This is a genomic window from Streptomyces sp. 11x1 (assembly GCF_032598905.1).
In the GTDB taxonomy this organism is placed as follows: Bacteria; Actinomycetota; Actinomycetes; order Streptomycetales; family Streptomycetaceae; genus Streptomyces.
This window is the reverse complement of the sequence record NZ_CP122458.1, coordinates 5,508,981-5,566,651: the sequence shown is the minus strand read 5'-3', so window position 1 is coordinate 5,566,651 and position 57,671 is coordinate 5,508,981. Positions and strand designations below refer to the sequence as shown.

Below are 57,671 nucleotides of genomic sequence, written 5' to 3'. Positions count from 1 at the left end.
CGATGACTTGCATACCGACGAACCCGGCGACCGAGCCGGGCGCGATGCCCGCGAAGGTGTCGGTGAAGGCGCGGCCGATGGTCACCGCCGGGTTGGCGAAGGACGTGGAGGAGGTGAACCAGTAGGCGGCGCCGATGTAGGAGGCGACCGCGACGGGCGCGAAGCGCAGTTGGTTCGAGCGGGCCAGGCCGAAGATCAGCAGGATCAGACCGGCCGTCGCGACGACCTCACCGAGCAGCAGGTGACCCGCCGACCGGTCATGCGTGGACCACTTCACCAGCGGCTCGCCGAACATCGCGTCCGCCAGGATCGCGCCCGCGATCGCTCCCACGACCTGCGCGGGCAGATAGACAGCAACCTCACGCGGGGTGACGCCGGCACCGCCGCGCCTGGCCGTCCACCACTCGGCCAGCGTGACGACCGGGTTGAAGTGGGCGCCGGAGACCGGGCCGAGCAGCAGGATCAGGATACCGAGGCCGAAGACTGTGGCCGTGGAGTTGGCCAGCAGCTGCAGGCCGACGTCCTTGCTCAGTTCCGTGGCCTGGATGCCGGAGCCGACCACGACCGCCACCAGCAGCGCCGTGCCTATGAGTTCGGCAGCGGCCCGGGCGACCAGGGGCCTGCGCGGCGGGGTGGCGCCCGGGGCGGGCCCGACGGAGGCGGGTACGGGAGCGGCTGGGGCGGACTCCGCGGTCGCGGTGGCTTCGGCGGGGGTCATGGGCAGGCCCTCTTGTTCTCGGCGGCGGTGCGGGCGGACTCGGCCAGGTCGGCGAACTGGCTGGCGAGTGAGGCGATGACGTCGGGCTTGAGCCGGTAGTAGGTGAACCGGCCGCACGGTTCCGTCTCGACGACTCCGGCCTCGCGCAGCACTCTCAGGTGGTTGGAGAGGTTGGTCTGCCGGGCACCGGTCTCCTCCACGAGGTGGGTGGTGCACAGCATCTCGTTGGCGAGCAGGGTCACGATCTGGAGCCTGAGCGGGTCGGCCAGCACCCGGATCAGGTCAGTGTCGACTGACGTCATCATGGACTGATACTGTCACATCAGTGGTGGCTGACACCACCAGGTGCTGACATCATTCGCACCTGATGCCGTCGTGAGACAAGAGAGACCTCTGATGTCCGACAAGCCCTCCGTGCTGTTCGTCTGTGTCCACAACGCCGGCCGTTCCCAGATGGCCGCCGCGTGGCTGACCCACCTGGCCGGGGACCGTGTCGAGGTCCGTTCCGCCGGCTCCAACCCGGGCGCGGGCGTCAACCCGGCCGCCGTCGAGGCCATGGCCGAGGTCGGCATCGACATCTCCGCCGAGGTCCCGAAGATGCTCACCGTGGACGCGGTCAAGGAGTCCGACGTCTGCATCACCATGGGCTGCGGCGACACCTGCCCCGTCTTCCCCGGCAAGCGGTACCTCGACTGGCAACTGGAGGACCCGGCGGGCCAGGGCGTCGAGGCCGTCCGCCCGATCCGCGACGAGATCAAGGTGCTGGTCGAGGGCCTGATCAAGGAGATCGCGCCGGAGCCGCAGGCATGAGCACCGCGACCGGCGCGACCGCGGCCGAGAACACACCCGCGGACATCCGCAACGTCATCGTCATAGGCTCCGGCCCCGCCGGATACACCGCCGCCCTCTACACCGCCCGCGCCTCGCTCAAGCCCCTGGTCTTCGAGGGCGCGGTCACCGCCGGTGGGGCGCTGGTCCAGACGACCGAGGTGGAGAACTTCCCCGGCTTCCGCGACGGCATCATGGGCCCCGAGCTGATGGAGAACATGCGGGCCCAGGCCGAACGCTTCGGCGCCGAGCTGGTCCCGGACGACGTCGTCGAGGTCGACCTGACCGGGGCCCTCAAGACCGTCACGGACAGCGCGGGTACGGTCCACCGCGCCAAGGCCGTGATCGTGGCGACCGGCTCACAGCACCGCAAGCTGGGTCTGCCCGGCGAGGACGATCTCTCAGGCCGGGGTGTGTCGTACTGCGCGACCTGTGACGGCTTCTTCTTCCGCGAGCATGACATCGTCGTGGTCGGCGGCGGCGACACCGCGATGGAGGAAGCCACTTTCCTCTCCCGCTTCGCCCGCTCCGTCACCGTCGTCCACCGCCGCGACACCCTGCGCGCGTCCAAGACCATGCAGGACCGCGCGTTCGCCGACCCGAAGATCTCCTTCGCCTGGAACAGCGCGGTCGCCGCGATCCACGAGGACGGCGGCAAGCTCGCCGGGCTCACCCTGCGCGACACCGCCACCGGCGAGACCTCGCATCTCCCGGCCACGGGGCTGTTCGTCGCCATCGGCCACGACCCGCGCACCGACTTGGTCACCGGCCAGCTCGACCTGGACGGCGAGGGCTACCTCAAGGTCGCCTCCCCCTCCACCCGCACCAACATCCCGGGCGTCTTCGGCGCCGGCGACGTCGTCGACCACACCTACCGCCAGGCCATCACAGCCGCCGGCTCCGGCTGTGCCGCCGCCCTGGACGCCGAGCGGTACCTCGCCGCTCTGGCCGACACCGAGCAGACGCCTGAACCGGACAAGATCACGGCCGCGGTCTGAGCGACACCCACCGCGACGCCAACGCCGCGACACCAACGCCGAGGCGCCATGCTTTGAACTGATGCCCGTGCCGCAGACGGCACGGGCATCAGCATTGACACATCGAATCACCCACCGGCCGGGCGGCACGGATCTCCAGGGTCCAGCGGATGGCATGGCCTTGGTGGGCCGACCGAGCAAGCCCGGACGCCCCGTCGGAGCCGAGCGGAAGCTGCTCGCGGCCGAACGGGCCAAGCTGGCGGAGATGAAGCCGTTCCGGAAGACAACCGGCCCGGCCAGTCGTCAGGCGATTCACCGCACTCTCCGCGCGGCCCTCAACTCCGCGATCGCCCAGCAGCTGATCACCTTCAACCCGGCCTCCCACGTCGAGTTGGAGTCCGGCAGGCGCCCGAAGCCCCTCCTGTGGACGGAGGAGCGGGTCCGGCGGTGGCGCGAGACGGGCGAGATGCCGGGCCCGGTCATGGTGTGGACCCCGCAGCAGTTCGGAGCCTTTCTCGACGCCGCCGAGGGCGACCGGCTGTACGCGATCTTCCCCCTCATGGGCACGCGCGGCCTCCGGCGTGGCGAGGCGGTCGGCCAGGACTGGCACGAGATCGACCTCGACGCCGGCCTCATCACCCCCGCCGAGGAGATCGTGGTGGACGGCTGGGACCCCTACGAGTCCGAGCCGAAGACGGACGGCAACGCGAACACGATCGCGCTCGACAGCATGAACATCGCCACCCTGGGCGACCACAAGGCCGTCAGGAGAAGGAGCGCGCCGAGTGGGGCTCCGCCTGGCAGAACACCGCCACTGGGCTGTGCGTATGCGCAGTGCGACCCTCTACAAGGTGCTGGCCGCCCTGATGGTGCTCATGGCCGCTGCCCTGCTGATCACACATACCACCACGCTGGACACGCTCGCGCTGCCGCTGTGGGCCCAGGTGCCGTGCGGAGTCGCGGCCGGGTTCGGCATCGGGGTCGTCGCGGCGATCATGGGCGTGGCCGGAGGCGAGCTGCTCATCCCCACGATCGTGCTGCTGTTCGGAGAGGACATCAAGACCGCCGGAACCCTCTCCCTGCTGGTGTCCCTGCCGACCATGCTGGTCGCCTTCGCCCGCTACAGCCGTGACGGCAGCTTCGCTGTGCTCGGCGCCAAGCTCCGGTTCACGATGGTCATGGCCGCAGGCTCGATCGTCGGCGCCCTGCTGGGCGGGCTACTCCTCGGTGTGTTCCCCGACTTGATCCTCATCCCCGTGCTGGCCGTGATCCTGCTCGTATCCCCGGTGAATCTCGCCCGGCACGACTGACCACACCGGCACGGCCCGCCCGTCATGCGAACATCCGCTCACGCACAGCCCCGAAAACGAAGCAGCGCCCGACCCGACCGAAGCCGACTCAGGCGCTGCGTAGCAGGTCAGAGGCTGTTTGCCTCCCCCACCACCGGTAGGCCCTGTGGGACTCGAACCCACAACCAATGGATTAAAAGTCCTGGCGTGATCTCGCTGGGTGGTTCCGGATGCTCCGCAGGTGTCCGGAACTGCCTGGCCAGAGCGGGTGCCGCCGTTTGATCCGTCCGCGCCGTGACGGCCTCTGCCGCATCATCCGCTCACGCATCGCTCACGCAGGACGGTCGGCTGAGCAGCGGCTCTCGATCGCCAGAAGAACGACGACCGCAGCCACGCGCGATGTCGCCCCCCAAGGGGTCCTTGTCCTTGCCAAGGTCGCCCCTCTTGTCTCGCCCCAGGTCTCGACCGCGCTCCCCTGAGCCACCTCACGCCAGCTTCACCTCTGCGTCGCTCCCAGGAAAAGGATCCGGCAACCCCCATGGAGGTACCGCCCCGGAGATCAGTCCTGCCAGGAGTGAGAGGAATCCCTTGTCGTGCTCCCACCAGTCGTCGTTCCTGGTACTCACCACCACGGGCCAGGCGTCCGGATCGTCGCCGTCCGTGCGCCAGTAGAGGATGTCGCCGGAGCTCGATTCAGCGCAGTGCAGGAGCCCTCCGGGCTGGGGGAAGGGAACGTATCCGCCGGACATGTCGTCCTGCGCCAGATCCTCCAGCACGTTCAGGGCCTCCAGCATGTCCGTCGCGAACTCGGACTCGCGCCCCGGATCAGCAGTCGTCACGAGCAGGAAGTCCCCGATGGAGAAGCTCGGGTATACCTCGCACAGCTCCTTGTAGTCCCTGGGCAGGTCCGAGCCGAGAGCACGCACGATCTCTGGCCAGTTGATCTCCCTGCGCACGGCGGATCGCAAGGGGAGCAGCCCCGGCAGGGCTCTTTCGAGTTCACCGACAGTGCTCAACATGAGTGACCAGTCCTCTGCATATTCGCTACCGAGGTTGAACGTTCTCTTCGCATGACGCCAAGATCACTGGCTTCGGCGTGCCGGACATCCTGACGGAATGGCGCCCGTGCCACCCAGCTGCCGACCGAGCAGATGCCTTGAGCCCAGCCGCGTCGGCCGTCGGGTGCTGCCCCTTGGCGGGGTTGCTGCGATCGGTGCCGCGACGGCGCGTGGTGTCGCGTGCCAGTGGTCGAGACCAAGGTCGCCCACCGAAGTCATACGCGTCGGTGGAGCACGGCCCGGCCGTGGATGGGAAACTCCGTGCGGTGCCTTGCCCCCATCCCCACCTACGTCAGCCCGAGCCACAGACAGAGCGAGGAACGCTGCACATGCCTGAGTCTCAAACGGCCGAGCTGGTTGCCCTGGCGGACGACGAGCAAAGCGTCGTACTGCGAGTTCTCCAAGGTGTGCGGTTTTCCAGCACTGATCTGCACGACGCCCTCCATGCCGAGATCGTCATCTCGAGCGAATTCATCAACGGCCATATCGACCTCTACTTGAATTCCTACGACCTGGAAAATTGGTCTCGCGCACTGGATTCCATTGAATCCGGACGAAAGGCAACCTGGCTCGAGAGTGGCCGATCTCCGCGCATTATTATCACACCGCCAGAGATAAGTGAAAGCGAGTGCACGGAAGTGAGCGTTTTTGATGTAGCCGGTTCACAAATCATCGTCACTGTACCCATCGCGGCCCCGACCGGCTGGATCGAAACCCATCGCTCCATGCTCGAGAGCATCAGGGGGCACTTCCCGCTTACCGCATGAAACGGGCATCGCTCTCACTGGTTGCAGAGAGCGTCTCCTTCACCTCCCAGCCGACGTGCCGTCCACGAACTTTTCGTGTCTGGCGCCCGTTTTGGCCTTGGTGGACGGCACGCTGTTTCAGGTCCGTCATCGCATGTCCAGTCATGTCTCCGGCACTGGCAGGATTGCCTGCCTCGTCTGATCTGGCCGCCGCCGAACGTCACCCCTGCAACCCCAGGGCCGGACTTGCCCTTGCGGCATCGTCTCTCCCCTGGCTCAGCAAGACGTGAACCAGAGGAGATCCACATAGTTCTGCGATCAGGCCGCCTCGAAACGTCCGTAAGCTTCCAAGCGCACACCTGCGCCACCCAGCCATTCACCACTTTCGGATTCGAACGCGATGGGTACGTCGCCCTCGGCTTCGGGGATGAAGTGCATCTCCACGGTGTCCCAAATGAATGTGTGCAGGAAAGCGCTGAAGCTGCCGTCAAAGAGTGAATAGTCGGAGCCGCGGCTCGGTCGACCAGCGATGGTCCAGCGGTCGGAGTCGTCCGAGGAGGTCACCCAGTACAGCCCGTCCCCACCGGTGGTGAACCCCCACGGCAGCCACCCGCCGAGCTCGGGGAACAACTCGAACCGAGTTGACGACGGCGCAAGTTGCGCACGCAGACGCGCATCCGCCTGTTCCTTCGCCAGGCAGGCGGCCAGCTCCGTGTAGCCGTTCTCGACCCCAGGCACGCAGACGATCAGGTAGTCGTCGAAACTGCCGGGGCCGAACCAGTAGACGTACTCCTTGTAGTCCGCCGGCAGCCGAGTGCCGACGGACGCTTCCACTCGATCCCAGTCGACCTGATAGCGGCGCGGGGCGCTCAGCCCCGCGTCGCGGGCCAGCTCCTCGATGCTCAAAGGTGTTGCTCCGTTACTTCGGCGGCAGCCCGTCCGGTGTGTCGTACACCGTCCAGTGTGAGAGTGAGCCGCCGCTTCCCGCAGTGCGCAGGGCGACTGAAACGTCCCGGACTACTGCCGCCTGGGGCCCGTCGGGAGCGGATCAGGCAACGTCGTCGCGGTCCGACGTGCACGAGGCGCGCTCAGGCCGTCACCCATGAGCCACTCAGCGGAGCGGCCTTCCCTGAGCCCAAGCTCCGACTCGAAGACCGGAACGACGTTCATGAACTGGACGTGACTTCCGTCGGCCAGCGCCAGGCCCGTGATGTCATCTCGGCCCTCCCTCAAAGGAGCACAATACACTTTCACGCTGTCACATATTCAACCCATCTCTGGTACGACTGAGCGAGATCCGCTGAGCCTTGGGCGAGATTTCCCCATTCGCCGCCATCGGCAATTGCACCAGCCTCATCCATCTGGTGACGGAACTCCATCTCACCCAAGGCGGGAACATTCGGACTACTGGAATCGTCTTCCAAGTACCCCGCGATAGAGTAGGTGCTCAGTAGCACTTCGAAGCAGTTCTCGGCGCTTTCGTCAGGGGTGCTCCATGTGCGCAGCACATAGTCTGCGACGGAAGCGATATCCATGACCCAGGCTCCCCAGCCTGGAAGCTCTTCATGTGGTTCATCGTCCGGGCCGAGGAAATCGCGCAGACGTCGATTCATGCCCACCAGGTCGAAGTCTGATGGAAGCTGCCGCGCACAGCTAACTGCGTATTCCTGAATCTGATACACCAGTTCAGCGATGCTGGAGAATTCGCCGGAGATCCTGACGTCATCCAGTAGCCCTGAAATCCGATTTAGGCAGAGTGCTGCCAACTGGCCACGACCAAGAGGAGTGAGGCTTTCGACTGCGGCGGCAGCCCGATCGCGATCAAACAATGCAACCCCTCATTGATCCCAGATGAATTGACTCTGCCCTGTCAGCCTACTGCCGTCAGGGGCGGATCTAATTCGCCTCAGAATAGCAGTAGGATCACTCGGGCCGACCAGTTGTGCAGGTCCGACAGAAGCATTGAACGGATCGAACAACGTGTTCTGGCACCAGGGGCATACGGGTCTGTTCGCCGCGCCTGCCACAGGTGTCCACCCCTTGTCTCGTATGTGGTTCAGCGCGCTGGTTTCCGCATCGCCTGCGACCCTGTCGGCCATCTCTTCGCCATCCTGGATCCCCTCTCTGATCAGACGGTCCAGGCCACGCTTCTGGTCGCCACTCCACCCCACAATGTCACGGACCCTGCCTTCCGCGTCCATCGCGCGAATAATGGCGGTGGACCGCCGCCCTTGAGCGGACTTGGGGAGCAGACCATGCAGCGCATCAACTCGTGCCTTGAGCTCCGCGGCAATGGCCCCCCGATCGCCAGTGACGCCTGCGGCGCCCTGCTGGCCTGCGGGACTGCCAATGGTGGGCAGTGGCACACAGGTGTTGCCCGGTGTCCAGCCCGCTGCCGGATTGCAGTAGGCGACGCCAGTGCCAGGGTCGAGGAGGTTGCCGTTGCCCGTGCACTGCATACCAAGGAGACCCCCGGTGCAGGCGCCGGTGCCGTCAGGAAAGTACTTGAAGTACTCCGCCACGTCCCCAGCTGAGAACTCCAGCTCCTTGACCGACTTGGTCAGCGAGTCGTCCACGAACTCTTCGTGTCCGGCGTCCGTCTTGGCCTTGGTGGTGGGCCGTGCAGTCTTGGTGGACAGCGCGTCTCTGATCATGTCCGCCCACGGGGGCGGGGGCGGGGGCGGCGGAGGGCCGGGCGGGACGCAGTTCCAGGTGCAGGCGCCGGTTCCGGTCCCTGTGCCGCCGCCTCCGCCGCCGTATCCTCCGCCACCGCCGTAGCCTCCGCCCGGCCCCCCTCCAGGGTTGCCCGGGTTCCGCCGCGCGGCGGCGGCTGCGCGGGCCTGGGCTGCCGCCTGGGCCCGCAGTGCGGAGACGAGGCCGGAGGTCGACGGCAGCAGGGAAAGGTGACCGCCGGTGCTGCGCCGGTCGCGGCGTGACTCGTTGCTGCCGAACAGGTCGCGGATGCCGTTCCAGATCCGGCCGGCGCCGCGCTTGGTGTCGTTCCAGGTGCTCTTCCAGTTGGACGCCTTGGTCCAGCTCGCGCCATACGACTGGCTCGCTCCGGTCCCCGCGCTGGTGGCAACGCCCGCGTACAGAATGGCGCCACCGACGGCCACCAGACACCACGGGCAGTGCCCGGTCGGGTCGGTGTTCGTCAACGGGTCGCCGTTGCCGTAGGTGTACCGGTTGGCGGCGATCGACGGTACCGGGTTCAGCGTCCAGGAGTCTCGGGAGGAGAAGCCGCCGGTGGCCGGGTCGTACCAGCGGGAGTGCATGTTGACCTGGCCTGTGTCCGGGTCGGTGTACTCGCCCTGGTAACCCAGGGTGCCCTGGGCGCCTGTCTGTGCTGTGACCTCGCCGAACGGGGAGTAGCTGGTGGAGCCGTCGAGAGTGCCCGTGGCCGGGTCGAAGGTGCCGGTCACGTCGCCGTGCAGGTCCGACAGCACCGCGGCGGCGCCTGTGCCGTCCGTGTTCGCCGAGGCCAGGGCCTCGCCGGACAGGCCGCGGGCCACCAGCCGACCGCCGCCAGCCACGAGGTCGTTCGACTGGTCCGCGTAGGTGAGACTGTCGCCTCCCTGCGTCACCAGGCGGCCCAGCGCGTCGTACGCGTACACCGTGCCATCGGCGCCGACCATGCGGCCCAGCGCGTCGAACTCCGCCGTATGGGTGCCCGCTGGGCCACTGCTGCCGGTGCGGGTACCGCGCGCCGAGTAGGTGTAGGTCACGTCCCCCGCACTGGTCAGCCGGTTGCGCTCGTCGTAGGTCGCCGTCACGCCACCGGCGCCCGTTCGATTGCCCGCTTCGTCCCAGGTGTACTCGGTGACCGTGTCGTCAGTGGCCGTCCAGCTGGTCAGGCGACCCGCCCAGTCGTAGTCGTAGGACTGGGTGCCCGGGTTCGCCGTACCCGTGGTGGTCCTGGCGGTGAGGCGGGAGGCGTCGTCGTAGCCGTAGCCGACCGAGGCCGTCGTAGTGCCGCCTGGTGCCTTGAGAGTGTCGGTGGTCGGGCGGTCCAGGACGTCGTAGGCGAGGGAGCGGGTGGCGCCCGTGCCGCCGTACGCGATCGACGTCGGACGGGAGGCGTCGTCGTAGCCGTACGTCTGTGTCGCGTTCGTCAGCGGGTCCGCCGCTGTCTTCAGACGACCAGCCATGTCGTAGCTGAAGGTCGTTCGACCTGCCGCGTCCGTGCGGCCGGTCAGGCGTCCCTCCTCGTCATAGGTGAAGGCCGCTGTGCCCGACGGGCCGCCCGAGGAGAGCAGGTTGCCGCGGTCGTCGTAGGTGTAGGACTCAGTGCCGCCGGGGGCGCTCATCGAGGTGAGGCGGCCGGCAGCGTCGTAGTCGTAGGTGTCGGGGGTCGTGGTGGCCTCGGCGCCGGAGCCGGTGGTCTTGGTGATCCGGCCCAGGGCGTCGAAGGTGCGCTGCTGGGTCACGCCGCCGGGCTGGAGCTCGGTCACCGGTCGGCCGGCCTTGTCGTAGACCGTGGTCCAGGTGCGGTCCGCCGGATCCGGATCGGTCGTGGTGGACGGCTCGACGATCGACTCGACCAGGCCGTGGCTGGTGAAGGTGGACCAGGTGGTGTTCTCCCGACCGTCCGTCAGGCGGGTGCGCTGCCCGGCGGCGTCGTAGCCGAAGGTGGTGGTGATCGAGGTGTCGGCGTCGACCGGTTCGACCAGCTTGGTCAGCTGCCCGAGTGCGTCGAACGTCTGCTTGACGGTGTGGTCGAGTTCGTCGGTGATCTCGACGAGGTTGCCGTCTTCGTCGTACGTGGAGCCGCGGGTGCGCACCACCGTGCCCGTGCTGTCCTCGTCCATGACCGATATAGGGCGGCCTGCCAGGTCGTGGACGGTGCGGGTGGTGCGGCCCTGCGGTGTGGTGACGGATGCCGTCAGGCCCGTGGGCCCGTAACTGTAGACGGTCTGCTTGCCCGCCGTGTCGGTGACCGTCTTGGGCTGGCCCGCCGGGTTGTAGGTGCTGGCTGTGGTGATACCAGTAGGGCTCGTGGTCGACAGCAGGTTGCCGCTGTCGTCGTAGGCCAGTGCCGTGGTGAACGCTCCCTGCGCCGGGTGGCGTTCGATCCGGGTCGCGGTGATCTGCCGGCCGAGGTCGTCGTAGGTGGCCTCGGTACGGGCACCGGTCGGGTCTGTGGCCGACAGCTGTTCGCCCAGCAGGTCGTGGGTGAAGGTGGAGACGGGGGCGGAGGCGCCGTCCTCGGGGGCCGGCTGCGTGACCTTGGCGAGGTTGCCGAGCTGATCGTAGGAGTAGGTGGTGGTCCTGCCCAGCGCGTCGGTCTCGCTGCCGAGGTTGCCCGCGTTGTCGTAGGTGCGGGTGACTGTGGCGGTCAACGGTGAGGTGGCGCCCGGCGGGGTGTAGTCCGGCAGCCTGGTGCTGGTCTCGCGGCCCAGGCGGTCGTAGGCGGTGTGCGTGACGTTGCCGTTGGGGTCGCGGGCGTCGACCAGGTCGCCGAAGGTGTTGTAGCCGATGGCCGTGGCCGAGCGGGCGGTGACCGCGCCTTCCTCCTTCGTCTCCACCGTGACCGGTGCCGAACGCGTCTCGACCAGCCGACCGAGCGCGTCGTAGGAGTAGTCGGTGGTGTGGGCGGCCGGGTCGGCGCCGGAGGCGTTGCCGCGCGGCGATGTCTCGGACAGCACCAGGCCGCGGTCGTCGATGTCGCGGGTGGTGACGAGGTCCTCGGCGCCATTCTCCACCGTCTGGCGGGTGACCGCCCCGGTGAGGTCTCGCTCGTAGGAGACCTTCTCGGTGCGGGTGCCGCCCGCGCCGGTGTACGTCTCGGAGAGCACCGCGCCCGCGGCGTCGTACGTGTACGCGGTGCTGCGGGCCAGCCCGTCCGGGTCAAGGACCTGGGCGGTGGTGCGTCCCGCGGCGTCCACGGAGTAGGTGGTGGTGACCTTGCCGTTGCCGGTGGTCTCACGGATGAGGTTGCCGGCGGCGTCGTACCGCTTGTCGCTCAGTACGAGGTCGCGGGTGCTGTCGTCCGGGTCGTGGAAGCCGGAGAGGATCTGCTGGGCGGGCAGGCCGTCGTCGTAGTACGTGTGGCGGATGGTGCGGCCCATCGCGTCGGTGTGTTCGGCGAGGCGACCGGCCGGGTCGTACGCGTAGGAGTCCAGCACCACGTCCTTGGCGGCGGACGGGCTGTTGGGGTCACCAGTGAAATCCGCGAGGGTGACCTCAGCGAGGTCTCCGCGGGCTGTGTAGGCGTAGCGGAAGGTGCGCGGGCCGGGCATGGTGCGGCTGGTCTGGTGGCCGTAGGCGTCGTAGGAGTAGTTCTCCACGGCTCCTTCGGCGTCGGTGAGGGTGGCGACGCGGCCGTGGGCGTCGTAGGTCCGCTCGGTGGTACGCGTGGTGTCGTCGCCTGCGATGTCCGCCACGGACTCCTTGAGCGGGTGGCCGTCCGGGTCGTAGGTGTAGCTGGTCCTGGCCTGGTGCTCCTCGCCCGTGACCTTGTTGTTGGTGACCGGTCCGGTAACAGTGGTCGTGCGGGACTCGCCGTCGTACGCCGTGGTCGTGGTGACACCGTCCGGGTGCGCGTCGGAGACGGTCGTGTTGCTGGTCTCGCGTCCGAGAGCGTCGTAGGTGTACTCGGTGACGACTCCGGCCGGGTCGGTGACCTCGGCGAGGTCGCCGGCCGCGGTGTAGGAGCGTCGGGTCACGCGGTCGCGGGTGTCGGTGGAGGCCAGCGGCAGACCGGCCGGGACCGTGCCGCCGCCGACCGCGGTCTCGGTGCCGTCGGTGTAGGTGTGGCTCTCGGTACGGCCCTGTGGGAAGTCCGCGGTGGCCGGGGTGGTGGTGGAGACCCGGTCGCCGTGGGAGTTGTAGCCGTAGCTCGTGCGGTACGTGTCGTCCGTCGCGCCCGAGGAGCGGGCGTCGCGTACGGCGGTCAGTTGGTCGTTGCGCGGGTCGAGCGGGTCGTCCGCGTTGAGGTGGTAGTCGTAATAGGAGGTGTGGCAGGTGGCTTCGTCGTCGGTGTCCCGGCAGGTGGTCTGCGAGATCTTGTTGCCACGCTCGTCGTGGCCGAGACGGGTGACGGTGCCGTCGGGGCCGGTGGTGGCCGCCAGGAAGCCGCCGGTGTCGTACTCGTAGCTCGCGGTGTTGCCGGAGGTGTCGGTCTGGGCGATGAGCCGATATCCCTGGAGCGGGTCGTAGGTGTAGCTGGACGTGCGGTCGTCGGGGTCGGTGACCGTCACGGTGGCGGTCGTCCGGCCGACCGTGGCCGACTGATCGTCGGTGGCTGGCTTGTCCTCGGTACCGGTGAGTTGCAGGTTGGACAGCTGGTAGGTGCCGCCGTTGGCGTCGGTGTAGGAGGACACACGGTCGTGGGCGGCGTCGTAGACGACCTCCGCGTGGACGCGGCCGCTGGGCAGCGTCACCTTCGTGAGCTGCTGGGCGACCGTCGCCGACGCGTGGTGCTCGGCGACGGTGCGCGAGCCCAGCGGGCGGGTGTAGACCGCGGCCTCGTCGATGTCACCGGCGAAGCGGCCGATGGTGCCGGTCGTCGCCGGCCAGTTGTTCCAGTAGCCGGCGCCGAGGTAGACGAAGCGCTGGTCGTCCTGGGTGATGTCGCCGCTGAGAGTGCCGACCTTGGTGCCGTCGAGGTAGAGGCTCTGGGTGTTGCCCGCGGCGGTGAGTGCCGCGTGGTGCCAGGTGCCGTCGTTGACCGTCTGAGAGGAGGTGATGGGTGCGGCTGTGCCGTTCCAGAACTCGCCGCGCAGTTTGCCGTCCGTGCCGACGTACAGGGCCGGGGTGTTCTTGCCGGTGGTGGCCTCCTCCAGGGTGTGGTCCTGGTAGCTGAAGAGCACACCACTGCCGGTGGTGCGGAACCACAGTTCGGCGGTCAGGTACGGGGTGTCGCTGACCAGTTGGTCCGGCAGCTGCACGTAGGACGTGGTGCCGTTGAAGGTCGCCGCTGTGTCGGGGCTGCCCGCCAGGGCGCCGGCGGTGCCGAGCTGGACGTCCTGGTAGGTGCCCTCGTGCTCGGAACGGTCCAGGAGCAGGTCGCTGGCCGCGCTGGTGGCGTCCGCCTGCTCGTTCAGACGCCAGTACGAGAACGGTCCTGAGTCCTGGACGACGGTGCGGTGGTGGGAGCCGCTGCCGTAGGTGTAGACGGTGCAGGCGCCGGCAGCGTCCTCGGGACCGCAGACCTGCATGAGCTTGTCGTCGACGTACGTGTAGTCCCACGTCAGCGGCTCGGCCCCGCTGGAGGGGACGTCCGTGGTGACCGTGGCGACATGGCCGCCCGACCAGGTCAGATGCAGGGCGCGCCCGCCGGTCGCGGTGACCGTGGTGAGCTCACCGGCCGTGTTGTACGCGAGGGACTGCTCGCGGCCCCGGTAGTCGGTGACCTCGGTGAGCCGGCCACCGTCGTCGAAGACGTAGCTCGTCTGGTCCTTGTCGGTCAGCTTCCAGCCACCGCCGGTGATTGAGATGAGGGTGGCGAAGCTGCCGTACGGGGGTGCGTAACTGCCGTCGGGGTTCTTGCCGAAGCGGACCTGGCGGCCGTCGGGGTGGGTGACCACGACATTGCCGGTGCCGTCGCTGTCCGGCTGGATCCGCATGTCGTAGCGGGTGCTCCAGCCGGCGCCGAAGGCGTTGTCGGAGCGGGGGTCGCGGCTGTTGTAGGTGCGGGTCACGGTCAGGCCGGGGCCGACCGTGGCCACTTGGGCGTCGGTGTCCGTGGTGGTGTAGTTGCCGATGCCGGGGTCGACCTCACGCCCGGCGCCGCCCAGGCCCTGGCCGCCGAGGTGCGAGGTGATCGCGGGCTGCTCCACCGCCGTGGTGAAGGTGTAGTACGGGCTCAGCGGTCCTTCGACACCGGACTCGCGGGACTTCACCCGCCAGACGTACTGCTTGCCCCACGTCAGCTTGCCGGCGGGCACGTTCCACGTCCGGCGGGTCACCCAGCCGGAGTTCACGCAGCCTGTCGGCGCCTCGGTGGTGCCCTCGCACACCTCGAACCAGTAGTTCAGGGCGGCGTTCGCGGGATAGTTGTCGATGCTCTCGCCGTCCGCGAACAGGGCCGGGGTCAGGCTGCCTACCTGACCGCCCGGGCGCGGGTAGATGTCGGCGATGCGCGGCCCGACGTCCTGTGAGGTGACGGTCACCGTGGCGACGGGGACATCCTCGCTGGAGAACCAGTGCTGGTCCCGCAGCCGCTGCATATCAAAATTGATCTTGTATTTGCCCGGGGGCAACGGAGGTATGCGCGCACTGAAGTCGGCGTCGTCTCCCGGCGTGAGGCGCTCGTTGAGGCGGGTGAAGGCGACCGGGCTCATCAGCGCGCCGGTGTCGTAGTTCCGCACACGGGCCCCGAGGCGGACCTCGTTCCAGCCGAGCGGCTCCCAGGTGAAGTCGCCCAGGTTCTTGACGTTGACCGTCACCTCACCGCCCTGGCCACCGGTCAGCGGCGCGGTCTGCGAGCCGACCGTGTACTTGGCGCCCCACGCGCTGTGGGTGATCGCCATGTGGGGCTTGTTGGCGGAGTTGGCACTGCCGAAACGCTTCCAGGGCCCGCTGGTGTCGAAGTCCGCCCACAGCGCGAGACCGTGGTTCGTGATCGAGCCGTCGACCCAGCCCTGGACGAGGTTCACACCCTTGCTGCCCAGGTCGATGACCCGCCACTTGGAGCCGCTGCAGTTCTCGCCATAGGAGAAGGAGTCGGAGGCGATCACGTCGCCGGCACTGGGCGGACGGTTGTTCCACGTGACCGTGGTGGAGCTCCACGAGCCGGTGACCTGGTTGACGGTCATCTTCTGAGCCGTGCAGCTGGAGGACCAGACGTTGAACAGGCCGAGGTCGGCATTGAGGATGTAACGATTCTTCAGCTGGCTGGTGACGTTACTGAAGCGCATGTAGCTGATGGCGCGGTTCGTGCCGCCGTCGTAGCTGCCGATCTTCAGCTCGTCGTCACCGGCGAAGTTGCTGTCCGGCCAGGTGTCCTGGACGAAGGAGTCGCCGTTGGTGTCGATGTCTTCGACGCTGGGGTCGACCCGTACCGGGTACACGCGCTGCGGTGCGTCCAGCCACGCGTCGTCGAGTTCGACCTTCAGGCTCCACCGGTCGCTCTCGTGCCCGAGACGGTAGATGACGCCGCCGGACAGGGCGGGACCGCCGGTGTCCGGGTCGTGGGAGGAGTCCTCCATCCAACCCCTGGGGATGACCGCCTGGATCTTGTCCTCGGCATCGCGCAGCAACACGGCACCGTGCGCGTCGAGTTCGGGCGTGAGGCCGTTGAGGGCCAGAGGGAACGTCCACTCCCGGGGTGCGTCGGGCGAGTTGAGGACGATGGTCTCCTTGACCGCGCCGTGCTCGGCCTGGAGCACGACGTCGGAGTCGCGGCGGACGTCCTCGTAGTGAGCGGCGTCGTCACGGACTTCGGCGACGCTGCCCGAGGCTCCTTCCAGTCCGAAGCTGACCTCGTGGCGGCCCTCGTCGATCTCCAGTGTGGCCAGGGCCGGATCATCACCGCGCGAGGCCAGGGTGAGGCCGGTGTCGTCGGAGGCGGCGGCAAGGCGGTCACCGTCGCTTGCCTCCGAGGTGTCCTCGGCCCGGTCGGCCGGGACAAGGGAAGTGTCGATGTCCTGCCAGACACCGGAGGAGTCCTGGTAATGGACGGGCTCGGTGTAGACGCGGGTGGTCTGTGTTCCGTCGGGGTTGCGGAACTCCGCGGTGGTGGAGGTCCGTTCACCGGGCAGCTCCACGCTGCGCTCGGCGTCGAAACCGGTCAGCCCGCTGCCGTCGCCCTCCGTGGTGGCCGGAGCGAGGGCCTGCGGCTCGACCTCCGGCTCGACGGGCGTGAACCCGGGCGCTGACTCCTGCAGGGGCAGCGCGCCCTTGGCGGCCTTCAGCTCCTCGGGATCGGCGCTGTTGCGGCCGGTGGCATCGGTCCGCGCCGCGCTCACCTCGTGGTCCCTGCCCGCCGCGGTGCCGGAGCGTTGTTCCGGCGCCTCGGTGTCCGCCCAGGGCGCGGAGGCCGCCCGAGCTACGGAGGTGAGGGCCGGCGGTGGCAGCAGAGTTGCGCACAGGGCCAGCAGCACACTGCCGGACGTCAGGGCGACGGCACGCGCGGAACGACCGGGACGACGGCGCCCCAGGCCCGCGAGAGAGCGGTGGCGTGAGCGGCTGGACACGCAACTCCTCCAAACCACAAGGCCGATCGCACCCACGCGGGGGCGATCGGCCATAAGCAGGAATGACGGGTGAGCCGCAGCGAAGCAGGACACACCCGAGCGGCGTACACGTTAGATCATCAGAACCGCCCCAAGTCATGCTCATAACAACAGATTTATAACGAGATCAGTCGATACGCCCATCCCCCACAAGGCGGTCACAGGGCCTCCAGGTGAGGCACTACCCCCACTGACCAGGGGCAAACGATTTCAGCCACCCCGCCCTCGGGGCCGATTCCCCGCTCCCGGCCGTGATCAAGTCGAGACCAGCACAGGGATAACCTGCGGCGTCGATCGTGCGCACCACGAACACCAAGCGGTGGAGCGCCCCCTCCGGCATCCCGACATCCGCAGCGGTGAAGGCCAAATGAAGGGCAGTCATGGCCGAAATCAAGGCACGTAGACGTCGGCCCAAGGCGTGGCACGTACTCGTCGGCCTGCTCGTCTCCACAGGCGCCGTGACCGCCGCCGTCCTCGTCGCCGGATCCGGCGGGGCAGCCGCGCCCTATGACTTCAACGGAGACGGCAAACCCGACCTGGCCCTCGGCCTGCCCGGCAACAGCGTGGCGGGACACGCGCGCGCCGGGTCCGTCATCATCGCCAACGGCACCTCGACCGGCCCCGCTGCCACCTCCGTGCGCATCGACCAGGAATCCCCCGGCGTACCTGGTGAGGCGGAGGCCGACGACAGCTTCGGACAGACCTTCGCCAGCTGCGACTTCGACAAGGACGGATACGCCGACCTCGCCGTCTCCTCACCGCTGGAGGCCATCGGCACCACCGAGGGCGCCGGCATGCTGACGGTGCACTACGGCAGTTCCGGCGGCATCTACGACTCCCGCACCGACGTGTTCGAGGAGGACACCACCGGCTACCCGGGGGCCGTGGGCAAGGACGAGATCTTCGCCTACTCCCTGGCCGCCGGCGATGTCACCGGCGACGGCTACTGCGACCTCGCCATCGGCCAGCCCCTCGACAACGCCGACGGCAAGCCCAACGCCGGCACCATCAAGCTGATGCCCGGATCGTCCAGCGGCCTCACGGCGGCCAGCACCATCCAGATCGACCAGTCCACCACCAACGTTCCCGGCGTCCCGGAAGCCCAGGACCGCTTCGGCGAGCAGTTGGCCATCGGGGACATCAACGGTGACGACACCGCAGACCTGGTCGTGGCCACACTCGGCGAACAGATCTCCAGCTCCTCCGACCGCGGCTCGATCCACGTCCTGTACGGGCCCATCGACGACGCACCCGCCGCAGGCGGCTACATCGACTCCGGAAGCATCACCGGCATCGGCGAGTTCGCCGGCAGTGCCCTTGCCCTCGGCCACTTCAACGACGACGACTACACGGACGTCGCCGTCGGAGTCTCCGACGAGGAGGTCGGCGACGAAGGAGCCGCCGGTCGGCTCGCGGTCCTCTACGGCAATGCCAACGGCCTGTCCACCGGCCGTGTGAAGCTCTTCGACCAGGACAGTCCCGGTATCTCCGGTGCGCCCGAATCCGAGGACTACTTCGCCTCCGCCCTCGCTGCGGGCGACTTCAACGGCGACGGAGTGGACGACCTGGTCGTCGGCATGCGCAGCGAGGCAATCGGTTCGGCCACCGGCTCGGGCGCCTCCATGATCCTCTTCGGCAACACCACCGGCGGTATCACCACCAAGGGTGCGCTCTGGGTGGACCAGGACACCGAGGGAGTGCCGGGCACCGTGGCTACCGACGACCACTTCGGCTGGACCGTCGGCGCACTGGACACCGACGGCAACGGCCGTGTCGAACCCCTGGTCGGAGCACCAGGCAACGCGGCCGGCACGGTGACTGTCCTCAAGGTGAAGCCGAGCACCCTGGAGTCCGCGACGGCCCTCGCCGAGGCCGATTTGGGCTGGTCCGCCGGCAGCGACGGCGACGCGTTCGGCATCGCGCTGCCGCGCTGACGCAGTTCACTTCGGAGCTCGCCGTTCGGTTCGGGCGGCGGGCCTCGGCTCCTGCATGAGATGTTGGCCGGATCTGTCCTTGCCAGGCGACTTCACGTAGCCTCACGGCCCGTGAAGATCGCACGGGTGATACGGAGCCGCGTACGGGAAGCGGCCACCTTGGAGGGCCTCCACCAGCTGTACCAGGAAGGCAAGTACGAGGAGGCCGAGGCCGGAGCCAGAGCGCTGGAGGAGAAATCGAGGCGTCGGCGCAGGCAAAGTCGGGGCCTCGCGGTGGGGTGGCACGCCAAGGCTCTGGCCACGGCGGCGGCCTGTGCCCACGGGCGCGGGGCGCAGGTGTTGGACGAGCTGGAATCTCTCACAGCGGAGTTGAGTGAGATGGCCGGCCCTGGCCGGGTACTGCTGCTGATGATCCGGAGCAACCGCATGCTGGTCCTCAACAGCGCGGGACGCCACAGCGAGGCGGAGGCGGAGGGACTGGACATACTGCGCGACCTGACTCGGCTCAAGCATCTGGCACCGGTGTGGCACATCGAGCTGTGCGTACTGGACAACCTGGTCGACGCGCTGTGCGGGCAAGCCCGCTACGAGGAGGCCGAGGCCATCGCCCGGGGGAATCTGCCCCGCGCCGAAGGGACGGCGGTCGCCGCTCTGCACTGCGGCCTGGTGCGCAGCCTGAACGGGCAGAAGCGGTACGACGAAGCGCTCACCAAGGCGCACCGGTTCACCCCACGCTGGGATCGGGGCCAGAGTGGGCGGCTGGGCACAGCCACGGCCGTCGCCCTGCACGGCCTGGGGCACCGAAGCGAGGCGGAAGCGACGGTCCGTGAGGCGCTGAACGACTGCGAGCGGTTTCTGCATCCGGACCATCCCCATGTCCGGGAAGCCCGCACACTGCTGGCGCGCATCACCGCCGACGACCCACCGGCGCCGACAGCCGAGGAGGCCGCGCGCTGACTGTGGCGGCCTCCGTCATGGTGTGGACCCCCCAGCAGTTCGGCGCCTTCCTCGACGCCGCCGAGGGCGACCGCCTGTACGCGATCTTCCTCCCCTCATCGGGCACGCGCGGCCTCCGGCGCGGCGAGGCGGTCGGCCAGGACTGGCACGAGATCGACCTCGACGCCGGCCTCATCACCCCCGCCGAGGAGATCGTGGTGGACGGCTGGGACCCCTACGAGTCCGAGCCGAAGACGGACGGCAACGCGAACACGATCGCGCTCGACAGCATGAACATCGCCGCCCTGCGCGACCACAAGGCCGTCAGGAGAAGGAGCGCGCCGAATGGTCCACCGCCTGGCAGAACACCGGCAAGGTGTTCACCAAGGAGGACGGCTCCTGGCTCCACCCGGAGACGGTCTCGGAAGCGTTCCGCCGCATCCTGGCCACGACCGACCTGCCACCCATCACCCTGCGGGGCCTTCGTCACGTCGCCGCGACGCTCACGCACGGAGGCGGCGGCGACATCCACACGGTGAAGGAGACCCTGCGTCACTCCACCATCACGCTGACTTCGGACACGTACACGAGCCTGCTCCCTGAGCTGGACCGCGAAATCGCCGAGAAGGCAGCGAAGCTGATCCCCCCGGTCGCGTCCGGCAGCCGCTGATTCGTCCGCCCAAGCGGCCCCCGATCCGCAGGCCACGGGCGCATCCGCTCACACATCGCTCACGCAGTGGCTCGAAAACAGGGCAGCGCCCGACCCGACCGAAGCCGACTCAGGCGCTGCGTAGCAGGTCAGAGGCTGTTTGCCTCCCCCGCCACCGGTAGGCCCTGTGGGACTCGAACCCACAACCAATGGATTAAAAGTCCACTGCTCTGCCAATTGAGCTAAGGGCCCAGGCGATGTTGCCTCCCCGAGCATAGCCGGACGTGGCCGGGAGTCCGATCGGGTATCGGTACCCGGCCGCGTCGGAGGGCCGTAAAAAGGTCCGCCGCAGAACAGAACAGGCGGAAGATCGGCGGAAGTCGGGCGAGTTGGCCGGGCCGGGCCCCTTCCCCGCGCCACGGAACGGCGGCGAGCCGCACCGACCGAACGGCAGGGGCCGGGCCCGGCCACGAACTCACGACGTCACGAACTCACGACGTCACGATGGATCACGGGTCGACGATCGGCTCCGGCGTCGCCTTCCGTGCCGCCTCACGGGCCACGCTCCGCTCGTGCTCGGGGTTGAGGAACCAATGCCGGGCGGAGACGGCCCACCACAGCGCCGCGAAGCCCAGCACCACGAGCACGGCGACGGGGGCGTAGTTGAAGTTCTCCCAGGTGACCGGGGAGAGCTGCGGGAGCATGAACAGGACGGTGATGAAGAGGACCCAGACCACGGCGACGACGCCGATCACCCGCGACCAGCGGCCCAGGTGCCAGGGCCCGCGCTCGAACGCGTCGCCCTTGCGCAGCCGCAGCAGGGTCGGGATGACGTACGCGATGTAGAGGCCGATCACCGCGATGGAGGTGACGGCGGCGTACGCCGTCACATTGATCAGATATGGGAGGCCGAGGAGCAGCGCGCCGCCCGCCGCCAGCCAGACCGCCGCCACGGGGGTGCGCGTGCGGGGGCTGACCGTGTGCCAGACGTGCGAGAACGGGAGCGCCCCGTCGCGCGAGAAGGCGTAGATCATGCGGCTGTTGGCTGTGACGGAGGCCATGCCGCAGAAGAGCTGTGCTCCGATGACGACGAGGAGGAGCAGTTTGCCGCCGGTCGCGCCGAGCGCGTCCAGCAGGATCTGCGCGGGCGGCACCCCGGTCGCCGACTCGCGCGCGCCGTCGTAGGACTGGATGGCGAACGTGAAGCCGAGGAGGAGGACGAAACCCGCCACCCACGACGTCCAGATGGACTGGACGATGCCCTTGGGTCCGGCCGTCGACGCGTCGTGCGTCTCCTCGGTCATATGGGCCGAGGCGTCGTACCCGGTGAAGGTGTACTGCGCCATCAGCAGCCCCAGCAGCACCACATACAGCCCACTGCTCCAGCCCGTCTCGTTGACGAACTCGGTGAACACGAAGGACGCCGACTGATGGCTGTCCGGGACGATGACGAGCGCGCCGACGATGACGACCACGCCCACCACGTGCCACCACACGCTGATGCTGTTCAGCAGACCGACGATCCGGACGCCGAAGGTGTTCAGCAGGCCGTGCAGCAGCAGGATCGCGGCGAAGAGGAGGATCGTCCGGCCCGGGGTCACCTCGAAGCCGAACTCCAGGTTCAGGTACGCCGCCAGGAACGAGGCCGCGCCGAAGTCGATGCCGGCGGTCACGGCCACCTGGCCGAGCACGTTGAACCAGCCCGTGAACCACGCCCAGGCCGCCGCGCTGCGCTTCGGCGCCAGTCGGTGCGCCCAGAAGTACAGGCCGGCGGAGGTCGGGTAGGCCGAGCAGATCTCGGCCATGGCCAGACCCACGAAGAGCGTCATCAGACCGACCGCGACCCAGCCCCAGGTGATCACCGCGGGCCCGCCGGTGTTCATGCCGAAGAGATAGAGGGTCATACAGCCGGACAGGACCGAGATGATCGTGAAGGAGACCGCGTAGTTGGAGAACGCGGACATACGGCGGGCGAGGACCTGCGTGTAGCCCAGCTGGGCCAACCGCTCCTCGTCGGACACCGAGACCGACACAGAGTCCGGAGCCGAAGCCCCGGCTGCCCCACGGGCTATGTCGTCATCTGTCATGCCCCCAGCAATTCCCTTGCCGGGGACGTGACATGCGCCACACCGTGGCCGAAAACCGGCGGGGGGAGGGGAAACCGAAGGGCCCGTACGACCGAAGTCGTACGGGCCCTTCTCTGTTTCAGTCGGCGTCAGCCGTTGCGCTTCCAGCGCGGCTTGTCGTCACGACGGCCGAAGGAGGAGCCGGTGCCGCTGCCGCTGCCGCGGTGGTCGTCACGACGGCCGTACGGGCGCTCGTGGCCGCCGGAGCGGAAGCCCGGACGGTCGCCCTGGCGGTCGCGGTTGAAGGGACGGTCGCTGCCCCGGTGCCCACCGCGCTCGTCACGACGCTCGAAGGAACGGCCGCCACGCTCGTTGTCCCGGCGGAAGCCACCACGGTCGTTGCGGTCACGGTCGAAGGAACGGCCACCGCGCTCACCGTCACGGCGCTCGAACCCACCGCGCTCGTTGTCCCGACGGAAGCCACCACGGTCGTTGCGGTCACGGTCGAAGGAACGGCCACCGCGCTCACCGTCACGACGCTCGAACCCACCGCGCTCGTTGTCCCGACGGAAACCGCCACGGTCGTCGCGGCGCTCGAAGGAACGGCCGCCACGGTCGTTGTCACGGCGGAAGCCACCACGGTCGTTGTCACGACGCTCGAAGGAACGCCCGCCACGGTCGCCGTCCCGACGGTCGTCACGGCGGTCGAAGCCACCGCGCTCGCCGTCGCGGCGGAACCCGCCACGGTCGCCGCGCTCGCCGCGGTCGTTGTCACGACGCTCGTAGCCGTTGCCCCGCTCCTCGCGGCGCTGGCGCGGCTGGTCGTACGAGGGACGCTCGTACGCCGGACGCTCGTGCACGGGCTGCTCGACGATCGCGGCCGGGGCCTCGACCGACGAGGCACCGTCCGCCTCGACGACGGCGACGGTGGTCTCCGCGGCCTCGGCGGCCGCGGCCGCGACAGCGGCCTCCGGGTCCTCGCCCCGCTCCCGGGCCGCACGCGCGGTCAGCCGGTCGGCCTCCTCGCGCAGTTCGCCGGCGCGGCGCGTGGCCCGCTCCAACTCCTTGGTGAGGTGAGCGACTTCACGCTCGGCCTGCTGCGCGGCGTTGCCGGCGGACTCGGCCTGGACCTCGGTCATCGACCGGGCGCCCGTGATGTCGGCCACCTCGGGGTCGAACGTCGTGCCGCCCTGGATGATGTGACGCCCGGCGTCGACGCCCGCGTCCTCCATCAGCCGGAAGATCTGGCGGCGCTGGTGCGGCAGGGAGAGGGACACGACCGTGCCCGTACGCCCGGCACGTGCCGTGCGGCCGGCCCGGTGCAGGTAGTCCTTGTGGTCGCCGGCCGGGTCCACGTTGAGGACGAGGTCGATGCCGTCGACGTGGATGCCTCGGGCGGCGACGTCGGTCGCGACGAGCGCGTTGACGTAACCGTCCTTGAAGTCGGCCAGCGTGCGGGTCCGCGCGCCCTGCGTCATGCCGCCGTGCAGCGCGTCGGCCTTCACACCGGCGTCGCGCAGCTGCTCGGCGATGCGGTCGGCGCCCAGCTGGGTGCGGACGAAGATGATCGTGCGGCCCTTGCGGGAGGCGATGGCGGCCGTGACCGGCGCCTTGTCCTTCGGCTTCACGATGAGGATGTGGTGCGACATGGTCGTGACGTTGCCCTGGGCGCTGTCGACCTCGTGCGAGACCGGGTTGACCAGGTAGCGCTTGACCAGGGTGGAGATCTCGTTCTCCATGGTCGCGGAGAACAGCATCCGCTGGCCGCCGGCCGGGACCTGGTCGAGCAGCTCGGTGACCTCGGGCAGGAAGCCCAGGTCCGACATCTGGTCGGCCTCGTCGAGGACGGCGATCTGGACGTTCTCCAGCGAGCAGGCACCGCGGTTGATGATGTCGCGGAGACGGCCGGGGGTGGCGACGAGGACGTCGACGCCACGCTCCAGGGCGTAGATCTGGTTGCCCATCGACGTACCGCCGCAGACGACCTTCATCTTCAGGCCGAGGACGTCGCCGTACGGCTGGAGCGCGTCCGCGACCTGCATCGCGAGCTCACGGGTCGGGGTGAGGATCACGGCGCGCGGCTTGTGCTTCTCGGTGCGGCCGCCGGCCAGCGTGGCCAGGGTCGGCAGACCGAAGGAGAGGGTCTTGCCGGAGCCGGTGCGGCCTCGGCCGAGGATGTCCTTGCCGGCCAGGGCGTCCGGGATGGTCGCGGCCTGGATCGGGAAGGGGGTGGTCACGCCGTTCTGCGCGAGCTTGCGCACGACGCCCTCGGGGAGACCGAGGTCCGCGAAGGTGACCTCGGGGGCCGCCGTCTCGACGGAGTCGTTCTCGCCGTTCTCGGGCACGACAACGTGATCAGTACTGGAAATGGACATGCGTATGCGAAACCTTCCGGAGTCTCGTCGGCACGCGCCCGTCAACTCCGTGATTCGCACACGACCGCCTCTATGCGGTCCGCCACGGCAAGGGAGAGTACGCGCCACACGGCGCGCTCTGCGGTGGCGCCGGGCAAATGGGATCAAACGATCTACCACCATACGCACCCACCACCCCTCAAGGCAAACTGAGCAGATAGCCGCAGGTCAGGGATGTGCGACCGATCAGCGGGGGCACGGGGCGCGGGGGAGGGACGCCGGCGGGGCTGCGGCGAGACCCGTGTGGACAGTGAACAACGCCACGGAACCAGCGGCGCCGGAGCGCAGCGTCTGCGGCGGACGCGGGGCAGGCCCTCAGAAGCGGCGGCCTCAAGCGCTGTGCCTCCGGCGGACGTGGCACACGACCGCCCGTACCACCCACCCGTACCACCCGTCCGGACGGTGGCGACGCGACAAGACCGGCGCGGCCCGAGGCGGCGCCTTCGGCGGGCGCGACAGGACCAACCGTGCGGCCGGTGGGACGCCGCAGAACCGGCGGCCCCAAAGCGCGGGCTCCCGCCGCGGGCCGCACCGAGGACCCGCCAGGGCGTGGCGCAGCCCCAGCCCCGACCGGACGCCACCTGCGCCATCCGACCACCACCGCCCACACTCCCGCCGACCGGACGGCACCGTCCCCCACCCGCGCCCCCAACCGGACGCACCCCGCCCCGCGCCCGCCCCGACAGCCCGGCCGAGCCCGCCCGCGCGCTCCCCTCTCCCCGCCCACACACGACACGCCCTCCGTTCAACCGCCGGAGGCCTACGCCGTGTTGCCCGCCTGGGGTGCCGGCTCGCGTTCCATCAGTTGTGCTCCCTGCTCGTGCGCGGACGAGGACGGCTCGGCCGAGGGTTCCGGCGACGGCGGGGGCTCCACCGGCTTCGTCGGCTTCGTCGGCTCCGGCTCGGGCGGCACCACCGTCGGCGTGGGAGTCGGCTCACCCTTCGTCGGCTCGGGCTTCTCCGGCCGCTCCCCCTTCCCCTTGTCCTTGCCCCCCTTGGGCCGCGCCGCCTTGCCGGACGGCTTCGCCGCCCCGGACGCCGACGCGGAGGCGGACGCGGAGGCGGAGGCGGACGCGGACTCGGCGGCGGAGGGCTCGGGCGAGGCGGAACCCCGGCGCTTGCCCTGCCCGGACTGGTACCCCGTGCCGCCTCCGCCCGTCACTGCGGAGCCCCCGTCCGGCTTCTCCCCACCTGGTTGCCCCACGGACGGCGACGGCCCGGGCTTCCGCCCGTCGTCCCCCACGCTCATACAGCCGCCGGCTGCCGCGACGGCCAGGACCGTGGCAGCCAGACGGACGGATACGTTCAAGGCGCGCACGGCGGCCACCTCCGAGGGGGGCGAAAGAGGAGTCCCCTGCCCAACTCCCGCCGCCCACAAGAGGACACGCGCACACCGGCAGCGCCCCGAAGGGGCGCGGGGAACTGCGCGACCAGCCCCCACCCACCCGCACGGACCTACAGCGCCGACCCACCCACCCGCGCAGCCGACGCACCCACACAGCCGGCACGCCCGAGACGGCAGCCCGCCGCCGAAAGCGACTGAGCGACCGCGACTATCCGTACCCCAGCGCATGCAACCGCGCGTCATCGATCCCGAAGTGGTGCGCGATCTCGTGCACCACGGTCACCTCGGTCTCCGCGACCACGTCCTCCCGCGAGTCGCACATCCGCAGCGTCGGCCCCCGGTAGATCGTGATCCGGTCCGGCAGCACCCCGGCGTACCACTCCCCCCGATCCGTGAGCGGAGTCCCCTCGTACAGCCCGAGCAGCTCGGGATCGTCGGCGGGCGGCTCGTCCTCCACGAACACCGCCACGTTGTCCATCAGCCGTGTCAGCTCCGGCGGAATCCGGTCCAACGCCTCGGCGACCAGTTCCTCGAACTCCTCGCGCGTCATCTCCAGCACACGGCCATTGTCATGCACGACCCCCGCCACCCGCCCCCCGCATATCCGTCCTCACCCCTGGGCATACGGGACCAATGGCACGCGTCCCCGCCGCCCCGGCCCACCGCACCACCGACGCCGACACCCCCGACACCGCCATGAGGACCGTTGTGCGGACCGCTCTGCGCCGCGTCTCCCGGGCCATGCCACGGGCGCCTCGCGCCCTGGCCCGGCACTACCGCTCCCGCCGCACCCAGCCGACCCTCGAACTGGTCCACCACCCCCATCCCTGGGGACGCGCGCTGGGCCTCGTCGCGGTCGTGCTGCTCGGCGCCTGGCTGGGCCTGCTGATCGTCGGGAACGTCCGCACCCCCGTCGGCCCCATGAACACGACGATGACCCTGCGCCCATCCCTCACCGGCGGCACGAAGATCAACGTCTCCCCGCTCGGCGCCCTGGAACTCGCCAGCCACAACGCCCCCGTACGCCTCGACGTGAACGTCGACCAACTCGACCCGGAACGCGCCCAGGCCCTGGTCGACCACCCCGAGCGGATCTCCGGACTGCAGGAGGAGATCGCCTCGGACGTGCAGCACGGCACCGTCGACCTGGCCGTACGGTCGGGCGTCGCCGTCGTCGTCGGGGCCACCACGCTCGGCCTCGCCGTGTTCCGCCGCCCCCGCCGCGCCCTCGCCGCGGGCGGCCTCGCGCTCGCCCTGCTGGCCGGCGCCGGCGGTACGGCCGCCGCCACCTGGAACCCCAACTCCGTCCTGGAACCCAAGTTCTCGGGCCTGCTCTCCTCCGCACCCTCCCTGGTCGGCAACGCGCGCAGCATCGTCACGGAATTCGACATCTACCAGAAGGAGTTGGCCCGCCTGGTGACGAACGTGACCAAGCTGTACGACGTCACGTCCACGCTCCCCGCGTACCAGCCGGACCCCACGACCATCCGCGTCCTGCACGTCTCCGACATCCATCTGAACCCCGCGAGCTGGAAGATCATCGCCTCGCTGGTGGAGCAGTACGAGATCAATGTCATCGTCGACTCCGGCGACACCATGGACCACGGCAGCGCCGCCGAGAACGCGTTCCTGGACCCGATCGCCGACCTCGGCGCGCCGTACGTCTGGGTGCGCGGCAACCATGACTCGCGCGAGACACAGCGCTATCTGGAGGGCATCGACAACACGCACGTCCTCGACGAGGGCAGGGCGGTGACTGTCGGCGGGCTGCGCTTCGCGGGGATCGGGGACCCGCAGTTCACCCCGGACCGCTCCACCGACAAGGCGGGCCTGCCCTCGGAGGAGGTGGCCGGACGGCAGCTGGCGGACGCGCTGCGCGCCCAGCGGGCGGCGGGCAGTCCCGTGGACATCGCGATCGCCCACAACCCGGACGCGGCCCGGGAGACGGACGGCCAGGTCCCGCTCGTGCTCGCCGGACATGTGCACCACCCGGAGATGGAGGTCCTCGACCAGGGCACCCGCCTGCGCATCGAGGGCTCGACCGGCGGCAGCGGTCTGCGCGCCGTGGAGGGCAAGTACCCCGATCCCATCCAGGCCTCGGTCCTGTACCTCGACCGCGACAACCGGCGCCTGCAGGCCTGGGACGAGATCAAGCTCGGCGGGCTGGGCCTGACGACGGCCGAGGTCAGCCGCCACCTGCCCGAAGGGAACCGGCCCTGAGGGGCCGCGACTATTCGGTTTGGCCCACGTCCAAGCGGCGTAGTACAGTCTCGTCGTGCCCAAGGGCACCGGTCAGGGCTTGACCGTCCCAAGCTTCGTAAGAGGTGAAGGAGAAGCCGAACCCTTCGGGGGAAAGCGGAGTCACATGCTTCTCACGTCCTCTCCGGGATGCTCAGACGAAGCAGAGCAGTATGCGCAGTACGCCCTCATCGTCTAGTGGCCCAGGACGCCGCCCTTTCAAGGCGGTAGCACGGGTTCGAATCCCGTTGGGGGCACGCAACACACTGTGCGAGACTAGTCCCGCACAAGCTTGGTCCTGTGGAGCAGTTTGGAGTGCTCGCCACCCTGTCAAGGTGGAGGCCGCGGGTTCAAATCCCGTCAGGACCGCTGGTGTTTCACGTGAAACATCGCGGCTGGGTAGCTCAGTTGGTACGAGCGATCGCCTGAAAAGCGATAGGTCGCCGGTTCGACCCCGGCCCCAGCCACAGCGAACGAAGACCCCCTCCGGGCAACCGGAGGGGGTCTTCGCGTGTACGGCGGCGGACACCTGCGCGGTGCCCCGTGACGGCCCCACGCAAAAGCGTTCGCCCCTCGTTTCCCGGAGGTGAGATCCTGGGTCGCGTATGTCCACTCACCTCGCCCCCGCCTTCGGCGCCCTCGCCCCCCGTCTGGCCGAGCTGTCCCTGCGCGACGCGCACCGGCTCGGCCGCAGACTCGAAGGCGCGCGCAAGATCCGTAAGCCCGAGGCCCGGGCCGCCGTTCTCGCCGAGATCGAGGCGGAGGTCGCCAAGGGCGAGTCCCGCATGGCCGAGCGCACCGCACGCGTGCCGGCCGTCTCGTACCCCGAGCAGCTGCCCGTCAGCCAGAAGAAGGACGAGATCGCGGCCGCCATCCGCGACCACCAGGTCGTCATCGTCGCGGGCGAGACCGGCTCCGGCAAGACGACCCAGATCCCGAAGATCTGTATGGAGCTGGGGCGTGGCGTACGCGGCATGATCGGGCACACCCAGCCCCGCCGTATCGCCGCCCGTACGGTGGCCGAGCGCGTCGCGGAGGAGCTGCGGACCCCGCTCGGCGAGGCCGTCGGCTGGAAGGTGCGGTTCACCGACCAGGTCAACCCGGACGCCACCTTCGTCAAGCTGATGACGGACGGCATCCTGCTCGCCGAGATCCAGACGGACCGCGAGCTGCGCGCCTACGACACGATCATCATCGACGAGGCCCACGAGCGGTCCCTCAACATCGACTTCCTGCTGGGCTATCTCGCCCAGCTGCTGCCCAAGCGCCCCGATCTCAAGGTCGTCATCACCTCCGCGACCATCGACCCCGAGCGCTTCTCCCGCCACTTCGGCGACGCGCCGATCGTCGAGGTCAGCGGCCGGACGTACCCCGTGGAGGTGCGCTACCGCCCCCTCCTCGAAGAGGACTCCGAGGACGCCGACCGCGACCAGATCACCGCCATCTGCGACGCGGTCGAGGAGCTTCAGGGCGAGGGCAAGGGCGACATCCTGGTCTTCCTCTCCGGTGAGCGCGAGATCCGGGACACGGCCGACGCCCTGAACAAGAAGAACTACCGCTTCACCGAAGTCCTCCCCCTCTACGCCCGGCTCTCGCACGCCGAGCAGCACCGCGTCTTCCAGCCGCACACCGGCCGCAGGATCGTTCTGGCCACCAACGTCGCCGAGACGTCCCTGACGGTCCCCGGGATCAAGTACGTCATCGACCCCGGCTTCGCCCGCATCAGCCGCTACAGCCACCGGACCAAGGTCCAGCGCCTCCCGATCGAGGCGATCTCCCAGGCCAGCGCCAACCAGCGCAAGGGCCGCTGCGGCCGTACGTCCGACGGTGTCTGTATCCGGCTCTACAGCGAGGAGGACTTCGAGGCCCGCCCCGAGTTCACGGACGCGGAGATCCTCCGGACGAACCTCGCCTCCGTCATCCTCCAGATGACCGCGGCCGGCCTCGGCGACATCGAGAAGTTCCCCTTCATCGACCCGCCGGACCACCGCAACATCCGCGACGGTGTCCAGCTCCTCCAGGAGCTCGGCGCGCTCGACCCGGCGCAGAAGGACGTACGCAAGCGCCTCACCCCGATGGGCCGCAATCTCTCCCAGCTGCCCGTCGACCCACGCCTGGCCCGCATGGTCGTGGAGGCCGACAAGAACGGCTGCGCCCGCGAGGTCATGGTGATCGCCGCCGCGCTCTCCATCCAGGACCCGCGTGAACGCCCCGCCGACAAGCAGGCCCAGGCGGACCAGCAGCACGCCCGCTTCAAGGACGAGACCAGCGACTTCCTCGCCTTCCTCAACCTCTGGCGGTACGTACGCGAGCAGCAGAAGGAGCGTGGCTCGTCGTCGTTCCGGCGGATGTGCAAGCAGGAGTACCTGAACTTCCTGCGCATCCGTGAGTGGCAGGACATCTACAGCCAGCTGCGCACGGTCGCCAAGCAGATGGACATCCATCTCAACGAGGACGACGCCCCGGAACAGCACATCCATGTCTCCCTCCTCGCCGGCCTGCTCTCCCACATCGGCATGAAGGACGTGAAGGACGCCGGCAGCGAGAGCGGCGGCCGGAACACCGGGAAGAACGAGTATCTGGGCGCCCGGAACGCCAAGTTCGCGATCTTCCCGGGCTCGGCCCTCTTCAAGAAGCCCCCGCGCTTCGTGATGTCCGCCGAGCTGGTGGAGACGAGTCGCCTCTGGGCCCGCGTCAACGCGAGGATCGAGCCCGAATGGGTCGAACCCCTCGCCGGGCACCTCCTCAAGCGCACGTACAGCGAGCCGCACTGGGAGAAGGACCAGGCGGCCGTGATGGCGTACGAGAAGGTCACGCTGTACGGCGTGCCGATCGTCGCCCAGCGGAAGATCAACTACGGCCGGATCGACGCGGAGGCCAGCCGTGAGCTGTTCATCCGCAACGCGCTCGTCGAGGGCGACTGGCGGACGCACCACAAGTTCTTCGCCGACAACCGCAAGCTCCTCAGCGAGGTCGAGGAGTTGGAGCACCGGGCGCGGCGCCGGGACATCGTGGTCGACGACGACACGCTCTTCGACTTCTACGACCAGCGGGTCCCGGAGCATGTCGTCTCCGGCGCCCACTTCGACTCCTGGTGGAAGCACAAACGCCACGAGCAGCCGGACTTCCTGGACTTCGAGCGCGAGATGCTCATCCGGGAGTCCGCCGAGGCGGTCACCAAGGCCGACTATCCGGACTCCTGGCGCCAGGGGCAGCTGAAGTTCCGGGTGACGTACCAGTTCGAGCCGGGCGCCGACGCGGACGGTGTGACCGTCCACATCCCCCTCCAGGTCCTCAACCAGGTCACCGACGAGGGCTTCGACTGGCAGATCCCGGGCCTGCGGGAGGAGGTGGTGACGGAGCTGATCCGTTCCCTCCCGAAGCCCATCCGCAGGAACTACGTGCCGGCGCCGAACTTCGCCCGGCGTTTCCTGGACCAGGCGGTCCCGCTCCAGGAGCCGCTGCCGGTGACGATGGCCCGCGAGCTCAAGCGCATGGTGGGGGTGCCGCTGACCCCCGATGACTTCGACTGGTCCCGGGTCCCCGACCACCTGAAGATCACCTTCCGGATCGTCGACGAGCGGCGCCGGAAACTCGCCGAGGACAAGGACCTGGAGTCGCTGCGACTGCGGCTGAAGCCGAAGGCACGTCAGGCCCTCTCCCAGGCGGCTGCCGCCACCGCCGAGCGCCAGGGCGGCGAGTCCGTGGAGCGGACGGGGCTGACGGACTGGACGATCGGCTCGCTCACCCGGGTCTTCGAGACCCGCAGGGCCGGGCAGCCCGTGAAGGCCTATCCCGCACTGGTGGACGACGGCCCGACGGCGAACACCGTCTCCGTGCGCCTCTTCGACACGGAGGCGGAGCAGGCGGAGGCGATGTGGAAGGGCACCCGCAGACTCATCCTCCGAAACATTCCGGTCAACCCTGCGAAGTTCGCGAGCGAAAAGCTCACCAACGCACAGAAGCTGGCACTGTCCGCCAATCCGCACGGTTCGATCCAGGCACTCTTCGACGACTGCGCGATGGCCGCGGCCGACAAGTTGATCGCCGACTTCGGCGGGCCGGCGTGGGACGAGTCCTCGTACCGCAAGCTGTACGACAAGGTGCGCGCGGAGATCGTCGACACCACGGTCCGCACGGTCGGCCAGGTGCAGCAGGTGCTGGCCGCCTGGCAGGCCTGTGAACGCCGTCTGAAGTCCACCCGCAGTCCGGCCCTCCTCGCCAACCTCACGGACGTACGGGGGCAGCTGGACGCCCTCGTGAAGCCCGGGTTCGTCACGGAGGCGGGGCTGCGGCGGCTGCCGGACCTGATGCGCTACCTGGTGGCGGCCGACCGCCGGCTGCAGCAGATGCCGACCGGCGTCCAGCGGGACACCTCCCGGATGGAGAAGGTCCACGAGATGCGCGACGAGTACGCCTGGCTGCTGGAACAGCTGCCCCAGGGGCGGCCCGTGCCCTCCTCGGTGACGGAGATCCGCTGGATGATCGAGGAGCTGCGGGTCAGCTATTTCGCGCACGCCCTGGGCACGGCCTACCCCGTCTCCGACAAGCGGATCGTGAAGGCGATCGACGCGGCGGTTCCGTAATCGGCCATGCGCACCGGGTGAGTTCGACCGCGGGGCCACCGCTCCTGTACAGTCTCTTCTCGCAGGCCAGCGCGGCAACAAGGCGCGGACTGCGAAACCTGGTCCTGTGGAGCAGTTTGGAGTGCTCGCCACCCTGTCAAGGTGGAGGCCGCGGGTTCAAATCCCGTCAGGACCGCACGATCGTGAGAGGCCCGCATCTGATGAGGATGCGGGCCTCTTCCGTGTGCGGCGGCGGCCGATCACCCAAGAGCTCGGGACACTGAGGCTGTTGAGCGGGTGCGGGTCCCATGGGGCTGTCGCGAAGTTCCCCACACCCCTGGAGGGAGTCTGCGGCCCCTCCCGCGACGCCGCGGGGGTTGACGGCGTCACATTCCGCCGGTACCTCAGAATTCAGGGCTCAGAGACCCCCGGAGGTGGCGTATGGCGGCGTCCGTTCGGCACGAGACCCGCGCATTGCTCCGTGCTCACCTGTCGGCCGCCTCCTCGTACCGTCACCTCACCCGCCACTGCCCGATCTGCCACCGCCTGCTGCGGCTGGCGACGGAGCACCCCACGGGCGGCGAGGACGGCGCCGACGGCCCGACGGAGGGCGAGGCGCCCGCCAAGGCGTGAGACGCGTCCCGCAGGGAACACACTCGGCGAGGGCCTGCCACGCTCAACTCCCGCCCCCCTTACCGCAGATGTCGCCCGGGCAACAAGCAGCCCGGTGTGTGACGGGTGTCACTGAACGAGTTTTCGGAACGCCGGTTCTTACCAGTCCCCTACAACTAGTCAATTTAATATGTGCAATTGCACCAGTCACCGGAGTCCTGCACAGGAGATCCGACACCCCTCCCCAGAGTCCGACAAGCCCGCTCACAACCCGCCGCTTCCGGACCCGGAACCACCGATACGGCTGCTCCTGGCCCCGGTCCGCGCACAAAAAAGATCGCGCTGGACCCGGCGGAGTCCAGCGCGATCTACGACGCACCCTTGGTGCTTGCCTGACGAATACCCGGGAAGCCTGGGCCTCCCGGAAAGCTCTGTGTGGCTCGGGCGTGGGATCTGTTGGGGCAGAACCCGCGTCGTTTGAAGCTGCTGAGCGGTGCTTTCAGGCTTCCGGCCGATTGGGGGACCAGCCGAAATGCCCTGTCATACGGTGGTTCAGGCCTCGCTGCGCTGCTGCGGAATGCCCGCGAGCAGCGCGCGGACCTCAGCCTCGCGGTAACGGCGGTGTCCGCCGAGCGTGCGGATGGACGTGAGCTTGCCGGCCTTCGCCCACCGCGTGACCGTCTTGGGGTCGACGCGGAACATGGTGGCGACCTCAGCCGGGGTCAGCAGCGGCTCGGCATCAGGGGTGCGAGCGGTCATGAGCGGCCTCCTCGGGAGAACCGAACCTTCTCGGTTCTTTCCTCTAAATTCTGCACCTTGACCCGCGTTGCCCGAAATGGCGGACGCGAGTCGAGTCGGTTATAGGACGAACGGCTTGTCCTCGGCACTACAACTACACCATCCGTCCAGCCGCGTCGGCCAAACCGATGGAATTGCCCTCCCAGGTGTTCATCAGCGACGGATGCCGATGGACCATGCCATAGCGGACAGTCACGCCACTGTGACGATCAGTCACAGTGGCGCGCAGGAGTCACGAGACCCCCCAATAGCGTGCAATGCTGAGATTCCACCCATACGTGGGCAGAAGGAGCCTCCCCCGGGCTCCTTGTCCTATTTTGACACGAGGAGGTGCGTAAGAGGCAAGGCCCGCGTAAGTGCAATCCGTCACGCTTGGCGGCTTCTTGACACAAAAGCCCGGTACGGGGACCTACGTCCCACGATGACAAGCGCAGGTCAGTGCGCTGCGTCAAGCTTGGGTCAAGGGTGGACAGTTCACCATGGTTCGGCTTTCGTGGAAAGCCTTTTCCCATCGGCCCCACAAGTCACAAGTACGGACGCGACGTTGAGCCGGTTCAACCGGTTCGGCCCGGTTCAGTTCGCCGAGCGCCGGTCCCGTACCGCCCGCCAGCGCTCGACCAGGCGCCCGTAGGCCTCCCCGGCGGCGAGGCCGTCCCCGCCGCGCAGGGCCTCGATGCCCTCGGCGACGTCGGCGGCGGAGTGGTCCCCGTCCAGTTCGGCGGCGGGCAGGACGTGCACGAGGCCGCCGTAGTCCAGCTCGACCAGCGAACGCGGGTGGAACTCCTCCAGCCAGCGCCCCACGTCGATCAGGCCGTCGATGAGCGGGCCCTCGTCGATGGTGTCCCGCAGGGTCCGCAGCCCCCGCGCCACGCGTCGGCGGGCCTGCACCATGGGAGTGCGATAGCGAAGCACCGGCGAGATCTCGCCGGATCCCTTCTCGCCCGACCCCTTCTCGTACGTCCGCTCCTCGTCCGAGACGAGGACGAACCAGTTCAGCGGCACCTGCCAGGTCGCGGTGCGGATCCACGGCCGGGCGTCGGGGTTGCCGGCCATCCAGCGCTCGTAGTCCTGGCTCGCCTGGTGGCGCACCAGCGGCGGCAGCACCGCGTCCAGGACGGGGGCGGGCAGCTCCTCGGCCAGGTCGCCGAGCGCCTGCCAGCCCCGCAGCCGGGTCCGCCAGGGGCAGACACAGACCACCCCGTCGACCTCCAGCACGAAGGCGTCGTCGCTCTCGTGCACCGGCACCGGCACCGGCGGGGTCGGCAGCAGGTCGGCCAGCGAGCGGCGCAGCTCGTCCTGGTACGAGGGGCGGTCGGGGCGCCGGGCGTAGCGGGCCCAGTGGCCGCGCTCGGGCTCGGGGAAGACCGCCAGCGGCTCGTACACGCGGAGGTAGGACGCGTACGGGACGATCACCGAGGACACCTTGGGCACGCCTGCTCCCTCCCCCGGCTGCCACCGGGGAAACCTGCGGAACCCGCACACGGGCGGGCCGGAAAACTGTGCGGATCGCACCACATCCGTACTCCGGCCGGGGGGTGATCCTGAAGCTGCGCCGCTGTACGGCGGTCGAAGGCTCTAATCTCATGCTCACAGACCCCGCCACCCGTACGGGAGCCTGTCACCAACCGCCGCTTCTTACCCAGGAGTCACCACAGTGACCGAAGTATCTGACGGCGTCCTGCACACCCTGTTCCACTCGGACCAGGGCGGTCACGAGCAAGTCGTGCTCTGCCAGGACCGGGCCAGCGGCCTCAAGGCCGTCATCGCCCTTCACTCCACCGCGCTCGGCCCCGCACTGGGCGGGACGCGCTTCTACCCGTACGCGACCGAGGCGGAGGCCGTCGCCGACGCCCTGAACCTCGCGCGCGGCATGTCGTACAAGAACGCCATGGCCGGTCTCGACCACGGCGGCGGCAAAGCCGTGATCATCGGCGACCCCGAGCGGATCAAGAGCGAGGAGCTGCTGCTCGCCTACGGACGCTTCGTGGCTTCCCTCGGCGGCCGCTACGTCACCGCGTGCGACGTCGGCACCTACGTCGCCGACATGGACGTCGTGGCGCGCGAGTGCCGCTGGACGACCGGCCGCTCCCCCGAGAACGGCGGCGCCGGGGACTCGTCCGTGCTCACCGCCTTCGGCGTCTACCAGGGCATGCGAGCCTCCGCCCAGCACGTGTGGGGCGATCCGTCGCTGCGCGACCGCAGGGTCGGTATCGCGGGCGTCGGCAAGGTCGGCCACCACCTCGTGGAACATCTGCGGGCGGAAGGCGCCGAGGTCGTGATCACCGACGTGCGCGAGGACGCCGTACGGCGGATCCTCGACCGGCACCCGGAGGGGGTCACCGCCGTCGCGCACACCGACGCGCTCATCCGGACCGAGGGGCTCGACATCTACGCGCCCTGCGCGCTCGGCGGGGCACTCGACGACGACTCCGTGCCCGTCCTGACCGCGAAGGTGGTGTGCGGCGCGGCCAACAACCAGCTCGCGCACCCCGGCGTCGAGAAGGACCTCGCCGACCGCGGGATCCTCTACGCGCCGGACTACGTGGTGAACGCGGGCGGAGTCATCCAGGTCGCCGACGAGCTCCACGGTTTCGACTTCGAGCGGTGCAGGGCGAAGGCCGCGCAGATCTTCGACACCACTCTGGCGATCTTCGCACGTGCGAAGTTGGACGGTATTCCGCCGGCCGCCGCGGCCGACCGGATCGCCGAGCAGCGGATGCACGAGGCGGCCTCGGCACGCGGTCGCTGAGCCCCCGGGCAGGCGCCGGGCGGCTTGCGCGCGGCGTCGGCGGTACCCGTCGGCGGCTTTAGAGACAACTCTCACTTCCGTCGGCGGGTCGCCCGTCCAGAAACGGTTAAAATCACCGTTGACCAGCGGGGAAAGGGCTCCTCGCAGGTTCTGGGCACGGGCACGTCCTGCGGGCGACGTACCGTATGGGCGTGGGCTCAGGTACCGTGGAAGCCCTACGGACCGGTCTCTCCACGGAGAGCCCGTTCCAGATCATGAACGCGTGTCAAGACTCTGGGGCCGTCGAGCCCCGTCACCGAGGGGGTCGAGCCATGGGGCGCGGCCGGGCCAAGGCCAAGCAGACGAAGGTCGCCCGCCAGCTGAAGTACAACAGCGGCGGGACTGACCTGTCGCGTCTGGCCAGCGAGCTGGGCGCATCGACTTCGAGCCAACCTCCGAACGGCGAACCGTTCGAGGACGACGAAGACGACGACGACCCGTACGCCCAGTACGCGGATCTTTACAACGTCGACGATGAGGACGACGAGGACGAGCAGTCCGGTCCCGCCTCTCATCGTCGCGGCGCTTGACGATCCAGCCGCGCTTCACCCGGTCCGGGCGGGTTACTCCCCCGGACCGGGTTTTGTGCGGTCCCGCTCCGCTCGGGGCTGGGGCGCCGCATAGCTCGGGTCCACCGCACTTCGGCGACTGCGGGTCGCGTGTGGTTGCTCGCGCAGTTCCCCGCGCCCCTGATGGTTGGGCCTTCGGCCTCCATCAGGGGCTTACTGCTGTTCAGCCTCGTGCGTAGTCGCCCACCAGTTCCGCGCCCGTGGTGTGGTCGGCGCGGTCGGTGATCTCGCCCGCGACCCAGGCCTCGACGCCGCGGTCCGCCAGGGTGGTCAGGGCCACGTCCGCCGACTCCTGGGGGACGATGGCGATCATGCCCACGCCCATGTTCAGGGTCTTCTCCAGCTCCAGGCGCTCGACCTGGCCCGTCCTGCCGACCAGGTCGAAGATCGGGGCAGGGGTCCAGGTGGAGCGGTCGACCGTGGCGTGGAGGGTGTCGGGGATCACCCGCGCCAGGTTGGCGGCGAGGCCGCCGCCGGTGACGTGGCTGAAGGCATGGACCTCGGTGGTGCGGGTGAGCGCCAGGCAGTCCAGCGAGTAGATCTTGGTGGGTTCCAGCAGCTCCGCGCCGAGGGGGCGGCCGAGTTCGGCGATCTCGGCGTCCAGGGAGAGACCGGCCTGGTTGAGCAGGACGTGCCGGACGAGCGAGTACCCGTTCGAGTGAAGGCCCGAGGCCGCCATAGCGATCACGGCGTCACCCGTACGGATGCGATCCGGGCCGAGCAGGCGATCGGCCTCGACCGCGCCCGTGCCGGCGCCGGCGACGTCGAAGTCGTCCGGGCCGAGCAGACCCGGGTGCTCGGCCGTCTCGCCGCCGACCAGGGCGCAGCCCGCGAGGACACAGCCCTCGGCGATGCCCTTGACGATGGCGGCGACCCGCTCGGGGTGGACCTTGCCGACGCAGATGTAGTCGGTCATGAACAGCGGTTCGGCGCCGCAGACCACGATGTCGTCCATCACCATGGCGACCAGGTCGTGGCCGATGGTGTCGTAGACGCCCAGCTGACGCGCGATGTCGACCTTCGTGCCGACGCCGTCCGTGGCGGAGGCGAGCAGCGGCCGCTCGTAGCGCTTGAGGGCGGAGGCGTCGAAGAGGCCGGCGAAGCCGCCCAGGCCGCCGAGGACCTCGGGGCGCTGGGTCTTCTTCACCCACTCCTTCATCAGCTCTACGGCGCGGTCGCCCGCCTCGATGTCGACGCCCGCTGCTGCGTAGCTGGCACCAGTTGTCTCAGACATGACGGTGAGAACTTTCGTGTCGTACGGCGGCCGGCGAGCAGGTGTCACCGGCCGTCTACGGGCAGGCTTACGGGCGACGGATCGCGTCGGCCGCGGCGGTGGCGGCGGGACCTGCCGCCAGCTCGGTCTCCAGGAGCTGCTTGCCGAGCAGCTCGGGGTCCGGCAGCTCCATCGGGTACTCGCCGTCGAAGCAGGCCCGGCAGAGGTTCGGCTTGGCGATGGTGGTCGCCTCGATCATGCCGTCGATGGAGATGTAGGCCAGGGAGTCGGCGCCCAGGGAGGTGCCGATCTCGTCGATGGTCATGCCGTTGGCGATGAGCTCGGCGCGGGTGGCGAAGTCGATGCCGAAGAAGCAGGGCCACTTCACCGGGGGCGAGGAGATCCGGATGTGGACCTCCGCCGCGCCCGCCTCGCGGAGCATCCGGACCAGGGCGCGCTGGGTGTTGCCGCGGACGATCGAGTCGTCGACGACCACGAGGCGCTTGCCCTTGATGACTTCCTTGAGCGGATTCAGCTTCAGCCGGATACCGAGCTGGCGGATCGTCTGGGAGGGCTGGATGAACGTACGTCCGACGTACGCGTTCTTCACCAGACCCGCACCGAACGGGATGCCCGAGGCCTCCGCGTAGCCGATGGCGGCCGGGGTGCCGGACTCCGGGGTCGCTATGACCAGGTCGGCCTCGACCGGGGCTTCCTTGGCCAGCTTGCGGCCCATCTCCACTCGGGAGAGGTACACGTTCCGGCCGGCGATGTCGGTGTCCGGGCGGGCCAGGTACACATACTCGAAGACACAGCCCTTGGGCTTCGCTTCCGCGAATCGGGAGCTGCGCAGACCGTTCTCGTCGATGGCGATGAACTCGCCCGGCTCGATCTCGCGGACGTACGCCGCGCCGCAGATGTCGAGGGCGGCGGACTCGGAGGCGACCACCCAGCCGCGCTCCAGCCGGCCGAGGACCAGCGGGCGGATGCCCTGCGGGTCACGGGCGGCGTAGAGGGTGTGCTCGTCCATGAAGACGAGGGAGAAGGCACCGCGCACCTGCGGGAGGACCGTGTGGGCGGCCTCCTCGATGGTCAGCGGCTTGCCGTCCTCGTCGACCTGGGCCGCGAGGAGCGCGGTGAGCAGGTCGGTGTCGTTGGTGGCCGCGACACGCGGCGTACGGCCCTCCTGCTTGGGCAGGTCGGCGACCATCTCGGCGAGCTGCGCCGTGTTGACCAGGTTGCCGTTGTGGCCGAGCGCGATGGAGCCGTGCGCGGTGGCACGGAACGTCGGCTGGGCGTTCTCCCACACGGAGGCACCGGTGGTCGAGTAGCGGGCGTGACCGACCGCGATGTGACCTTGGAGGGAACCGAGCGAGGTCTCGTCGAAGACCTGGGAAACGAGGCCCATGTCCTTGAAGACGAGGATCTGGGAGCCGTTGCTGACCGCGATACCCGCGGATTCCTGGCCCCGATGCTGGAGGGCGTAGAGCCCGAAGTAAGTGAGCTTCGCGACCTCTTCACCCGGGGCCCAGACACCGAAGACGCCACACGCGTCCTGGGGGCCTTTCTCGCCGGGGAGAAGGTCGTGGTTGAGTCGTCCGTCACCACGTGGCACGCCACCGAGTGTAGGCGAGATCGCGCACCGGTCCGAATCCGGTGATCTCGCCCGACCCGGTCCCCGACTGCGGGCCTTCGCACGTCACTTGTCGGCGACGGCTCCGACACCCGCGTTGTTTTCGCTGGTCAGCGTGATACTGCGGTGATCGATCTGATACTTCACCGTGCCCTTGAAGAGCTCCAGGAGGCTGCGTTCGGCGGCCATGAGTGAGTCGGAGCACATCTTGCGGGTGGTCCGCGGATTGCCGAGGGTGATCTCGTCCTCGCTCACCGTGGCCTTCGCGGAGATCTCGTTGCAGCCGACGCTGCCGCTGAGGGTGCCCGCCTTCTTGTCGAGGGTGAACCAGGCCTTGCCCTGGGCGGCCTCGGGGAGGGTCGTGGCCACGTCGTGGTCGAGCAGCGAATCGATCCGCCACTTCGTGCCGTACAGCTCCGCGGGCTTCTCCTCGCTCAGCTTCACGGTGTCGCCGTCCCCCGTGGTGAGGGTGAGCTTGCCGCCGTCGGTGGTCTCGGCCGTGAACTTCTCGGTGTCGAGGGTGCGGGCGAAGCTCTCCTCGAACTTCATCGGGGCCTCGCCGCAGGCCATCTCGGTGGACCGGGCGGTCTCGAAGTCGATGCCGTCGTCCTTGAAGGCGGCGGTGGAGCCGAAGGTGTTGCAGCCGTAGTTGCCGTCGACCTCGCCGTTGTCGGCGATCCTGAGCCAGGCGCCGTCGGGGGCCTGTTCCGTCTTGTCGCCGACGGTGAGGCTGTCGACCTTCCAGCGGACTCCGGTGACCGCGGACTTCGTGGCGGCCGAGCCGACGTTGCCGCTGCCGGAGTCGCCGGACTCGGTGCCGCAGGCCGCGAGCAGCGGGAGCGGGAGCAGTGCCAGGGCGGTGAGGGTCAGTCGCTTGTCCATGGCGGTGGGACGGGTGGGGTGCGTGGGTGGTTCCACCCAGTTGTCCGGCGGGCCCAGGTCATGGGTCCGGCGGGCCCAGGTCACCGGGTCCGGCGGCCTCAGCGCATCAAGGGCAGCAGCCCGCTCAGGTCCGCCCGCTCGCCGCTCGCGCTGACCTTGGCCGCGTCCAGGGCGGCGGCCCACTCCACCCGTCCGGTCGCGAGCCGGATCCAGGTCAGCGGATCGGTCTCGACGACGTTCGGCGGCGTGCCCCGGGTGTGCCGGGGCCCCTCCACGCACTGCACCACGGCGTAGGGCGGGATCCGCACCTCCGTCGAGCCGCCGGGCGCCCGCGCGGCAAGGGTGTCCGCGAGCAGCCGGACACAGGTGGCGAGGGCGTGCCGGTCGTACGGGACGTCCAGGCCGGGGACGGCCGCGTTCAGGTCGTCGGTGTGGACCACGAGCTCGATGGTGCGGGCGAGCAGGTAGTCGTCGAGCAGCATGCCGCCGGCCCGGGTGTCGATGATCCGGCCCGGCGGGGTGGCCGCAAGGGCGTCGGTGATCTGCTGCTCCACGCCCGCGTAGAGGGCGACCAGGTCCGGGTTCGTCTCGGCCAGACCGTGGCTGCCCTCGGCGATGGCGGCGGCGTGGGCGGCGGTCACGGAGGCGTAGTCGAGGGGGTTCAGCTCGGCCTTCGGGGGCTCGGGGCGCGCCAGGGCACGGGGGACGCTCTCCACGGCCATGGTGATGTGCGCGGCCAGGTCCCGGACCGTCCACTCCCCGAGCCGGGTCGGCGCCGCCAGCCGCTCCGCGGAGAGGCCGCCCACGGCTTCCCGCACGTGCCCGAACTGGGCCAGGACGGCCTTGCGGGTCTTGACGGGGTCGTAGGCGCGGGGGCGTTTCCTGGCGGGGGGCATGGTGGCGAGCCTACTTCCCATGAGCTCAGCCTCTCAGTGCACGCGCCCCAAGCGTCAAACGCTGCTGAACTCGCCATGTTCACCGACATGTTGACGGCTCATCGATAGCTCAGGATTTGCTCAACAGCCTGTTGATGTGCAGCTCTCCGGAGTAGATTCTGTGATCGCCAGCCACTCTCGCACGCACATCTTTCACACAAGTGATGCCACGCCAGCATGCTGGTGACTCAAGTGGATTACTTGCAAGTATTTTCTGGTTCTGCACCACGGGCTTTTCAAGGGCACCCCTCCCCACATTCAACCTGAGGAAATTAATGCCAAGACGGGCTAAAAGCAGAAGCAGCGAAAAGGCCTCCCGAGTGCTGTGCGCAGCATTCTTGTTGGGCGGCGCTCTCACCGCGCCCTCCGTGCTCGGCTCCGCGCCTGCAATCGCGGCCGAATGTCCGTCAAGTGTAGCTACCTACGTTCTTGAGGTACCACCGGGACCTGTGCTTCCCGCCAAGAGTACGCCTCGCACCCTGCGCTAGTACCTCGACTGGGAGCCGAAGAGCGGGAACGCCAACGGCATCATCTTCGACACGGAGCAGGTCACAACCGTACCGGGCGACAGCAGGCTCTTTTCAGCCGGCAGTGGAGTGATTTACGAAATCACCGGCTCGGGAACTCTCAAGTCCTACAAGGATAAGACTGCTTCAGGTGGCTCGTTGCTGACGCCCGGAAAGACCTACGACGTGAACTGGAGAATTTTCCAGAAGGTTTGGGCAATCGGCAAGCTGCTGTTCGGGCAGGCAGAGAGCGGTGAGATCACCGTGTACTCGCAGAGTGATCCCTCGACGGGCGCCGGAACGATCTCCGAACTGACGGCCAAGATCCCCGCGACGAGCGCAGGGGCGGTCGCCATCAAGGGCGCCGACGACGTATGGGCAGCAGGAAAAAGCATCTTCACCCTGACAGACGGTCAAATACAGGCATGGCCCTATACAGTGAGCGAGACCATGAGCTCCCCGCCCAGGGTGACGAGAGTGGGACTCGGCACACCGAAGGTCATAGCCACGGGCCTTACAGATGCTGTCCAGGCATGGAGTCCAGGCCCGGGGACCGTCAATACGAGCACGGGCTCCAGGGACTACTCCGGCATTGTTAAGGGCTACACCGGAACGGACAGCCTGGCCCTCGCCAACGCGGAGATCGGGACCGGTATATACGGCCAGATCTTCGCCGACACTGCCGATTGCCTGGCGGATGCAACAGGCGAGCGCCCCTACTTCGGCACACCGCTCGATGATCCGGATGTACCTGCGGCGGTACCCGAAGCCGATTCGGAACCCGAACCGCAGGATGCCAACACCGTCAGCGGTCGTTTTGTACGAGGCGACGGCCAGCCAGCCGCTGGCTTCGAAGTAGTTGTCGAAGCCGGCGATCTCGCTCCAGACGAAGAAGGAGCGACTGCCACCGTACCCATTCTCGGGAAAACCACCACCCGTGAAGACGGCTCATGGTCCTTCTCTATTCCTGGGACTCTCCCTACCGCAGTTCAGGAAGTCGTGCAAGGAAACGGTGGCGCCCTGAACGTCACGGCTACTGCCACCGGCGTCACCTCCAGCGGGGTCATCATGTCGGCTTCCGAGTTCACGACCGCAGCTCCGGAATCAGCTCCGTCGACTCTGCAAGCCTCTGTCGCAGAAGCAGCATCCGAGGAGGCGGCGAAGCCAACCCCGCTTCTGCCTCAGGCTCCTGACAACCCGAACGAGCTGGAGCCGTCGGAGTTTGCTACAGCCCAGAGTTGGGCTTCGATTCAGGACAAGCACTCGGTTGACACCATGGGGAGTGATCCACTGCCGGAATGGCAGAGCCCGACCGGCGCCCCACTCTCGGGATACAACCCGTACCTGGTGAACGGAACCGACGTAAGCGGCTTGAAGGTCACACCATATTTGGGTGGCTGCGAAAGAAAGAGCAAGACGCTCAAGAAATACATTAAGTACACTACGGTGGCCGAAGGGCATACCTTCTGGGACACGAAGGCATCTGTGGATTACGACGAAAAAGTTGCAACCAACATCGAGGTCGCCTACTCCACACCTGGCGGATATAAGATATCCGGATCAGTGAACGTCGGAAACTCCTTTGGTCACTCGACCGGATACACAAACCAGGGGCCGTTCTTCGCCAAGCAGTGGAAAGTTCCGATCGAGTACAAGAAGGTCAAGGTAACCCTCATATGCGGCGGCAAGTCCGTCTCCCACAAGGAGATCAGGGCAAGCAAGTACAAGGTGCCGGCCGGAGGGGCGACCGGGAAGTACGGTAAGGACGTCCGCAAAAAAGACGGTGGCAGTAGATATAGCTTGTCGCCCGAAAAGAATCGCGCCTTCGTGGAGCCGGGCTCATACTTCCAACTGTCCAGGGGGCGCAGCGTCAAATTTTCGGCGGCGGTGACACTGGACGGACTCGCAGTCGGCGCTTCGACCCAACTCGACCGCGAGCACAAGCAGCGCATTACAGCCGGGAATAAAACCTCGGATCGACACTACATCTGGGGCAAGAATGGTCCCGTATCGGGCAAACCTGGCGTCTTCTACTCTTACTAGAGTCGCCCCCGCAGCAATAATCGCACTACTCATGACAGCGTGCTCCTCACAGGAGCTTTCTCAGGGAAGCGCGCTGGACGGTGGGACTCAGGAGAACGGAACTGTTGGAAGCGAAAACGTGAAGGTCGGGGAGACATGATGGTTCGCTCTCCCCCTGCCCACCAACAAGTCCGCGGAGCCTGTCGAAATCACCGGAGTGTCCATCGTGCAGGTACCCAAAGGGATGAAGGTACTGAAGTACGGTGCCTACAGCCTTGAGGACACCGAAGGGCTAGCTCTCCTGGTGAAAGAGGGCAGCAAGCTCACTCCACGGTTCGCGGAACTTCGAGACTACTCAGACAAGCCCGTGAAGGTAGCTCCGCACCAATCCAGCGACATCTACTACCTGGCAAGACTGAAGATCACCAGCCTTCCGAAGAAGAGCGCTCGCTACTGCAAGTTCGAATACCGCCAGGGCGATCGCGAGTTCACCCAGACACTGGATTGCGAAGTGGAACTGACAGGAAAGTAGAAAGAAGGGCAGTACCGGCCTCGGGGTGGTGAAACCCGAGGCCGGTACTGCCGCGTTCGACCTGAACCTGTTTGAAGCTGTCAGACCCACTCCACAGGGTTCTTCTATCTCTTCGGTCAAGGGGTGTGGGCTTGGTCAGGCTGCTTGTTCGTGCCCGCGATGGCAGAGGGTGCGGTGCACTACCCGATTCAGAGTTGGCCCGCATGACAATCGGGCGCCGTTCCGGAGAAGGGAACGGACGCTTACAGGACTCAGGTCACACCGAAAGCCGACGCCACCATCGTCATCGACCACGAGGACTCGCTCGCCCCCAGGCCGGTCGGGAACGCGACATCCTGCGCCGGGCAAGAGGCGGCGGCTTCCTCTGGCCCCGGGTCCTCCGCATTTGGCCGGGGCAGCCCCTTTCGCTGGGCCGACTGCCTCGGTCGCGGTTACGGCTGTGTCTTCACCGAGTCGACGAAGGTGGTGAAGGCGTCCGGGGAGAGGGTGAGGGTGGGGCCGGTGGGGTTCTTGGAGTCGCGGAGGGCGACGAGGTTGCGGGTGGGTATGAGGTCGGCGACTTCGAGGCAGCTGGCGCCTGTCTGGTCACTGTACGAGGACTTGAACCAAGCTCCGCCGCCCGCCAGTTCGGGTGTCGTGCGGTCTGTGCTCATGACTCCAACTCCCGTGCGGCTCGTTTGAGGAAATCGTACGTCTCCCTGGGTCCGCCGGCCTCGGCCCGCATGGCGTCGTACCGGCGTCGGTACGCCCAGATCTCGGTGTCCTTGTCCGTGACGCTCACCGAGGTGAAGCTATCGATGCTTACAACCGTAGGCAGCGGTTGTTCGAACTCCATGACGATGAAGTTCTGGTGGCATCGGTAGACAGGCTGCCCCATCGGCAGAATCTGCACGGTGACATGGTCCAAGGCGGCCAGTTCCGCCAAGTGCTCGTACTGCTCCTTCATGACCTCGGGGCCACCGTAGACCCGTCGCAGCACGGCCTCATCGAGGATCGCGTGAATCTCGACCGGTCGCTCGCTGCGGGTGATGGCTGCCTTCCGCCTCATCCGGATCTCAATGTTGCGCTCGACGAACTCGGTATTCCGCTCATCGACAGGCTTGGCCCCCTCGAACATGGCGCGCGCGTATCCGGCCGTCTGGAAGAGCCCGAACACCACATCCGGTTGATAGACGCGAAGGACCTTGGCATCGCCTTCCAGTCCCACGCTGACGTTGAACCCCGACGGCATGAACGTGCGATACGGCGACCACCACCCCCGGTTCAACGAGTTCTTGTGGACGTCCAGCAGGAACTCCACGTCGTCCGGGTCCGTCACCCCGTAGCGGTCCAGCAGTTCTTTCAGCTCCTGCACCTTGGGAAGGCTGGTCATCCCCTTCTCCACCCGGTGCAGTTGGGACTCGGTGACACTGGTCCCCTTGACCGCCTGGGCCCTGGTCAGCCCCCGCCCCGTGCCGTCTCCGCTGTCCGTCCGCTCGCGCAGTCGCCGTAGCTCCTGGCCGAGTTGCAAGCGCCGGATCGTCGGCCCCGTCTTCGCAGCCACCGTGCCCTCCCTCTGGTCGGTCATGCCCACCGGCTGAGCACTCCTACCCGCCAATTACGCCTCGTGTTGGGCTGATTGCTATGGGTGTCGCCAGTCTGGCATGCGGTGCCCCTGCCCCGCATGCTCTTGCCTACCTTCCGGCATATACCACTTAATCAGGGATTCCCACGTTCGATTGCCGTCGGACTCCCGCCGCCTAACAGTGGTCCCAGGACACCCCACCCGAAAGGCGGCAAACCCCATGCCCACCTCCCGCTTCCGCGTCGGTGACCGCGTGCGCGGTGTCACGTACGTCCCGCCCGATCTCCTCCGCCGTGAGCGGCCCGAACCGTTCGAGGGGGTCGTCGTGCAGGTCGGGTCCGGCTATGGACAGGTCGATGTGGACGAGCGGCCGTATCTCTGGTCACGGCTGGACGACTGCACCGAGCGGCAGTCGCTCGTCGAGGAGACGGAACTCCTCGCCGGGGAAGGCCAGCCGTGAGGGCGCTGCTGCGGAGGCTCGGGCGGCTGGTGCGGCGGCGGCCGGTGCGCGTCGTACAACCAGAGCCGTCGGCGCCGCTGTTGGGCTGGGGCGTGTCCGGGCCCCACCCGGCCACGAGCAGTGAGCAAAGGGGCGATCATGCCTGCCGCTGCTGAGGGAATGAGCCCCGAACTCCTGTGCACGATCTGCGGCACCGGCCGCGCCCCTTCCTGCGCTACGGCACCCTGGAGCGCACGGGACGGATGTGCGCCGACTGCCTCCGCCGAACCCGGCTCTGTTCGCGCTGCCAGTGCCCGGCCGAGAAGCCGGTCCCCGTGGCCTTCGTCCACGGGGGCTCGGGGCCAGGACGTACGGAGTACGCGTGCCGGGACTGCGCGGACTGGGGCGGGTGGTCACCCGAAGGTGTGATCGAAGGCGAAGTGGGCCCGGCTCCGACGCCCGCTGGCGACACTGGCCTTCGCCTGGAAAGGGGGGCAACATGACGGTTATGGCCGAGCGCACGTCTCAGATGTCGGTGGAGGAGTTCGAAACGATCGCGTCCGCTGCTCCCGAGACCGTCACGTTGGAGTTCATCAACGGACAGATCGGGGTCAAGAAGGTGGCGGACGGAGACCACGACACGATCGTGACGTGGCTTGCGCGGCGCTGTATGCAGGCCAGGCCCGACCTGGACCTGTATCAGGGCCGAGGGCTCAGGGTCGAGTCCTACCGACAGGGCAGAGCGAAACCGGATGCGGTGATCACTCCCGAAGCCCACTTCGCGGGACACGGCGAGTGGGCCGACCCCGACGGTGCCCTCATGGTCGTCGAGGTCACCTCGTACGACTCCGACACCGACCGGCGGGACCGGCACGAGAAGCCGGCCGCGTACGGGCAGTCCGGAATCCCTCTGTACCTGCTGATCGACAGGGACTCGTGCACCGTCACCGTGCACAGCAGCCCGGACCGGCTGGTCGGCGGTTACCGCGACGTGCGCACCGCGAAGTTCGGCGAGAAGGTGTCCGTTCCCGATCCGGTCGGGATCGAACTAGACACGGAGATCCTCAGGAACTACGTCCGCTGACCCCAAGACGCGGTGACGGCCCCGCCGGATGCATCCGGCGGGGCCGTCACCGTCGTACGAAGACCTACGCGAGCAGCGCCGGGATCGTGCCCTCGTGGGCGACCCGCAGCTCCTCCAGCGTGAGCGTGAACTCGCCCTGGATCTCGACCGTGTCACCGTCCACGACACCGATGCGCGTGACCGGGAGCCCCCGGGCGCCGCACATGTCGTTGAAGCGGACCTCCTCGGAGCGGGGGACGGCCACGACGGCCCGTCCGGCCGACTCCGACAGGAGGAAGGTGAACGCGTCCAGGCCGTCCGGGACGATCAGGCGCGCGCCCTTGCCGCCGAGCAGCGCCGACTCCACGACCGCCTGGATCAGGCCGCCGTCGGAGAGGTCGTGCGCGGAGTCGATCATGCCGTCACGGGAGGCGGAGATCAGGATCTCGGCCAGCAGACGCTCGCGCTCCAGGTCGACCTGCGGGGGCAGTCCGCCGAGGTGGTCGTGGACGACCTGGGACCAGGCCGAGCCGCCGAACTCCTCACGGGTGTCGCCGAGCAGGTAGAGCAGCTGGCCCTCCTCCTGGAAGGCGACCGGCGTGCGCCGGGCCACGTCGTCGATGACGCCCAGGACGGCGACGACCGGGGTGGGGTGGATGGCCACCTCGCCCGTCTGGTTGTAGAGGGAGACGTTGCCGCCGGTCACCGGGGTGCCCAGCTGCTGGCAGGCGTCCGCCAGACCGCGTACGGCCTCGGCGAACTGCCACATGACCGCCGGGTCCTCCGGCGAGCCGAAGTTCAGGCAGTCGGAGACAGCCAGCGGCTTGGCGCCGGTGGTGGCCACGTTGCGGTACGCCTCCGCCAGGGCCAGCTGGGCACCGTGGTACGGGTCCAGCTTGGCGTAGCGGCCGTTGCCGTCGGTCGCGATGGCGACACCGAGGCCGCTCTCCTCGTCGACGCGGATCATGCCGGAGTCCTCGGGCTGGGCGAGGACCGTGTTGCCCTGCACGAAGTGGTCGTACTGGCTGGTGATCCAGGACTTGGAGGCCTGGTTCGGGGAGGCCACCAGCTTCAGGACCTGCTCCCGCAGCTCCCCGCTCGTCGCCGGACGCGGCAGCTTGTTCGCGTCGTCCGCCTGGAGCTCGTCCTGCCAGGACGGGCGGGCGTACGGGCGCTCGTAGACCGGGCCGTCGTGCGCGACCGTGCGCGGGTCGACGTCGACGATCTTGCCGCCGTGCCAGTAGATCTCCAGGCGGTCGCCGTCGGTGACCTCGCCGATGACCGTGGCGATGACATCCCACTTGTCGCAGATCGCGAGGAAGCGGTCGACCTTCTCGGGCTCCACGACCGCGCACATGCGTTCCTGCGACTCGCTCATGAGGATTTCCTCGGGCGAGAGGGTCGAGTCGCGCAGGGGCACGTCGTCGAGGGTGACGCGCATGCCGCCGGAGCCGTTGGACGCCAGCTCGCTCGTCGCGCAGGACAGGCCCGCCGCGCCGAGGTCCTGGATGCCGACGACCAGCTTCTCCTGGAAGGCCTCCAGGGTGCACTCGATGAGGAGCTTCTCCTGGAAGGGGTCGCCGACCTGGACGGCGGGGCGCTTCGACGGCTTGGCGTCGTCGAAGGTCTCGCTCGCCAGGATCGAGGCGCCGCCGATGCCGTCGCCGCCCGTGCGGGCCCCGTAGAGGATGACCTTGTTGCCGGCGCCGGAGGCCTTCGCGAGGTGGATGTCCTCGTGCCGCATGACGCCGATGGCACCGGCGTTGACCAGCGGGTTGCCCTGGTAGCAGGCGTCGAAGACGACCTCACCGCCGATGTTCGGCAGGCCCAGGCAGTTGCCGTAGCCTCCGATGCCGGCGACGACACCCGGGAGGACGCGCTTGGTGTCGGGGTGGTCCGCCGCGCCGAAGCGCAGCGGGTCGACGACGGCGACCGGGCGGGCGCCCATCGCGATGATGTCGCGCACGATGCCGCCGACACCCGTGGCCGCGCCCTGGTAGGGCTCGACGTAGGAGGGGTGGTTGTGCGACTCGACCTTGAAGGTGACCGCGTAGCCCTGGCCGACGTCGACCACGCCCGCGTTCTCGCCGATGCCGACGAGCAGGGCGTCGGACTGGGGCGCCTTCTCGCCGAACTGGCGCAGGTGCACCTTCGACGACTTGTACGAGCAGTGCTCGGACCACATGACCGAGTACATGGCGAGCTCGGCACCGGTGGGCCGGCGGCCGAGGATCTCGACGACGCGCTCGTACTCGTCCTTCTTCAGGCCCAGTTCGGCCCAGGGCAGCTCGACGTCGGGGGTCGCGGCCGCGTGCTCGACCGTGTCCAGAGGCGTCCGGCTCATACGTTGACCAGCTTCTTGAGGATCGAGGTGAAGAAGGGGAGGCCGTCGGTGCGGCCGGTGCCGATCAGCGGCTCCACGGCGTGCTCCGGGTGCGGCATGAGGCCCACGACGTTCCCGGCCTCGTTGGTGACGCCGGCGATGTCCCGCTGGGAGCCGTTGGGGTTGAAGTCGAGGTACCGGAAGGCGACACGGCCCTCCGCCTCCAGCTTGTCGAGCGTGTACGCGTCGGCGACGTACTGGCCGTCGTTGTTCTTCAGCGGGATGTGGATCTCCTGGCCGGCCGTGTAGTCGGTCGTCCAGGCGGTCTCGGCGTTCTCCACCCGCAGCTTCTGGTCGCGGCAGATGAAGTGCAGGTGGTCGTTGCGCAGCATCGTGCCCGGCAGGAGGTGCGCCTCGGTGAGGATCTGGAAGCCGTTGCAGATGCCGAGGACCGGCAGTCCGGCCTTCGCCTGCTCGATGAGCGTCTCCATCACCGGCGAGAAGCGCGCGATGGCTCCGGCACGCAGATAGTCACCGTAGGAAAACCCGCCGCACAGCACCACGGCGTCGACCTGGTGGAGGTCCTTGTCCTTGTGCCAGAGAGCGACGGGTTCGGCACCGGCGAGCCTGATCGCACGCTGGGTGTCCCGGTCGTCGAGGCTGCCGGGAAAAGTGACGACACCAATACGTGCGGTCACTTTCCGACCTCCGCGACTTCCTCCACCTTGACGGTGAAGTCCTCGATCACGGTGTTGGCGAGGAAGGATTCCGCCAGCTCATGGATGCGGGCGAGCGCGGCGTCGTCCACCGGTCCGTCAACTTCCAGTTCGAATCGCTTTCCCTGACGTACGTCGGAGACGCCCTCGAAACCGAGGCGCGGCAGCGCGCGCTGCACCGCCTGGCCCTGGGGGTCGAGGATCTCCGGCTTGAGCATGACGTCGACTACGACGCGTGCCACTGGCACTCCCGGTGTTGTGGTGCTGAGCAGGTTCCTACAGGTGCCTTCAGACTACCCGTACGAAATTTCTACGCGGGTAGATTCGTAGGAAACTACAGGGATTGCCGGTGATGGCGGTCACGATCAGGTATCGGACGATCACCCTGACGAAAACTTCCGGGAAAGATCCCGGAACCCTATTGCGCGAGGGACACGCGGGCAGATTAAGTCTGTCTTCACATTGCAATGCCGGGCACTGTACAAATGAATTGGCAATAGCCGATACTTTGCCCAATTAACAGCCGGACAGCCGACATCTTCCTGACGTCAGGGCACGTCAACCGGAGAGATGTCGCACGAAGGGACCGATATTCGTGGCGCAGCGTGTCGTGGTCACTCTCTCCGACGACATCGACGGCTCGGAAGCGGCGGAGACGATCGCCTTCGGACTCGACGGCAAGTCGTACGAGATCGACCTGAACGAAGCCAATGCCAAGAAACTGCGTAAGGCGCTCGCGCCCTACGTCGAGGCCGGCCGCAAGCGGTCGAAGTCGGGCAAGGCGTACAAGCAGACCCAGGTCGCCCCGGACCCGGCGGCCGTGCGCGCCTGGGCCCAGGCCAACAAGCTGGAGGTCCCCGCGCGCGGCCGGATCCCCAAGAAGGTCTACGAGGCGTTCGCCGAGGCGCAGTAGCCGCCCGGCGCCTGCCGCCCTCAGGGCCCGTCAGCGGGCCCCGGGGGCGGCCGACTTGGACCCCGGGGACAACCGACTTGCGTTGCCCCCCGGCGGATCAGATAGAGTCTGGAGCACGCCGAGGGGCAAGGCCGAAAGGCCCGGCTCACCGGAGTCACGCGGGTGTAGTTCAGTAGTAGAACATCCCCCTTCCAGGGGGAAGGCGCAGTGTGCAATTCCTGTCACCCGCTCTGATCACTTACCAACCACTCCAGTGGATCAGGTAATGTGGTCTTCGCGCCGATCGGTGGGAGCCGGTCGGAGGCAATGCGGACGTAGCTCAGTTGGTAGAGCGCAACCTTGCCAAGGTTGAGGTCGCGAGTTCGAGCCTCGTCGTCCGCTCTGGAAAGCAAGACCCCGGTCCACTGGACCGGGGTCTTCTTTGTGTTCCCCACCGTAGAGCTGCTGATCTTTCGTCTGACATTTGTCATGTCGAGTGATGACACCGCGCACTGCCTACCGTCCTGTGCCGCCGGGACGCTGGAGACATGAAAACGAACGGGCACGAGGACGTGATCGAGGTCACCGACCTGCGGCGCGTGTACGGGGGCGGTTTCGAGGCCGTACGGGGGATCACCTTCTCCGTCGCCCGGGGAGAACTCTTCGCGCTGCTCGGCACCAACGGCGCGGGGAAGACATCGACGGTCGAACTGCTGGAGGGCCTCGCACCGCCGTCCGGCGGCCGGGTGCGGGTCCTCGGGCACGACCCCCACGGGGAACGCGCGGCCGTGCGCCCCCGGATCGGCGTGATGCTCCAGGAAGGCGGCTTCCCCTCGGAGCTGACCGTCGCGGAGACGGTACGGATGTGGGCCGGCTGCACCAGCGGGGCGCGGCCGGTCGGCGAGGCCCTGGACATCGTCGGGCTCGGGCGGCGGGCCGGCGTACGGGTCAAGCAGTTGTCCGGGGGTGAGAAGCGGCGCCTCGACCTGGCGCTCGCGCTCCTCGGGCGCCCCGAGGTCCTGTTCCTGGACGAGCCCACCACCGGACTGGACGCGGAGGGCCGCCAGGACACCTGGGAACTGGTGCGGGAGCTGCGCGACGCGGGGACGACCGTGCTGCTCACCACGCACTACCTGGAAGAGGCGGAGGACCTGGCCGACCGGCTCGCCATCCTCCACGAGGGCGTCGTCGCCGCGACCGGCACCCCGGCCGAGGTGACCGCGTCCCAGCCGTCCCGCATCTCCTTCGAACTGCCCACCGGGTACTTCCTCGGCGACCTGCCACCGCTCGGCGAACTCGGTGTCACCGGGCACGAGGAGCACGATCGCGTGGTCGTGCTGCGCACGAACGAACTCCAGAGGGCGGCCACCGGGCTGCTGCTGTGGGCCGAGCGGTCCCGGGTCGAACTGCGCCGGCTGGAGGTGCGGTCCGCCTCGCTGGAAGAGGCGTTCCTGCGGATCGCGCGGGAGACGGCGGAGGCGGCGGGGGCCGCGCGTGCGGGTGCGGGCGCGGATGCGGAGTCCGGCGGTGGGCCCGGGACCGGCAAGGGACAGGGGAGGGGTCCGGGCGCCGGGGCGGGAACCGGATCGCGTACGGGCTCGGGGCTCCTTTCGGGCATGGGATCGCGCAAGGGCGGGACGAGGGCATGAGCACGACCACAGGCAAGGCCACGACCGCGGGCACCACCGGTGCGGGCGCGGGCACGACGGGTGCGGGCGCGGGCACGACGGGTGCGAGGGCTGTCGTCACCGCCGGGACCACGACCCTGCGGGGCCGGATGACCGCGCTCGCCCGAGCCGAGCTGACGCTGCTGGGGCGCAGCCGGGCCACGCTGATCTCGGCGCTGTTCGTCCCGCTCCTGCTACCGCTCAGCGTCCGGTCGGCGACCGACCAGATGGACCTGGCGGAGGCGGGCCTGAGCGTCGGGATGGTCATCCTCCCCGCCGCCGTCGGCTTCTCGCTGCTCTTCGCGATCTACACCGCCCTCACCAACATCTACGTCGTACGCCGCGAGGAACTCGTCCTCAAGCGGCTGCGGACCGGTGAGCTGCGCGATCCGGAGATCCTGGTCGGGGCCGCACTGCCCGCCGTCGGCATCGCCCTCGTGCAGTGCCTGCTCCTCGCGATCGGCTGCACGGTCCTGCTCGACCTCCAAGCGCCGCCCGCGCCGCACCTGGCCGTCCTGGGTGTGCTGCTCGGTGTCGTGATGTGCGTGGCGCTGGCGGCGGTCACCGCGAGCATCAGCCGTACCGCAGAGAGCGCCCAGGTCACCAGCCTGCCGCTGATGTTCGTCTCCCTGCTGGGGTCGGGCATCACCGTGCCGCTCGAAGTGCTGCCCGACCGTGTGGCGTCCGTCTGCGAACTGCTGCCGCTCAGCCCCGTCATCACGCTGGTGCGCGGCGGCTGGACCGGCGACCTGTCCGCGTACGACGCCCTGGGCGCCGTCGCCACCGCACTGGCCTGGACCGTGCTCGCGGTGTTTGCTGTACGGCGGTGGTTCCGCTGGGAACCGCGCCGATGAGGGGAGTTGAGTCATGCGGGGGCCGGGGGCCTGGTGGCGGGCGAAGAGCACACCGGCCAAGGTGGAGACGTACACGCGGTGGTCGTTCCACTCGTTCGCGGTGTTCGAGATCGTCGCGTTCGGACTGCCCCTGCTGAGCAAGGCTCCGCTGTCGCAGTCGAGCTGGCTGTTCGTGCTGGTCGGCGTGCACGCGGCACTCGGCGCGGCGACCGCGGCGCACGCACTCGACTGGGTGCGGGGCACCCGCGAGCAGCCGTTGCGGCTCATGTGGGCCCTCGGCGTGGTCAGCGTGGTGCTCGGCGGCCTCGCGTTCGCTCTCGGCGACCGTGAGAAGGACGATGCCACGGCCACCGTGCTGGGCTCGATGTTCGGCGGGGTGCTGATGTTCGGCCTCGGCCTCATCACGCTCGGCATCCGCGAGCGGCAGCGCGTGCTCCACCTGATCGCGGGCTTCGCGGGCGGCTCCGGAGCACTGGCCCTCGCCCTGGGCTCGGACGCGGGCGACGCGCTGGCCGCGACGGTTCTGGTGCTGGTCAGCACCGCGTTCTTCGCCTTCACCGCCGTCTTCTCCGTCTGGCTCCTCAGGGCGGTCTACGAACTCGACGACGCCCGCGACACCCGCACCCGTCTCGCCGTCGCCGAGGAGCGGTTGCGCTTCGGGCGCGACCTGCACGACGTGATGGGCCGCAACCTCGCGGTCATCGCGCTGAAGAGCGAGCTGGCCGTCCAACTGGCCCGCCGGGAACGGCCCGAGGCCATCGAGCAGATGATCGAGGTTCAGCGGATCGCCCATGAGTCGCAGCGCGAGGTGCGGGAGGTCGTACGGGGGTATCGGGAGGCCGACCTCGGCGTCGAACTCTCCGGTGCACAGGGTGTGTTGGCGGCAGCCGGCATCGACTGCTCGGTCGACGGGGCGGACACCGCCGGGCTGCCCGGCGAGGTGCAGTCCGCGCTCGCCTGGGTGGTGCGGGAGGCGACGACGAACGTGCTGCGGCACGGGAACGCCGGTCAGTGCGCTGTGGCGCTGCGGGTGGGAGAGGGGCAGGTGGTGCTGACCGTGGAGAACGACGGGTTCCAGGTGGGCGGCGGCCAGGAGGAGGTGGGGTCCGGTTCCCGCGCCGGATCGGGGCTCGCCGGGCTGCGGGAGCGGCTGGCGGTCGTGGACGGGACGCTGGAGGCAGGTCCGGTGGGCGGCGAGGCGTTCCGGGTGGTGGCCCGGGTGCCGCTGAGGACTACGGAGGCTACTAGGGCTACTGGGGCTACTGGGGCGGCGTACTCGACGGATTCGGCGGAGACTGCCGACTCGGCGAAGGCGAAAGCGCAGGCGCAGGAAGCAGGCGCGGCGGCGCGGGGTGCGGGGGCAGTCGTCGGGTCGGCTGCGGTACGGGAGAGCACTTCATGACCGACGTGACGGAGGCGGGGCGGCGGGTGCGGCTGCTGCTGGCCGACGACGAACATCTGATCCGGGGGGCGCTGGCCGCGCTGCTGGGGTTGGAGGACGACCTGGTGGTGGTCGCGGAGGCGGCGAGCGGGCCGGAGGCGTTGGCGATGGCGCGGGCCCACGAACCGGATGTCGCGGTCCTGGACCTGCAGATGCCGGGCGCGGACGGTGTGAGGGTCGCCACATCGCTGCGGGCCGAACTGCCGGACTGCCGCGTGCTGATCGTGACCGGTCATGGCCGGCCGGGACATCTGAAGCGGGCGCTTGAAGCGGGTGTGCGCGGTTTCGTCCCCAAGACCGTCAGCGCGCAGCGGCTGGCGGAGATCATCCGGACCGTGCACGCGGGGAACCGTTATGTGGACCCGGAGTTGGCGGCCGACGCGATCTCCTCCGGGGACTCGCCGCTGACCGCGCGGGAGGCCGAGGTGCTCGAATTCGCCGCCGACGGTGCGCCCGTCGCGGAGATCGCCGACCGGGCCGCGCTGTCCCAGGGGACCGTCCGGAACTATCTGTCGTCGGCCGTCTCCAAGCTCGGCGTGGAGAACCGGCATGCGGCGGTGCGGCTCGCCCGGGAGCGAGGTTGGGTATAGTAGGCCTCGCGCCACGGCGCAGCGCGGACGTAGCTCAGTTGGTAGAGCGCAACCTTGCCAAGGTTGAGGTCGCCAGTTCGAACCTGGTCGTCCGCTCGGCAGAGAAGACCCCGGTCCAGTGGACCGGGGTCTTCTTCGTGTCCGGCATGCTGTGCGCTAGCTCCAGCTCGTGCCCGTCAGGCGCTCGTACGCTTCCACGTACTTGGCTCGGGTCGCGGCGACGATCTCCTCCGGCAGCGGCGGCGGGGGCTGCTCGCTCTTGCGGTCCCAGCCCGAGGCCTCCGAGGTCAGCCAGTCCCGGACGAACTGCTTGTCGAAGGACGGCTGGGCGTGGCCCGGCTCCCAGAGGTCCGCCGGCCAGAAGCGGGAGGAGTCCGGGGTGAGCACCTCGTCGGCGAGGACGAGGGAGTCGCCCTCGTAGCCGAACTCGAACTTGGTGTCGGCCAGGATGATCCCCCGGTCACGGGCGATGTCGCGGGCCCGGCTGTACACGGCGAGCGTCGTCTGGCGCAGCTGTGCGGCGGTCTCGGCGCCGACCTGGCGGGCGACCTCCTCGTACGACACGTTCTCGTCGTGCTCGCCGACGGCGGCCTTGGTGGCCGGGGTGAAGATCGGCGCCGGCAGCTCCGAGCCGTCGACCAGGCCCTCGGGGAGGGCGAGACCGCAGACCGTGCGGGAGTCGTTGTACTCCA

General features: G+C 68.6%; 43 protein-coding genes, 8 tRNA genes and 1 pseudogene (2 of these 52 cut by a window edge). 29 read left to right on the top strand and 23 right to left on the bottom strand.

Annotation, left to right across the window (positions count from 1 at the left end; all coding sequences use genetic code 11):
• A protein-coding gene (locus P8T65_RS24390) for an MIP/aquaporin family protein (RefSeq protein WP_316727353.1) crosses the window boundary here: on the bottom strand, window positions 1–718 show its 5' portion. It extends 62 nt beyond the left edge of the window; 718 of the gene's 780 nt are visible here — the first part of the coding sequence; the start codon lies at window positions 716–718; its stop codon lies beyond the left edge, outside the window.
• Window positions 715–1,023, bottom strand: coding sequence for a metalloregulator ArsR/SmtB family transcription factor (locus P8T65_RS24385; RefSeq protein WP_316727352.1), 309 nt, complete (start codon window positions 1,021–1,023; stop codon window positions 715–717). Before P8T65_RS24385 ends, P8T65_RS24390 begins: the two co-directional genes overlap by 4 nt.
• Before the next feature lie 91 nt (window positions 1,024–1,114).
• Here P8T65_RS24385 and P8T65_RS24380 point away from each other — a divergent pair, with 91 nt between their 5' ends.
• From P8T65_RS24380 to P8T65_RS24365, 4 genes and pseudogenes are all read left to right on the top strand, one after another.
• Window positions 1,115–1,528, top strand: coding sequence for an arsenate reductase ArsC (locus P8T65_RS24380; RefSeq protein ID WP_060905627.1), 414 nt, complete (start codon window positions 1,115–1,117; stop codon window positions 1,526–1,528).
• A complete protein-coding gene (gene trxB / locus P8T65_RS24375; RefSeq protein WP_316727347.1) occupies window positions 1,525–2,544 on the top strand; it encodes a thioredoxin-disulfide reductase in 1,020 nt (339 codons plus the stop codon). Before P8T65_RS24380 ends, trxB begins: the two co-directional genes overlap by 4 nt.
• Window positions 2,545–2,713: 169 nt before the next feature.
• Window positions 2,714–3,333 (top strand): annotated as a pseudogene (locus P8T65_RS24370) (site-specific integrase); the annotation flags it as partial.
• Window positions 3,334–3,350: 17 nt separating this feature from the next.
• Window positions 3,351–3,833 carry a sulfite exporter TauE/SafE family protein gene (locus P8T65_RS24365; protein WP_316727346.1) on the top strand — a complete coding sequence of 161 codons (483 nt, stop codon included), beginning with the start codon at window positions 3,351–3,353 and terminating at the stop codon, window positions 3,831–3,833.
• A 464-nt stretch (window positions 3,834–4,297) separates the two neighbouring features.
• Here the strand turns inward: P8T65_RS24365 and P8T65_RS24360 are convergent, their stop codons facing one another.
• Window positions 4,298–4,831 (bottom strand): hypothetical protein, encoded by a 534-nt coding sequence (locus P8T65_RS24360; protein ID WP_316727344.1) that lies wholly within the window; start codon window positions 4,829–4,831, stop codon window positions 4,298–4,300.
• A 368-nt stretch (window positions 4,832–5,199) separates the two neighbouring features.
• Here P8T65_RS24360 and P8T65_RS24355 point away from each other — a divergent pair, with 368 nt between their 5' ends.
• Window positions 5,200–5,637, top strand: a complete 438-nt coding sequence (locus P8T65_RS24355) for a DUF5959 family protein (RefSeq protein WP_316727342.1) — start codon at window positions 5,200–5,202, stop codon at window positions 5,635–5,637.
• A 297-nt stretch (window positions 5,638–5,934) separates the two neighbouring features.
• Here the strand turns inward: P8T65_RS24355 and P8T65_RS24350 are convergent, their stop codons facing one another.
• The 3 genes from P8T65_RS24350 to P8T65_RS24340 form a co-directional block, all read right to left on the bottom strand.
• On the bottom strand, window positions 5,935–6,522 hold the full coding sequence (locus tag P8T65_RS24350) for a hypothetical protein (RefSeq protein WP_316727340.1): 588 nt from the start codon (window positions 6,520–6,522) through the stop codon (window positions 5,935–5,937).
• Window positions 6,523–6,866: 344 nt separating this feature from the next.
• The gene (locus P8T65_RS24345) at window positions 6,867–7,445 is read right to left on the bottom strand and encodes a hypothetical protein (protein WP_316727339.1); all 579 of its coding nucleotides are present in this window, start codon (window positions 7,443–7,445) and stop codon (window positions 6,867–6,869) included.
• 9 nt (window positions 7,446–7,454) lie between these two features.
• Window positions 7,455–16,754 carry a DNRLRE domain-containing protein gene (locus tag P8T65_RS24340; protein ID WP_316727338.1) on the bottom strand — a complete coding sequence of 3,100 codons (9,300 nt, stop codon included), beginning with the start codon at window positions 16,752–16,754 and terminating at the stop codon, window positions 7,455–7,457.
• Between the two features lie 419 nt (window positions 16,755–17,173).
• Between P8T65_RS24340 and P8T65_RS24335 the strand changes: the two genes are divergently transcribed.
• The 3 genes from P8T65_RS24335 to P8T65_RS24325 all read left to right on the top strand — a co-directional run bounded on the left by P8T65_RS24335 (window position 17,174) and on the right by P8T65_RS24325 (window position 20,333).
• The gene (locus P8T65_RS24335) at window positions 17,174–18,727 is read left to right on the top strand and encodes an FG-GAP repeat protein (protein ID WP_316727337.1); all 1,554 of its coding nucleotides are present in this window, start codon (window positions 17,174–17,176) and stop codon (window positions 18,725–18,727) included.
• A gap of 111 nt (window positions 18,728–18,838) precedes the next feature.
• Window positions 18,839–19,684 (top strand): hypothetical protein, encoded by an 846-nt coding sequence (locus P8T65_RS24330; RefSeq protein ID WP_316727336.1) that lies wholly within the window; start codon window positions 18,839–18,841, stop codon window positions 19,682–19,684.
• A 355-nt stretch (window positions 19,685–20,039) separates the two neighbouring features.
• On the top strand, window positions 20,040–20,333 hold the full coding sequence (locus P8T65_RS24325; protein ID WP_316727335.1) for a hypothetical protein: 294 nt from the start codon (window positions 20,040–20,042) through the stop codon (window positions 20,331–20,333).
• A gap of 158 nt (window positions 20,334–20,491) precedes the next feature.
• Here the strand turns inward: P8T65_RS24325 and P8T65_RS24320 are convergent.
• From P8T65_RS24320 to P8T65_RS24300, 5 genes are all read right to left on the bottom strand, one after another.
• Window positions 20,492–20,564 (bottom strand) — tRNA-Lys (locus P8T65_RS24320).
• A gap of 257 nt (window positions 20,565–20,821) precedes the next feature.
• Window positions 20,822–22,399 (bottom strand): amino acid permease, encoded by a 1,578-nt coding sequence (locus tag P8T65_RS24315; protein WP_316727334.1) that lies wholly within the window; start codon window positions 22,397–22,399, stop codon window positions 20,822–20,824.
• Window positions 22,400–22,527: 128 nt separating this feature from the next.
• A complete protein-coding gene (locus tag P8T65_RS24310; RefSeq protein ID WP_316727333.1) occupies window positions 22,528–24,753 on the bottom strand; it encodes a DEAD/DEAH box helicase in 2,226 nt (741 codons plus the stop codon).
• A 799-nt stretch (window positions 24,754–25,552) separates the two neighbouring features.
• Window positions 25,553–26,110, bottom strand: a complete 558-nt coding sequence (locus P8T65_RS24305; protein ID WP_316727332.1) for a hypothetical protein — start codon at window positions 26,108–26,110, stop codon at window positions 25,553–25,555.
• A 235-nt stretch (window positions 26,111–26,345) separates the two neighbouring features.
• Complete coding sequence (locus P8T65_RS24300; protein WP_041819691.1) at window positions 26,346–26,696, bottom strand: metallopeptidase family protein; 351 nt, start codon at window positions 26,694–26,696, stop codon at window positions 26,346–26,348.
• A 74-nt stretch (window positions 26,697–26,770) separates the two neighbouring features.
• Between P8T65_RS24300 and P8T65_RS24295 the strand changes: the two genes are divergently transcribed.
• The 7 genes from P8T65_RS24295 to P8T65_RS24265 all read left to right on the top strand — a co-directional run bounded on the left by P8T65_RS24295 (window position 26,771) and on the right by P8T65_RS24265 (window position 33,573).
• The gene (locus tag P8T65_RS24295) at window positions 26,771–28,357 is read left to right on the top strand and encodes a metallophosphoesterase (protein ID WP_399099955.1); all 1,587 of its coding nucleotides are present in this window, start codon (window positions 26,771–26,773) and stop codon (window positions 28,355–28,357) included.
• Between the two features lie 202 nt (window positions 28,358–28,559).
• Window positions 28,560–28,632, top strand: a tRNA-Glu gene (locus P8T65_RS24290).
• Window positions 28,633–28,669: 37 nt separating this feature from the next.
• A tRNA-Asp gene (locus tag P8T65_RS24285) sits at window positions 28,670–28,744 on the top strand.
• Window positions 28,745–28,768: 24 nt separating this feature from the next.
• A tRNA-Phe gene (locus P8T65_RS24280) sits at window positions 28,769–28,842 on the top strand.
• A 138-nt stretch (window positions 28,843–28,980) separates the two neighbouring features.
• Window positions 28,981–32,961, top strand: coding sequence for an ATP-dependent RNA helicase HrpA (gene hrpA, locus P8T65_RS24275; protein WP_316727331.1), 3,981 nt, complete (start codon window positions 28,981–28,983; stop codon window positions 32,959–32,961).
• A gap of 100 nt (window positions 32,962–33,061) precedes the next feature.
• Window positions 33,062–33,136: transfer RNA gene (locus tag P8T65_RS24270), tRNA-Asp, on the top strand.
• Window positions 33,137–33,381: 245 nt separating this feature from the next.
• Window positions 33,382–33,573 (top strand): DUF6274 family protein, encoded by a 192-nt coding sequence (locus tag P8T65_RS24265; protein ID WP_316727330.1) that lies wholly within the window; start codon window positions 33,382–33,384, stop codon window positions 33,571–33,573.
• Between the two features lie 531 nt (window positions 33,574–34,104).
• Here P8T65_RS24265 and bldC read toward each other — a convergent pair.
• The gene (gene bldC / locus P8T65_RS24260) at window positions 34,105–34,311 is read right to left on the bottom strand and encodes a developmental transcriptional regulator BldC (protein ID WP_003949541.1); all 207 of its coding nucleotides are present in this window, start codon (window positions 34,309–34,311) and stop codon (window positions 34,105–34,107) included.
• 612 nt (window positions 34,312–34,923) lie between these two features.
• Window positions 34,924–35,781 (bottom strand): hypothetical protein, encoded by an 858-nt coding sequence (locus P8T65_RS24255; RefSeq protein ID WP_316727329.1) that lies wholly within the window; start codon window positions 35,779–35,781, stop codon window positions 34,924–34,926.
• 223 nt (window positions 35,782–36,004) lie between these two features.
• On the opposite strand from P8T65_RS24255, the gene P8T65_RS24250 reads away from it, so the two are divergent.
• Window positions 36,005–37,099: a Glu/Leu/Phe/Val dehydrogenase dimerization domain-containing protein gene (locus tag P8T65_RS24250; protein ID WP_316727328.1), complete on the top strand. Its 1,095-nt coding sequence runs from the start codon at window positions 36,005–36,007 to the stop codon at window positions 37,097–37,099.
• Window positions 37,100–37,410: 311 nt separating this feature from the next.
• Window positions 37,411–37,668: a DUF3073 domain-containing protein gene (locus P8T65_RS24245; RefSeq protein ID WP_184892168.1), complete on the top strand. Its 258-nt coding sequence runs from the start codon at window positions 37,411–37,413 to the stop codon at window positions 37,666–37,668.
• Between the two features lie 202 nt (window positions 37,669–37,870).
• Here P8T65_RS24245 and purM read toward each other — a convergent pair whose 3' ends face one another.
• The 4 genes from purM to P8T65_RS24225 all read right to left on the bottom strand — a co-directional run bounded on the left by purM (window position 37,871) and on the right by P8T65_RS24225 (window position 42,331).
• Window positions 37,871–38,941, bottom strand: coding sequence for a phosphoribosylformylglycinamidine cyclo-ligase (gene purM, locus P8T65_RS24240; RefSeq protein ID WP_316727327.1), 1,071 nt, complete (start codon window positions 38,939–38,941; stop codon window positions 37,871–37,873).
• 67 nt (window positions 38,942–39,008) lie between these two features.
• Entirely contained in the window at window positions 39,009–40,535 is a 1,527-nt protein-coding gene (gene purF, locus P8T65_RS24235; RefSeq protein ID WP_184892164.1) for an amidophosphoribosyltransferase, read from the bottom strand.
• Window positions 40,536–40,619: 84 nt separating this feature from the next.
• Entirely contained in the window at window positions 40,620–41,435 is an 816-nt protein-coding gene (locus P8T65_RS24230; protein WP_316731695.1) for an META domain-containing protein, read from the bottom strand.
• Between the two features lie 98 nt (window positions 41,436–41,533).
• Window positions 41,534–42,331, bottom strand: a complete 798-nt coding sequence (locus P8T65_RS24225) for a sterol carrier family protein (protein WP_316727326.1) — start codon at window positions 42,329–42,331, stop codon at window positions 41,534–41,536.
• Between the two features lie 635 nt (window positions 42,332–42,966).
• Between P8T65_RS24225 and P8T65_RS24220 the strand changes: the two genes are divergently transcribed.
• Window positions 42,967–44,919, top strand: a complete 1,953-nt coding sequence (locus P8T65_RS24220; protein ID WP_316727325.1) for a hypothetical protein — start codon at window positions 42,967–42,969, stop codon at window positions 44,917–44,919.
• Window positions 44,920–45,115: 196 nt separating this feature from the next.
• On the top strand, window positions 45,116–45,430 hold the full coding sequence (locus tag P8T65_RS24215) for a hypothetical protein (RefSeq protein WP_316727324.1): 315 nt from the start codon (window positions 45,116–45,118) through the stop codon (window positions 45,428–45,430).
• 431 nt (window positions 45,431–45,861) lie between these two features.
• Here the strand turns inward: P8T65_RS24215 and P8T65_RS24210 are convergent, their stop codons facing one another.
• Window positions 45,862–46,083 (bottom strand): DUF397 domain-containing protein, encoded by a 222-nt coding sequence (locus P8T65_RS24210; protein ID WP_316727323.1) that lies wholly within the window; start codon window positions 46,081–46,083, stop codon window positions 45,862–45,864.
• Window positions 46,080–46,997, bottom strand: coding sequence for a helix-turn-helix transcriptional regulator (locus P8T65_RS24205; RefSeq protein ID WP_316731694.1), 918 nt, complete (start codon window positions 46,995–46,997; stop codon window positions 46,080–46,082). Before P8T65_RS24205 ends, P8T65_RS24210 begins: the two co-directional genes overlap by 4 nt.
• 217 nt (window positions 46,998–47,214) lie before the next feature.
• On the opposite strand from P8T65_RS24205, the gene P8T65_RS24200 reads away from it, so the two are divergent.
• Window positions 47,215–47,454 carry a hypothetical protein gene (locus tag P8T65_RS24200; RefSeq protein ID WP_316727322.1) on the top strand — a complete coding sequence of 80 codons (240 nt, stop codon included), beginning with the start codon at window positions 47,215–47,217 and terminating at the stop codon, window positions 47,452–47,454.
• Window positions 47,455–47,932: 478 nt separating this feature from the next.
• On the top strand, window positions 47,933–48,517 hold the full coding sequence (locus P8T65_RS24195; protein WP_316727321.1) for a Uma2 family endonuclease: 585 nt from the start codon (window positions 47,933–47,935) through the stop codon (window positions 48,515–48,517).
• Window positions 48,518–48,581: 64 nt separating this feature from the next.
• Here the strand turns inward: P8T65_RS24195 and purL are convergent, their stop codons facing one another.
• The 3 genes from purL to purS are packed head-to-tail and all read right to left on the bottom strand — an operon-like array spanning window position 48,582 to window position 51,777.
• Entirely contained in the window at window positions 48,582–50,840 is a 2,259-nt protein-coding gene (gene purL, locus P8T65_RS24190; RefSeq protein ID WP_316727320.1) for a phosphoribosylformylglycinamidine synthase subunit PurL, read from the bottom strand.
• Window positions 50,837–51,517 carry a phosphoribosylformylglycinamidine synthase subunit PurQ gene (purQ, locus tag P8T65_RS24185; RefSeq protein WP_184892151.1) on the bottom strand — a complete coding sequence of 227 codons (681 nt, stop codon included), beginning with the start codon at window positions 51,515–51,517 and terminating at the stop codon, window positions 50,837–50,839. The genes purL and purQ overlap by 4 nt, the downstream gene beginning before the upstream one ends.
• Complete coding sequence (purS, locus tag P8T65_RS24180) at window positions 51,514–51,777, bottom strand: phosphoribosylformylglycinamidine synthase subunit PurS (RefSeq protein ID WP_033526749.1); 264 nt, start codon at window positions 51,775–51,777, stop codon at window positions 51,514–51,516. The genes purQ and purS overlap by 4 nt, the downstream gene beginning before the upstream one ends.
• A gap of 353 nt (window positions 51,778–52,130) precedes the next feature.
• Between purS and P8T65_RS24175 the strand changes: the two genes are divergently transcribed.
• The 8 genes from P8T65_RS24175 (at window position 52,131) to P8T65_RS24140 (ending at window position 57,075) form a co-directional block, all read left to right on the top strand.
• Window positions 52,131–52,448: an Lsr2 family protein gene (locus P8T65_RS24175; protein ID WP_215456724.1), complete on the top strand. Its 318-nt coding sequence runs from the start codon at window positions 52,131–52,133 to the stop codon at window positions 52,446–52,448.
• 158 nt (window positions 52,449–52,606) lie between these two features.
• A tRNA-Gly gene (locus P8T65_RS24170) sits at window positions 52,607–52,678 on the top strand.
• Window positions 52,679–52,756: 78 nt separating this feature from the next.
• Window positions 52,757–52,829, top strand: a tRNA-Gly gene (locus P8T65_RS24165).
• Between the two features lie 146 nt (window positions 52,830–52,975).
• Window positions 52,976–54,076, top strand: a complete 1,101-nt coding sequence (locus P8T65_RS24160; protein WP_316727319.1) for an ABC transporter ATP-binding protein — start codon at window positions 52,976–52,978, stop codon at window positions 54,074–54,076.
• Window positions 54,073–54,948 (top strand): ABC transporter permease, encoded by an 876-nt coding sequence (locus P8T65_RS24155; protein ID WP_399099941.1) that lies wholly within the window; start codon window positions 54,073–54,075, stop codon window positions 54,946–54,948. The genes P8T65_RS24160 and P8T65_RS24155 overlap by 4 nt, the downstream gene beginning before the upstream one ends.
• A gap of 13 nt (window positions 54,949–54,961) precedes the next feature.
• The gene (locus tag P8T65_RS24150; protein ID WP_316727318.1) at window positions 54,962–56,350 is read left to right on the top strand and encodes a sensor histidine kinase; all 1,389 of its coding nucleotides are present in this window, start codon (window positions 54,962–54,964) and stop codon (window positions 56,348–56,350) included.
• Complete coding sequence (locus tag P8T65_RS24145) at window positions 56,347–56,979, top strand: response regulator transcription factor (RefSeq protein ID WP_316727317.1); 633 nt, start codon at window positions 56,347–56,349, stop codon at window positions 56,977–56,979. Before P8T65_RS24150 ends, P8T65_RS24145 begins: the two co-directional genes overlap by 4 nt.
• A gap of 23 nt (window positions 56,980–57,002) precedes the next feature.
• Window positions 57,003–57,075: transfer RNA gene (locus P8T65_RS24140), tRNA-Gly, on the top strand.
• 60 nt (window positions 57,076–57,135) lie between these two features.
• Here P8T65_RS24140 and P8T65_RS24135 read toward each other — a convergent pair.
• Window positions 57,136–57,671, bottom strand: partial view of a phosphoribosylaminoimidazolesuccinocarboxamide synthase gene (locus P8T65_RS24135; protein ID WP_316727316.1) — the 3' portion only. The gene runs 364 nt beyond the window's last position; only the last 536 of its 900 coding nucleotides appear in the window; the start codon falls outside the window, past its right edge; the stop codon is at window positions 57,136–57,138.

Bases quoted from the DNA above. Each gene is read 5' to 3' on its own strand.
- P8T65_RS24355 (WP_316727342.1), top strand. From the start codon at position 5,200: ATGCCTGAGTCTCAAACGGCCGAGCTGGTTGCCCTGGCGGACGACGAG.
- P8T65_RS24195 (WP_316727321.1), top strand. From the start codon at position 47,933: ATGACGGTTATGGCCGAGCGCACGTCTCAGATGTCGGTGGAGGAGTTC.
- P8T65_RS24145 (WP_316727317.1), top strand. From the start codon at position 56,347: ATGACCGACGTGACGGAGGCGGGGCGGCGGGTGCGGCTGCTGCTGGCC.
- P8T65_RS24160 (WP_316727319.1), top strand. From the start codon at position 52,976: ATGAAAACGAACGGGCACGAGGACGTGATCGAGGTCACCGACCTGCGG.
- P8T65_RS24265 (WP_316727330.1), top strand. From the start codon at position 33,382: ATGGCGGCGTCCGTTCGGCACGAGACCCGCGCATTGCTCCGTGCTCAC.
- hrpA (WP_316727331.1), top strand. From the start codon at position 28,981: ATGTCCACTCACCTCGCCCCCGCCTTCGGCGCCCTCGCCCCCCGTCTG.
- P8T65_RS24155 (WP_399099941.1), top strand. From the start codon at position 54,073: ATGAGCACGACCACAGGCAAGGCCACGACCGCGGGCACCACCGGTGCG.
- trxB (WP_316727347.1), top strand. From the start codon at position 1,525: ATGAGCACCGCGACCGGCGCGACCGCGGCCGAGAACACACCCGCGGAC.
- P8T65_RS24205 (WP_316731694.1), bottom strand. From the start codon at position 46,997: ATGACCGACCAGAGGGAGGGCACGGTGGCTGCGAAGACGGGGCCGACG.
- P8T65_RS24150 (WP_316727318.1), top strand. From the start codon at position 54,962: ATGCGGGGGCCGGGGGCCTGGTGGCGGGCGAAGAGCACACCGGCCAAG.
- P8T65_RS24385 (WP_316727352.1), bottom strand. From the start codon at position 1,023: ATGATGACGTCAGTCGACACTGACCTGATCCGGGTGCTGGCCGACCCG.
- P8T65_RS24380 (WP_060905627.1), top strand. From the start codon at position 1,115: ATGTCCGACAAGCCCTCCGTGCTGTTCGTCTGTGTCCACAACGCCGGC.
- P8T65_RS24335 (WP_316727337.1), top strand. From the start codon at position 17,174: ATGGCCGAAATCAAGGCACGTAGACGTCGGCCCAAGGCGTGGCACGTA.
- P8T65_RS24230 (WP_316731695.1), bottom strand. From the start codon at position 41,435: ATGGACAAGCGACTGACCCTCACCGCCCTGGCACTGCTCCCGCTCCCG.
- purM (WP_316727327.1), bottom strand. From the start codon at position 38,941: ATGTCTGAGACAACTGGTGCCAGCTACGCAGCAGCGGGCGTCGACATC.
- P8T65_RS24225 (WP_316727326.1), bottom strand. From the start codon at position 42,331: ATGCCCCCCGCCAGGAAACGCCCCCGCGCCTACGACCCCGTCAAGACC.
- bldC (WP_003949541.1), bottom strand. From the start codon at position 34,311: ATGACCGCTCGCACCCCTGATGCCGAGCCGCTGCTGACCCCGGCTGAG.
- P8T65_RS24200 (WP_316727322.1), top strand. From the start codon at position 47,215: ATGCCCACCTCCCGCTTCCGCGTCGGTGACCGCGTGCGCGGTGTCACG.
- P8T65_RS24315 (WP_316727334.1), bottom strand. From the start codon at position 22,399: ATGACAGATGACGACATAGCCCGTGGGGCAGCCGGGGCTTCGGCTCCG.
- P8T65_RS24210 (WP_316727323.1), bottom strand. From the start codon at position 46,083: ATGAGCACAGACCGCACGACACCCGAACTGGCGGGCGGCGGAGCTTGG.
- P8T65_RS24245 (WP_184892168.1), top strand. From the start codon at position 37,411: ATGGGGCGCGGCCGGGCCAAGGCCAAGCAGACGAAGGTCGCCCGCCAG.
- purL (WP_316727320.1), bottom strand. From the start codon at position 50,840: ATGAGCCGGACGCCTCTGGACACGGTCGAGCACGCGGCCGCGACCCCC.
- P8T65_RS24360 (WP_316727344.1), bottom strand. From the start codon at position 4,831: ATGTTGAGCACTGTCGGTGAACTCGAAAGAGCCCTGCCGGGGCTGCTC.
- P8T65_RS24295 (WP_399099955.1), top strand. From the start codon at position 26,771: ATGGCACGCGTCCCCGCCGCCCCGGCCCACCGCACCACCGACGCCGAC.
- P8T65_RS24365 (WP_316727346.1), top strand. From the start codon at position 3,351: ATGCGCAGTGCGACCCTCTACAAGGTGCTGGCCGCCCTGATGGTGCTC.
- P8T65_RS24310 (WP_316727333.1), bottom strand. From the start codon at position 24,753: ATGTCCATTTCCAGTACTGATCACGTTGTCGTGCCCGAGAACGGCGAG.